This is a genomic window from Pseudovibrio sp. Alg231-02, from assembly GCF_900143565.1.
Taxonomy (GTDB): Bacteria; Pseudomonadota; Alphaproteobacteria; order Rhizobiales; family Stappiaceae; genus Pseudovibrio.
The window spans coordinates 343,527-401,050 of the sequence record NZ_FREX01000004.1 but is presented as its reverse complement, the minus strand read 5'-3'; the positions used below and the strand labels follow the sequence as shown (position 1 = coordinate 401,050).

At 51.8% G+C, this 57,524-nt stretch carries 53 protein-coding genes and 1 tRNA gene (2 of these 54 cut by a window edge); 31 read left to right on the top strand and 23 right to left on the bottom strand.

Annotated elements, in window-relative coordinates; genetic code table 11:
- On the top strand, positions 1–833 hold the 3' portion of the coding sequence (locus DHN43_RS14130) for a LacI family DNA-binding transcriptional regulator (protein ID WP_057461514.1). It extends 196 nt beyond the left edge of the window; the window shows 833 of its 1,029 coding nt (coding positions 197–1,029); its start codon lies beyond the left edge, outside the window; the stop codon is at positions 831–833.
- Positions 834–840: 7 nt separating this feature from the next.
- On the opposite strand, the gene DHN43_RS14125 is transcribed toward DHN43_RS14130, so the two are convergent.
- Positions 841–1,854 carry an NAD-dependent epimerase/dehydratase family protein gene (locus DHN43_RS14125; RefSeq protein WP_208995412.1) on the bottom strand — a complete coding sequence of 338 codons (1,014 nt, stop codon included), beginning with the start codon at positions 1,852–1,854 and terminating at the stop codon, positions 841–843.
- A gap of 326 nt (positions 1,855–2,180) precedes the next feature.
- Between DHN43_RS14125 and DHN43_RS14120 the strand changes: the two genes are divergently transcribed.
- Entirely contained in the window at positions 2,181–2,780 is a 600-nt protein-coding gene (locus DHN43_RS14120; protein ID WP_108819009.1) for a flavoprotein, read from the top strand.
- An 80-nt stretch (positions 2,781–2,860) separates the two neighbouring features.
- Here DHN43_RS14120 and DHN43_RS14115 read toward each other — a convergent pair whose 3' ends face one another.
- From DHN43_RS14115 to DHN43_RS14105, 3 genes are all read right to left on the bottom strand, one after another.
- Positions 2,861–3,391, bottom strand: a complete 531-nt coding sequence (locus DHN43_RS14115; protein WP_063288017.1) for a DUF2938 domain-containing protein — start codon at positions 3,389–3,391, stop codon at positions 2,861–2,863.
- 142 nt (positions 3,392–3,533) lie between these two features.
- Positions 3,534–4,799, bottom strand: coding sequence for a vanadium-dependent haloperoxidase (locus tag DHN43_RS14110; RefSeq protein ID WP_108819008.1), 1,266 nt, complete (start codon positions 4,797–4,799; stop codon positions 3,534–3,536).
- A 113-nt stretch (positions 4,800–4,912) separates the two neighbouring features.
- Complete coding sequence (locus tag DHN43_RS14105) at positions 4,913–6,364, bottom strand: SLC13 family permease (RefSeq protein ID WP_108819007.1); 1,452 nt, start codon at positions 6,362–6,364, stop codon at positions 4,913–4,915.
- 263 nt (positions 6,365–6,627) lie between these two features.
- Here DHN43_RS14105 and tsaA point away from each other — a divergent pair, with 263 nt between their 5' ends.
- The 5 genes from tsaA to DHN43_RS14080 are packed head-to-tail and all read left to right on the top strand — an operon-like array spanning position 6,628 to position 12,091.
- Positions 6,628–7,086: a tRNA (N6-threonylcarbamoyladenosine(37)-N6)-methyltransferase TrmO gene (tsaA, locus tag DHN43_RS14100; protein ID WP_108819006.1), complete on the top strand. Its 459-nt coding sequence runs from the start codon at positions 6,628–6,630 to the stop codon at positions 7,084–7,086.
- 55 nt (positions 7,087–7,141) lie between these two features.
- A complete protein-coding gene (locus DHN43_RS14095; protein ID WP_108819005.1) occupies positions 7,142–8,704 on the top strand; it encodes an ABC transporter substrate-binding protein in 1,563 nt (520 codons plus the stop codon).
- Complete coding sequence (locus tag DHN43_RS14090) at positions 8,697–9,755, top strand: ABC transporter permease (RefSeq protein ID WP_244306746.1); 1,059 nt, start codon at positions 8,697–8,699, stop codon at positions 9,753–9,755. Before DHN43_RS14095 ends, DHN43_RS14090 begins: the two co-directional genes overlap by 8 nt.
- Complete coding sequence (locus tag DHN43_RS14085; protein WP_244306743.1) at positions 9,721–10,605, top strand: ABC transporter permease; 885 nt, start codon at positions 9,721–9,723, stop codon at positions 10,603–10,605. The genes DHN43_RS14090 and DHN43_RS14085 overlap by 35 nt, the downstream gene beginning before the upstream one ends.
- Positions 10,592–12,091: an ABC transporter ATP-binding protein gene (locus DHN43_RS14080; protein ID WP_108819003.1), complete on the top strand. Its 1,500-nt coding sequence runs from the start codon at positions 10,592–10,594 to the stop codon at positions 12,089–12,091. Before DHN43_RS14085 ends, DHN43_RS14080 begins: the two co-directional genes overlap by 14 nt.
- Positions 12,092–12,128: 37 nt before the next feature.
- Here the strand turns inward: DHN43_RS14080 and DHN43_RS14075 are convergent, their stop codons facing one another.
- From DHN43_RS14075 to DHN43_RS14035, 9 genes are all read right to left on the bottom strand, one after another.
- Complete coding sequence (locus DHN43_RS14075) at positions 12,129–12,680, bottom strand: gamma-glutamylcyclotransferase (RefSeq protein ID WP_108819002.1); 552 nt, start codon at positions 12,678–12,680, stop codon at positions 12,129–12,131.
- A gap of 80 nt (positions 12,681–12,760) precedes the next feature.
- Entirely contained in the window at positions 12,761–13,432 is a 672-nt protein-coding gene (locus DHN43_RS14070; RefSeq protein ID WP_063288024.1) for a M23 family metallopeptidase, read from the bottom strand.
- On the bottom strand, positions 13,429–13,977 hold the full coding sequence (locus DHN43_RS14065; protein WP_108819001.1) for a hypothetical protein: 549 nt from the start codon (positions 13,975–13,977) through the stop codon (positions 13,429–13,431). The genes DHN43_RS14070 and DHN43_RS14065 overlap by 4 nt, the downstream gene beginning before the upstream one ends.
- A 61-nt stretch (positions 13,978–14,038) precedes the next feature.
- Positions 14,039–15,235 (bottom strand): acyl-CoA dehydrogenase family protein, encoded by a 1,197-nt coding sequence (locus tag DHN43_RS14060; protein WP_108819000.1) that lies wholly within the window; start codon positions 15,233–15,235, stop codon positions 14,039–14,041.
- A 32-nt stretch (positions 15,236–15,267) separates the two neighbouring features.
- Positions 15,268–15,702: an acyl-CoA thioesterase gene (locus tag DHN43_RS14055; RefSeq protein WP_108818999.1), complete on the bottom strand. Its 435-nt coding sequence runs from the start codon at positions 15,700–15,702 to the stop codon at positions 15,268–15,270.
- The gene (locus DHN43_RS14050; RefSeq protein WP_057461501.1) at positions 15,683–16,333 is read right to left on the bottom strand and encodes a prephenate dehydratase; all 651 of its coding nucleotides are present in this window, start codon (positions 16,331–16,333) and stop codon (positions 15,683–15,685) included. Before DHN43_RS14050 ends, DHN43_RS14055 begins: the two co-directional genes overlap by 20 nt.
- A gap of 415 nt (positions 16,334–16,748) precedes the next feature.
- Complete coding sequence (locus tag DHN43_RS14045) at positions 16,749–17,447, bottom strand: glutathione S-transferase family protein (protein WP_108818998.1); 699 nt, start codon at positions 17,445–17,447, stop codon at positions 16,749–16,751.
- Between the two features lie 182 nt (positions 17,448–17,629).
- Positions 17,630–18,562 (bottom strand): LysR family transcriptional regulator, encoded by a 933-nt coding sequence (locus tag DHN43_RS14040; protein ID WP_057461499.1) that lies wholly within the window; start codon positions 18,560–18,562, stop codon positions 17,630–17,632.
- Positions 18,563–19,204: 642 nt separating this feature from the next.
- The gene (locus tag DHN43_RS14035) at positions 19,205–20,140 is read right to left on the bottom strand and encodes a LysR substrate-binding domain-containing protein (protein ID WP_108818997.1); all 936 of its coding nucleotides are present in this window, start codon (positions 20,138–20,140) and stop codon (positions 19,205–19,207) included.
- 125 nt (positions 20,141–20,265) lie between these two features.
- On the opposite strand from DHN43_RS14035, the gene DHN43_RS14030 reads away from it, so the two are divergent.
- The 6 genes from DHN43_RS14030 (at position 20,266) to DHN43_RS14005 (ending at position 25,485) form a co-directional block, all read left to right on the top strand.
- A complete protein-coding gene (locus DHN43_RS14030; RefSeq protein WP_063296161.1) occupies positions 20,266–21,102 on the top strand; it encodes a transporter substrate-binding domain-containing protein in 837 nt (278 codons plus the stop codon).
- Positions 21,103–21,106: 4 nt separating this feature from the next.
- Entirely contained in the window at positions 21,107–22,081 is a 975-nt protein-coding gene (locus tag DHN43_RS14025; RefSeq protein ID WP_057461496.1) for an amino acid ABC transporter permease, read from the top strand.
- Between the two features lie 67 nt (positions 22,082–22,148).
- Positions 22,149–22,955: a gamma-glutamyl-gamma-aminobutyrate hydrolase family protein gene (locus tag DHN43_RS14020; RefSeq protein WP_108818996.1), complete on the top strand. Its 807-nt coding sequence runs from the start codon at positions 22,149–22,151 to the stop codon at positions 22,953–22,955.
- 120 nt (positions 22,956–23,075) lie between these two features.
- A complete protein-coding gene (locus tag DHN43_RS14015; protein ID WP_108818995.1) occupies positions 23,076–23,633 on the top strand; it encodes a DUF3885 domain-containing protein in 558 nt (185 codons plus the stop codon).
- 143 nt (positions 23,634–23,776) lie between these two features.
- Positions 23,777–24,448, top strand: a complete 672-nt coding sequence (locus tag DHN43_RS14010; RefSeq protein ID WP_108818994.1) for an HAD family hydrolase — start codon at positions 23,777–23,779, stop codon at positions 24,446–24,448.
- A 143-nt stretch (positions 24,449–24,591) separates the two neighbouring features.
- Positions 24,592–25,485, top strand: coding sequence for an alpha/beta fold hydrolase (locus DHN43_RS14005; RefSeq protein ID WP_108818993.1), 894 nt, complete (start codon positions 24,592–24,594; stop codon positions 25,483–25,485).
- 55 nt (positions 25,486–25,540) lie between these two features.
- On the opposite strand, the gene pobA is transcribed toward DHN43_RS14005, so the two are convergent.
- The 5 genes from pobA to pcaQ all read right to left on the bottom strand — a co-directional run bounded on the left by pobA (position 25,541) and on the right by pcaQ (position 31,084).
- Positions 25,541–26,758, bottom strand: coding sequence for a 4-hydroxybenzoate 3-monooxygenase (gene pobA, locus DHN43_RS14000; RefSeq protein WP_108818992.1), 1,218 nt, complete (start codon positions 26,756–26,758; stop codon positions 25,541–25,543).
- Positions 26,759–26,992: 234 nt separating this feature from the next.
- On the bottom strand, positions 26,993–28,348 hold the full coding sequence (locus DHN43_RS13995) for a TRAP transporter large permease (protein WP_108818991.1): 1,356 nt from the start codon (positions 28,346–28,348) through the stop codon (positions 26,993–26,995).
- Positions 28,348–28,860 (bottom strand): TRAP transporter small permease, encoded by a 513-nt coding sequence (locus DHN43_RS13990; RefSeq protein ID WP_108818990.1) that lies wholly within the window; start codon positions 28,858–28,860, stop codon positions 28,348–28,350. The genes DHN43_RS13995 and DHN43_RS13990 overlap by 1 nt, the downstream gene beginning before the upstream one ends.
- Before the next feature lie 2 nt (positions 28,861–28,862).
- Positions 28,863–29,897 carry a TRAP transporter substrate-binding protein gene (locus DHN43_RS13985; protein ID WP_108818989.1) on the bottom strand — a complete coding sequence of 345 codons (1,035 nt, stop codon included), beginning with the start codon at positions 29,895–29,897 and terminating at the stop codon, positions 28,863–28,865.
- A gap of 248 nt (positions 29,898–30,145) precedes the next feature.
- Positions 30,146–31,084: a pca operon transcription factor PcaQ gene (gene pcaQ, locus DHN43_RS13980; protein ID WP_208995411.1), complete on the bottom strand. Its 939-nt coding sequence runs from the start codon at positions 31,082–31,084 to the stop codon at positions 30,146–30,148.
- 83 nt (positions 31,085–31,167) lie between these two features.
- On the opposite strand from pcaQ, the gene pcaDC reads away from it, so the two are divergent.
- The 10 genes from pcaDC to DHN43_RS13930 all read left to right on the top strand — a co-directional run bounded on the left by pcaDC (position 31,168) and on the right by DHN43_RS13930 (position 39,858).
- Entirely contained in the window at positions 31,168–32,367 is a 1,200-nt protein-coding gene (pcaDC, locus tag DHN43_RS27595) for a bifunctional 3-oxoadipate enol-lactonase/4-carboxymuconolactone decarboxylase PcaDC (RefSeq protein WP_108818987.1), read from the top strand.
- Complete coding sequence (pcaH, locus tag DHN43_RS13970; RefSeq protein WP_063306883.1) at positions 32,351–33,109, top strand: protocatechuate 3,4-dioxygenase subunit beta; 759 nt, start codon at positions 32,351–32,353, stop codon at positions 33,107–33,109. Before pcaDC ends, pcaH begins: the two co-directional genes overlap by 17 nt.
- A gap of 1 nt (position 33,110) precedes the next feature.
- Entirely contained in the window at positions 33,111–33,722 is a 612-nt protein-coding gene (pcaG, locus tag DHN43_RS13965) for a protocatechuate 3,4-dioxygenase subunit alpha (RefSeq protein WP_108818986.1), read from the top strand.
- A 9-nt stretch (positions 33,723–33,731) separates the two neighbouring features.
- The gene (locus DHN43_RS13960) at positions 33,732–34,586 is read left to right on the top strand and encodes a CoA transferase subunit A (protein ID WP_108818985.1); all 855 of its coding nucleotides are present in this window, start codon (positions 33,732–33,734) and stop codon (positions 34,584–34,586) included.
- A complete protein-coding gene (locus DHN43_RS13955; protein WP_108818984.1) occupies positions 34,583–35,374 on the top strand; it encodes a CoA-transferase subunit beta in 792 nt (263 codons plus the stop codon). The genes DHN43_RS13960 and DHN43_RS13955 overlap by 4 nt, the downstream gene beginning before the upstream one ends.
- A complete protein-coding gene (gene pcaF, locus DHN43_RS13950; RefSeq protein ID WP_063306878.1) occupies positions 35,374–36,579 on the top strand; it encodes a 3-oxoadipyl-CoA thiolase in 1,206 nt (401 codons plus the stop codon). The genes DHN43_RS13955 and pcaF overlap by 1 nt, the downstream gene beginning before the upstream one ends.
- A gap of 1 nt (position 36,580) precedes the next feature.
- On the top strand, positions 36,581–37,651 hold the full coding sequence (locus tag DHN43_RS13945) for a 3-carboxy-cis,cis-muconate cycloisomerase (protein WP_108818983.1): 1,071 nt from the start codon (positions 36,581–36,583) through the stop codon (positions 37,649–37,651).
- Positions 37,652–37,684: 33 nt separating this feature from the next.
- Entirely contained in the window at positions 37,685–39,073 is a 1,389-nt protein-coding gene (locus tag DHN43_RS13940) for a M20 family metallopeptidase (protein WP_108818982.1), read from the top strand.
- A 199-nt stretch (positions 39,074–39,272) separates the two neighbouring features.
- Positions 39,273–39,348: transfer RNA gene (locus DHN43_RS13935), tRNA-Phe, on the top strand.
- Between the two features lie 369 nt (positions 39,349–39,717).
- Positions 39,718–39,858 (top strand): Rid family hydrolase, encoded by a 141-nt coding sequence (locus DHN43_RS13930; RefSeq protein WP_108818981.1) that lies wholly within the window; start codon positions 39,718–39,720, stop codon positions 39,856–39,858.
- A gap of 46 nt (positions 39,859–39,904) precedes the next feature.
- On the opposite strand, the gene dpaL is transcribed toward DHN43_RS13930, so the two are convergent.
- The 3 genes from dpaL to DHN43_RS13915 all read right to left on the bottom strand — a co-directional run bounded on the left by dpaL (position 39,905) and on the right by DHN43_RS13915 (position 42,272).
- Positions 39,905–41,086 carry a diaminopropionate ammonia-lyase gene (dpaL, locus tag DHN43_RS13925; protein ID WP_108818980.1) on the bottom strand — a complete coding sequence of 394 codons (1,182 nt, stop codon included), beginning with the start codon at positions 41,084–41,086 and terminating at the stop codon, positions 39,905–39,907.
- Between the two features lie 98 nt (positions 41,087–41,184).
- A complete protein-coding gene (locus DHN43_RS13920; RefSeq protein WP_057464574.1) occupies positions 41,185–41,568 on the bottom strand; it encodes a RidA family protein in 384 nt (127 codons plus the stop codon).
- Between the two features lie 5 nt (positions 41,569–41,573).
- Positions 41,574–42,272 carry a helix-turn-helix transcriptional regulator gene (locus DHN43_RS13915; protein ID WP_057464576.1) on the bottom strand — a complete coding sequence of 233 codons (699 nt, stop codon included), beginning with the start codon at positions 42,270–42,272 and terminating at the stop codon, positions 41,574–41,576.
- 323 nt (positions 42,273–42,595) lie between these two features.
- Between DHN43_RS13915 and DHN43_RS13910 the strand changes: the two genes are divergently transcribed.
- From DHN43_RS13910 to DHN43_RS13900, 3 genes are all read left to right on the top strand, one after another.
- Positions 42,596–43,762, top strand: a complete 1,167-nt coding sequence (locus DHN43_RS13910) for a M24 family metallopeptidase (protein ID WP_108818979.1) — start codon at positions 42,596–42,598, stop codon at positions 43,760–43,762.
- Positions 43,763–43,877: 115 nt separating this feature from the next.
- Positions 43,878–45,428, top strand: a complete 1,551-nt coding sequence (locus tag DHN43_RS13905; RefSeq protein ID WP_208995410.1) for a BCCT family transporter — start codon at positions 43,878–43,880, stop codon at positions 45,426–45,428.
- Positions 45,429–45,516: 88 nt separating this feature from the next.
- Complete coding sequence (locus tag DHN43_RS13900; RefSeq protein ID WP_108818978.1) at positions 45,517–46,680, top strand: M20 aminoacylase family protein; 1,164 nt, start codon at positions 45,517–45,519, stop codon at positions 46,678–46,680.
- Between the two features lie 347 nt (positions 46,681–47,027).
- Here the strand turns inward: DHN43_RS13900 and DHN43_RS13895 are convergent, their stop codons facing one another.
- Together DHN43_RS13895 and tssM are read right to left on the bottom strand one after the other, a co-directional pair.
- Entirely contained in the window at positions 47,028–48,452 is a 1,425-nt protein-coding gene (locus DHN43_RS13895; protein ID WP_108818977.1) for a TssA family type VI secretion system protein, read from the bottom strand.
- A 5-nt stretch (positions 48,453–48,457) separates the two neighbouring features.
- Complete coding sequence (tssM, locus tag DHN43_RS13890) at positions 48,458–52,045, bottom strand: type VI secretion system membrane subunit TssM (protein ID WP_256387179.1); 3,588 nt, start codon at positions 52,043–52,045, stop codon at positions 48,458–48,460.
- A 268-nt stretch (positions 52,046–52,313) separates the two neighbouring features.
- Between tssM and tssB the strand changes: the two genes are divergently transcribed.
- The 5 genes from tssB to tssG form a co-directional block, all read left to right on the top strand.
- Positions 52,314–52,823 (top strand): type VI secretion system contractile sheath small subunit, encoded by a 510-nt coding sequence (tssB, locus tag DHN43_RS13885; RefSeq protein ID WP_057462095.1) that lies wholly within the window; start codon positions 52,314–52,316, stop codon positions 52,821–52,823.
- Between the two features lie 96 nt (positions 52,824–52,919).
- Positions 52,920–54,413: a type VI secretion system contractile sheath large subunit gene (gene tssC / locus DHN43_RS13880; RefSeq protein ID WP_063289815.1), complete on the top strand. Its 1,494-nt coding sequence runs from the start codon at positions 52,920–52,922 to the stop codon at positions 54,411–54,413.
- A gap of 9 nt (positions 54,414–54,422) precedes the next feature.
- The gene (tssE, locus tag DHN43_RS13875) at positions 54,423–54,881 is read left to right on the top strand and encodes a type VI secretion system baseplate subunit TssE (RefSeq protein WP_208980636.1); all 459 of its coding nucleotides are present in this window, start codon (positions 54,423–54,425) and stop codon (positions 54,879–54,881) included.
- A gap of 18 nt (positions 54,882–54,899) precedes the next feature.
- Positions 54,900–56,687: a type VI secretion system baseplate subunit TssF gene (gene tssF, locus DHN43_RS13870; RefSeq protein ID WP_057462093.1), complete on the top strand. Its 1,788-nt coding sequence runs from the start codon at positions 54,900–54,902 to the stop codon at positions 56,685–56,687.
- Positions 56,651–57,524: the 5' portion of a type VI secretion system baseplate subunit TssG gene (tssG, locus tag DHN43_RS13865; protein WP_108818976.1), read on the top strand. 161 nt of this gene lie beyond the right edge of the window; only the first 874 of its 1,035 coding nucleotides appear in the window; the start codon lies at positions 56,651–56,653; its stop codon lies beyond the right edge, outside the window. The genes tssF and tssG overlap by 37 nt, the downstream gene beginning before the upstream one ends.

Below are 57,524 nucleotides of genomic sequence, written 5' to 3'. Positions count from 1 at the left end.
GCTCTGAAAGTGGTATCGTGGCGCTTGTCGCTGCTGAGATTGATACGCCGCACCGCGCTGCGATGATCGCTGAACTCTCTGAAAGGCTACAGGCTGCTGGTAAGGTAACAATGCTTATCAACACCAGTGGATATGAGGAGCGTGTGAAGGATGCACTGCTGCAGGCCATCAGTTTTCGCACAGAAGCCGCGATTATATTGTCCGGTGCGCCCGATCCTTCCTTAGCCGACACATGTTTTAGCAATGGCATGAAGCTGGTTTTGATCAATCGTGAGGAAGATTTCCCGGGTTCTCTACAAATCGGGCCGGATAACCGGGCTGCTGGCAAGACCGCGCTGAAGGCTCTTTTGCGTGCAGGATGTAAGCGAATCGCCCTTGCAAACTCTGCAAATGCGACCTGGAGCATTGTGGAACGACAGAAGGGTTTCCTTGCCGCCGCTGAAGACGCCGGGGTTGATGTTCTGTGTGAGGTGGATGGTTTCACATCCTATCAGGCAGGTCTGGAGCTGGGAACGGCACTGCTTGATCGTGAAGACCGTCCGGATGGCATCTTCTGTACCACAGACCTGATTGCGTGCGGTGTCATTGATGCTGCGCGTCAGCGATTTGGCTTGCGTACACCAGATGATCTTTCAGTGATTGGGTTTGACAATATTCAGCAGGCAGAATGGGAAGGGTATGACCTGACCACCTTTGCGCAGCCAACGGATCAGATCATCGACAAATGCCTTGAATGGTGCACCACAGAGCAGCCGTCCAGTGAAACGGTGAAGCTGCCCGCCAAGTTTGTGTGGCGTAACAGCGTGCAAAAAGCACGTGTGCCGATGAAGTAGCAAAGTATCAGGCTTGAGGAACGAGCCTGACCTGCTCATAGGCCTCATAAAACTCTGCAAACATCTCCTGAATGCCTCGTATGGGAACACCAAGGCTGTCGCGCTTGCTGAAGTCAAAGCGCGTTGGTGGTTCCGGATCTTTGCCAAGTGGGGTTGGGAGCGCTTCTAGCGGCACGTACTCGGCAATCTCCTGGTAGATCCGGCGCCAAGTCCAACTGCCGCTCACAGCAAAGTAGCGTCCGGAGGCCTCTGACTGCTCTAAAGCGGCCAATGACATCCTTGCAAGATCCTGCGGGGAGGTGAGAGACATGGAGCCTGCTGGAACCGTGTTGTGCCAACCCGTTTTGCCGTGCCGCAACTTGGCAAGGAAGCTGAGAACGTGGCCTTTCAAATGCGAAGGCAGGAGAGGGGCGCCGACCATCATACTTGGCAAGAAAGTGCAAAGCTTCATGCCATGTTGCTCGGAGAACTCCTCTGCCGCTGCTTCCATTACAGTCTTTTGTGCCTGCGCATATTTTCTCTGCTGAATCTGCATCTCGGCATCTGAAGTGTCCTTGTCCTCCTGTTTTTCAAAGGAGGGGGTGGCTGGTTCTGCAGAGGCTGTGCTGGAACAGAGCACTGCTGTTTTAACGCCTTGCCGATGTGCAGCTTTCAGAATGTTCAGGCAGGCTTGTTCTGCAGGTTGAATGATCTCTTTCAAGCCGCGCTCACGATCCAACTCCGCAGCGGGCGTTCCGTCTACGCCGTGTTTGGTTGTTGGAATGCAGGCGATGAACACAGCCTTCGCTTGTGTCATTGGCGCATCGAACCTTTCAGAGTTGGATGTATCTGCTGAAAACAGGTGCAGTCGTTCCGCCGCGCCGGGCAAACGCATCAGGCCACTGACTTTATCAAGCTGGGAAATGTCGCGCATGGTGCCGTTGACGCGATAGCCGCGGGCGAGGGCTTCTTTGACCATGTAAGCCCCTGCCAGCCCGCTGGCTCCTGCAACGCAAATGGTTTTGATTTCAGTACCCCTCATCAATCCCTCCAGTTCCAGCAGCCTGATGGCTCATCTGAATGGAACCATGCCAGCAGTACATTCTCATTGCACATCGGAAGTTCTGAGGCAGGCCCTCAGCAAATCTGAGAGGTCGTCCTCAGCAAACCTGAGGAGAGCATTTCAAAGAAACAATTGGAATGTGGGGCATGATTTGAGGTCATCTGGCGACCAGAAAAAGACACCGCGCGATGAGCGGGCCAAGGTGCAGTCAACAACCTCCCCTAGGGTTCCGTCACTCATCCAAAGGCGCTAATCGCGCGGCACCTCCATCATCTTGAAATGGATTTTACAGAGAGGATTTTTCCATGGTCACCAATGACACTCCCGACAAAGCCCGCATTCTGATTGGGGCGAGCGCATCTCTGGATGCGACTCTGCTGCCCAACTATCTGCGAGAGATCAAGAATTCGATTGATTGCACTCTCACCGCCATGTTCACACCCAATGCCATCAACTTTGTGAACATGGACAGCATCGCGCTGTTCGTGGACCGGGTGATCTGCGGAGATGACCCGAAGGACTGGTCTACCGACAAACCGGGACGTATCGCAGCCGAGCACGATATTCTCGCTGTGATGCCAGCAACGGCGAATACACTGTCTGGTGTTGCCAATGGATCTTCACTCAATCGACTGACCACCGTCATTCTTGCTGCTGAGTTTCCGGTGCTCTTCTTTCCGGTGATGGGCGGACCCATGTGGAAGAAAGCCTCCGTCAGACGCAATGTGGCGCAGATCCGCGAGGATGGTTACGAGGTTTGTGATCCGGTTTGGCGTGAGAATTTTGACCCGCATATGGGCAAGATCCATGGTCACCAGTCCTTGCCAGACCCTGAGGTGGTGGTGGAGCAGATCAAGAAGAATCTGCCTCAATATCAGGTTCGCAGAGAGCTTGAGCTGAGCTGAGCTAATTTAAGCAGCTTTCCCGACCGACAAAAAGCCCGCCGCTCAAAAGAACGGCGGGCTTTCTCGTGATCCTGAAACAATCAGGATGCGGAGGAAACCGGTGCTTCAATTGGTTTGAAGACCTTGGTCTGAACCCAAAGCGCGACATACATGCCCAGGCCAAATGAGAAGTGCGTCATGAGGCTTTTCAGACGTGCGAAGTCCGGGTTTGGCCTGTTAGAGGCCATCACGCCAGCGCCAAGAGATGGCTGCATGACAAAGAATGGGAACACGATCATCACAACACCAAACAAGATCGCAAGGATCAGGGATGGTTTTTGCAGCTGACGGTTTCCAAAAATCATGACGAAGGCTGCAACGAAGATGATCCCGACCAGATAATGCACCGTCCAGCCAATGGCTGCTTCTCCTGCGATAGGTGCAGCGCGGCGGATGCTTTCGTGCGTGAATTGTCCGTCCAGCATGTGCCCCAGCCAGCGGCCAACCACTGAGAAGTTGCTCTGGGGAATGCCAAAGAGGCTATCTGCTGCGATGGCCCAGATATCCATGAAGAGCGTTGCGCCAATGCCAACAAAGAGAATGCGGAGTGCTAAACCAGTTCGATTTTCCATAGTACCTGTTCCTTTAGATCTGCGGGTGCTTTGCCGGAAGTGGCGCTTGCAAGTGCTCCCTTTTCTGGGGTGATAAAAAAAGCAGGCCGCGAGGGGATTGGAGTGCGGCCTGCAAGTGCAAGCTAAGTCAGGAGGAGCTGACCTAGCGGCTGCCTGCACATTTCTTGATGTCGCTGATTTGCTTCAGAGGCTGCAAAGAGGTCTCTGCTATGTAAGAGCCGATCTGGTAGCCCAACATGTCGCCAACAGCGTTGGAACGGCGGTAGTGAACGCCGCCAAGAACGCGGGATTCTGACTCTTCCTCAGCAAACTGCTGGAAGCTGACATAATCTTTGGAAAGACCGCCCTTGCCATTGAAGGTAAAGGTCATTTTGCCGTCGCCGAAGACGGATTCCATGACTTCCTGAGCCGCGCTGCCGCTGGTGCAATGCTGACATGGATATTCAGGATGCATTGGTGCTGGCACCAGAGAGCTCCACTCCATATCGGCCTTGAGGGTTGGGTGCTTATAAGTCTTGCCCAGAGCTTCCATTGCTGTTTGCGGACGCCACAACGCGTACTCATATTTTGCGTTGAAACCAGCAACCAATGCGTCTGTCAGGGCAATGTTGAGAAGCGCGAGCGTGCGGGCTTCTTCCAGCATGGACAGATCACAGGACGCGCTGCTTTTGCGAGCGATCTGGTTCCAGGCACCGGAGCCGGAGCCAGCATGAAGCTTGGCGATGAAGACGTTGTCCTCATTAGTCTGCGTTTCCTTGCCGCCCAACTTTACGACTTCACTCAGACCACGCTGATACTGCATGCTCTCCAGTGCCGGAGGTGGCGGCACGCGGAAGTGGGTCGCAGAGGACAGAACAAATGGCTTCATCTCACGAATTTTCGGCGCAACCATCTGGCGTTTAGACGTTGGCTGATACACACCCGCTTCTGCTGGACCCGGTGTGTAATTTACTGAGAAGTTAGCGTTGTCTGATGCGCGTGCTGCCAGAATTTGCTCTGCAACGGCTTGACCCAGGGCAATGCCAGACTGTGGGCTCTTCAGGTTTGCAAGGCGTTCCTTTGCAGCAATTTCCAACTCCGCTTTACGCTCTGGCATCAAGACTGACAGAACGTGCAGGGCGGCCTGATTAACGGCTGCTTGCGCAGATGCATCCGGATTGGTTGAGCCAGTGTACGCGTAAGGGGCGTAGGTACCTTCAACTGCGTTCGCGGCGTCGAACATTGCAGTATGCAATATTGTCAGGGCGCGCTGGCGTTTGGCTCCGGGCCATTTTTCAGCGTTGAAAAGGCCCATGGCGGTGTCTTGCCAGTCAGCAGCCAATTCTGCTTTGGCGGCTCCACCAGTAATCACGAGCGCCAGAGCGCCGCTGTAAGCAATTGTCTTCAACCAAGTAAATCGGGTCGTCATACTAAAACCTCGCAATTTGAAAACGGCTATAGCTAGGAATGGAAATTCGCTTTGCACAAATCGAAAGAATGGAAGGCGGGCCTCAGTATTTGTGTGGGCCCGCCTGAAGGTGCTCAAAGAAATCCGAGCAGGTACCACCACATCATGTCGATTGGGACAAGCAGGAACAGGCTGATCGCAAACAGCGTCAGACACAGTTTGATCACGGCCTTTGGTGGCAGGTTTCCAACCTGAATGGCGGCGACCAGTGGCGGCGCCTGAAACGGCAGAAACACATTGGAAAACGCCATAACCTGCGTCATCAAAACAGTCTGCAAGGGCAGGCCAGTGGCATCTGCCAGATCTCCGGCAACCGGTGTCATCACCGCAGGCACACCCGGCAGGTTTGTTGCCATGGCAACCAGTGTCGACAGGCCAGTGAGGACGGACAGGTTCCAGATTGGTGTGTCCTCGGCAAAACCGGCTTTGCCGCCAACAGCCTGAACCAAAGCCTCACCCAGTCCGGCAACTGAGATAACCGCTCCCAGCCCCATGATGCCCGCGACGAACATCAGAGAGCCATAGCTCAGATCCTGATTGATGCAGGTTTTGGAAGTCAGTTTGGCATTGGGCCAGAAGCAGGCGAGAGCCGCAGCAAGACCAACCCATGCCGGACCAATCGGATGCAGGCTGTCCGTCAGCCAGAAGATGAGGCACAGGGCCAGAATGATCATCAGGCGCCGTTCAGGAGCACTAACGGGTGGTACTTCCTCAGTGGTCTCATGCGCGTCCTGCGGAAGCTTGTCTGGGAACAGCACCAGTGTCAGACCGATAAGGATGAGTGATTTCAGGATGCCCAGAACCGGGAAGTTCAGACGCAAGTAATCCCAATAGGAAATACTGAGGTCATAGAGACTCTCGCTCATCCCCGCGAGGATCATGTTGGGGGCGTTGGCAGGCAAAATGGTGAATGCCGGAGCGAAGGTCGCAAAGGCCGCCGCACACAGCATACCTGTGCGCCCGTTGGAGCCGGGCTTGAAACCGATCTGTGCAGCAAGGGCGGAGATCACCGGCAGCAAAATCATGATGCGGCCAATGGAAGACGGCACCACAAATGCCAGCGCCACACTGAAGGCAACAATGCTGGAGACCAGTCCCGCATAGCTGTTGAGCGGCAAACGCATCAACAAAACGGCAGCTCGTTTGTCCAGCTTGGTGTGCTTGATGGAGGCGCCAAGCACCAGGCCTGCAAACAGCAGCCAGAAGGTTGACGTCTGGAACCCGGAAAACACCACGTCCGGCGGGGCAATGCCTATCACGATGGCAACGAAGAAGAAGGCGAGCGCGGTCCAGTATTCCGGCACCACACCTGTTGCCCACAAACCGAGGCAACCAACGGACAGGACCGCAGCAACGGCCATGCCAGCAGGCAGATAAGCGGAAGCCAGAAGGCCCGCGATTGTGGCGGCAACTGTAACACCAAGAAACTGCCAGGTCTGTTTGGTGTTAAACGAGGATTTTATTTTTTCGGGCGTGGGACTGAGCCCGGAGGCCGGAGCTGTGTCGTGCTGGGTGTGATCTGTCATAGCGACCTGTGATTCTGATTTTGAAAAATGAGGTGCCAGAACTATGATTTTTGCGCTTGCCAATAATCCAATCGATTTATCAGAGGCATAGCCTCAGCATTTTCGAATATGCTTATCAATGCGCCCTCAGGAAAGCTGAGGTAGCCTATCTGATAAATCGAATTTACTCGGATATCGTCTCCAAGTATCGATCTGTTGTTAAGGTAGGCTTTGGCTTTGGAGACGTTAAGTGTTTAATTTTGCAACCTATTACGGCTTCATAAATGAATAATCAGCAGGAAACCACGGTGTCTTCAGGCATCATCATGAACCCGATTGGCTTTGTGCGCTCAGGCTTCTCAGAAACGCGCGAATGCCCGAAATCCAGTCGTCGCAACCCTGCCCAGAGCCAACTGGAAATTGCCTCTCCTTATGCGGATGCGCTTTTGAACATCACGATGGCCTCTCATCTTTGGGTGATGTACTGGCTGCACCACTCTGACGGAACCGCGCTTGTTCGGCGCGCCCGTGGAGAGGAAGCAACACGTGGTGTTTTTGCCAGCCGTTCACCCAACCGCCCGAACCCGATTGGTTTGAGCTCGGTTGAATTAATTAAACGGGACGGCAACGTTTTGACAGTGAGTGGATTGGATTGCATCGATGGCACGCCAATTCTGGATATCAAACCCTATGTCCCTATAGAAGACCACCAGCCAACTGCGCAAATTGCGTGGCAGCCATGATCCGGAACCTGAGGATGCGCATGTTGCCGTGCGTCCCGCTCAGAAAGTCTGAGACATGCACATCTTTCACCAACCCCTTGTGCGCGTTGTAATTGCAGCTGTCGCGGCTCTGCTGCTGACAATAGCTGCGGGGATTTCTGGTCCCATAAACCAGCTTGTTATAACCGATGCCCGCGGAGACCGCGGGATGTTGGCGCCTTATGTTCATGGCAGAAACGGCATTGGTTACCTCTACACCACATACGTTTTTGATAGCCTGTTGAGCCAGTCGAAAGACGGTGAGCTGGTTCCGGCACTGGCGCGGCGCTGGACTGTTTCCAAGGATGGCTTGACCTGTGATCTGTATTTGGATTTGCGAGCGTCCTGGCATGATGGGCAGCAGGTTACAGCGGCGGATGCTGCTTTCACTTTCAGCTACATGAAGGAACATCCGTACGTCTTTGTTTCCGTCGAGAATGTGAGAGAAGCCGAGGTTATCTCTCCTGATCACCTCAAGATCTTTCTCAAAAAGCCAGATGCAGGATTGCTGAACGGGCTCCTGCTTTCCATGCCAGTCCTGCCAAAACACGTTTATCAGGATGTGGTTGAACCTCAACGTTTTGCAGAACCGGATGCTGTTATTGGCAGTGGGCCTTACCGCCTTGTTGAGTACAGCAAGGCACAAGGGCGCTATGTGCTGGAAGGCAATGCAGACTATTATCTGGGCAAGCCGAAATTCAAGCGTATTGCGATTGTGAAAATGGCGACAGATGCGGCGTTGCGGGCGGCTCATGCTGGGGAGATTGACGTGATTTCCTATCTGCCTCCGGACCGTTTGGAACAGGCCGAAGCGATAGGCATGAACGTTGCCAAGGCGTTTAGCCACCATTCCCTGCGCCTTGGATACAACCATAACGGACGCTTCAACGATAAAGCGCTTCGCCACGCGATTGCCTATGCGATTGACCGACCTGCCATTATCGAAACTGTTTTCCAAAAAACGGCGGATGTTGCAGATACCGGGTTCATTCAGGAGGAGTCGCCCTGGCATTCTCAAGACAAGCATCCTGAGTACTTATTTAATCCTCAGCGGGCCACTGATCTGCTGCTCTCCAAAGGGTGGGACCGAGGAGAAGATGGGCAGTGGTATCGTGATGGAGAGCGGGTTGTTTTACGCCTTCTTGCCAGCAGGCGCGAAAGCAAAACAGCGAAAGTCCTTGCAGAACAACTGGAGACCTTTGGCATAGAGCTGGAGGTTCGCATTTTAGAGCGTGCCGCGCTTCAGGACACTCTGTCTGAGGGCAATTATGATCTGGCCCTTTATGCCTCCGGTACTCTTGGCGATCCGAATGGAATCATGCGCCGTGTCTTTGGGCGTAAATGGGCTAGCGATGGCTATCAGGGTGAGCATCTGCAGTCGCTGGTGATTGCTCAGTCTGTTGCAACCAATAAGACGGAGAGGCAGAAAATTCTGGGTGAATTTCAGAAGGCTTATTCTGAGGAACTACCAGCCTATGCCATCGCAAATCCTCACATGGTGACGGCTTACAACGATAAGCTTTCATCCCTTCAGTTTATGCCCGGCGGTGTGGCGATCGGCGTCCCTTCAGCACTCCATAAATCCTATCTGGTTGATTGATCAGCTGGACACCCATTGTCAGCTGCCTTCGGGTGGCTGGCATAAGACAACCAACAACAGACAGGCCGTTCTTGTGGTACCTCCGATTATTTTAAACATGCTGTCTGGCCTTGGCATCCGCCTTTTGGTGTTTGCCCTGCTGGTTTTGCTGGTGTTCTTTTTACCGCGAATGCTTCCAGGGGATCCTGTTGAGGTGTTTCTTGCCTCTGACCTTTCGCGCAACCTCACTGGTGCGGAGAGTGCTGAACTCCGCGCCCAGTTCGGCCTGGCGGGGGATTGGCCGCAGCAGCTTGGCGTTTACCTTTGGGATCTTATCAGAGGCGATCTGGGATACTCGGTTCCGCATGCTGCCCCTGTCTCGGAACTGCTCAAAGCATCTATTCCATGGACCTTGCTTCTGATCACCTGCGCTGCACCGATTTTTCTTCTGGCAGGGGCTGCTGGTGGCATTGAAGCTGGCAAGGCGCCTGGGGCTTTCTTTGACAGGATTGCGACTGGCGCCGTGACAGTTGTCGCCAGCATTCCGCCATTCACCTCTGCCGTGCTGTTGCTGCTTGCTTTTGGCATTGTGTGGCCCGTGTTGCCCTCCGGTGGATCTGAGCCTTTGTTTCCCAGCAGCAATCCGATACAGCGGGATTTTGATATCGCCCGTCACGCAGTGTTGCCCGTGCTGGCACTGTCCTTGCACGAAATCTCCCGGTTCTATTTTCTGGCACGGGGAGAGGCGATCACGCTGTCTCAGCGGCCTTTCATTCTCAATGCCTGCGGGCGTGGCATCAAAGGCTGGCGCCTGCGCACGGCTTATTACGGGAGAAGCCTGTTTCCGGTTTTTCTGGCACGAATGAGCGATGCGCTGACTGGCTTGTTTGGTGCTGTCCTGTTCGTTGAGATTGTCTTCTCTTATCCCGGAACAGGGCACTTGATTTATAACGCTATTTTGGATCGTGACTACGTTTTGTTGCAGGGTGCGGTTATCGTTATGGCTGGTTTGGTTCTGCTGCTGAACTGGGTCATTGATGCTGTCGCTACAAGCCTGGCGCGTAGAGGGTGATCTCATGCTTGGTTATTGGTCACCTATCACACAAAGTGCTGGTTTCATTTCACGGGGAGCGATTGCTGCCTCGGCTGTGCTGGTTATGGCAGGCTTTGCGCTGTCAGAAAGTTTGCCTCATTACAAAACCAGCCCGGATGTTTTGCAGGCCCCGAGTATGGCGCACTGGCTTGGCACCAATGGGATTGGGCAGGATGTTTTTGTCGGTCTTGTAAGAGCAGCTCCAATCACGGTGTTTCTCGCACTCATCACAGCCACTGCGGCGCTGGTACTGGCTTTGGCTGCATCCAGTCTGGCTGCATTTGGCGGACCACGCATACGCAGCGCGGTCTTGCGATTGGTGGACGTGCTGCAGGTGATCCCGTCCATCCTGTTATTGCTGCTGCTGGCGGCCTGGATACAGCCCGGTTTCCTTGGGCTTGTGGTGCTTCTGTCGCTGACTGGCTGGCATGAGGATGTGCGTGTTGCTCTGCCGATTTTGCTGCGGGAGCTGACCCGCGAGAATGTGCATTTTGCGCGGCGTATGGGGGCCAGTCGTAGATACTGTCTGCGCCACCACATCCTGCCCGCGATCTGGCCCGCAATTGTCGGTTTGTTTTTGCAAAATGTACGGCAGGCAGCCCTCAAAACAGCTGGTTTCGGGTTTTTGGGGCTGACTGATCCAAGGCTGCTGACCTGGGGCAGTATGATACAGGATTCAATGGACTATCTTTATACGGATGCATGGCTCTGGCTCCTGCTTCCGCCAGCGGGTGCGCTTTCTCTGTTTCTCGTCGGCATCTTGATTATTGGTGAAGGCTACATGTCAAACGGCAGCCTCAGCGGAAAGGAACACCATGATCCGCGTTGAGCAGCTTAATCTTTACTATGGTCGCCAGTCTTTGCTTGAGGATGTCTCTTTTGAGATCCACAAAGGGCAAACTCTGGCGGTCATCGGAGAACCCGGCGGTGGCAAGACGAGCCTCGCCCGCTCTCTTATGGGTCTCATTCAAGGGCGCAGGCTGGCAGAAGATGAACAGCCATTGGCCTCCAGTCATTTCAGCTGGAATGGAGAGGCCTGGCTGGGAGACATGAATGTCCTGCGTTCGTCACGCGCGCAATTGCAAGGCATGCGGGGATGTTCTGCAGGCCTGATCGTGCAAGCGCTGTCGGATGCATTGAACCCTCATTTGACCGTCCTGCAACATGTGCAGGAGATGCTGCAGGCACATGGGCTTTATGAGCGGGATGCGCTTGAGGAATGTGCCAGAGGGAATATTCCGGAGCGTCTTTTACATCGTTATCCCTCAGCTCTGAGCGGCGGCGAAATTCAGCGTGTTCTGACCGTTCTTGCTCTGGCAAACTCTCCTGAATTTCTGATCATGGACGAACCGACTGCCGCGCTGGACAGTTTCAATCGGGAAATCGCCATTCGCTCGTTTCAGGCCGGGAGTGAGGACCGCTGCCAGATGCTGATCACGCACGACATTGAACTGGCACGTCGTCTGGCAAGCCATGTGGCTGTGCTGCGCAAAGGCAGATTGACTGAGATCGGGACAGCTGAAGAGGTGCTCGACAGACCGCGCAGCATCTACACCCAGCAATTGCTGAAACTGAGGCGAAACGCGCATAACTCAGCCCCGATCCTGGCGAGTGGAGAAGGGGGGTATCCGGAGTTGGAGGCACGTAGTGGTCATGGATTGACCCTTGATAAACTGCATCACAGCTTTGATGGAAGAGCCTTGCTCTCCAACATTTCAGCGTTTGTGCCAGCAGGCCGGTGCCTTGCGATTTTGGGGGGAAGTGGGAGCGGCAAAACCACGCTTGCGCGGTTGTTGAGCGGTTATGAAACTGTGCAGGACGGCTTTGTTTATTGGCAAAATGAGGAAGGGCGCGCCAAGTCCGTAGTGGCATTGATACCGCAGCACCCGCACCGCGCTATGGCCTGTCATTTTACGGTCTATGAGGTCCTGAAAGAAGCGCTGATGCTGTCTGGCGGGGACCAGTCTGAGCTCACGCGGTTGCTGGAGCGGGTTGGCTTGCCGACGGATTCAGACTTCCTGCGCCGCAAAACCAGAAAGCTCTCCGGCGGTGAAGCGCAACGATTGGTGATTGCACGGGCGTTGGCGACCCGGCCTCAGTGTCTGGTGGCTGATGAGCCCACCTCAGCGCTGGACATGCAGGCCCGCAGTCAGGTGCTGGAAATTCTGCGCAGTGTGATGCGCAACAAGAAGATGGCTCTTGTGCTTTTCACCCACGATCACGCCGCCGCCCGCTCGCTGGCAGACAAGGTCTGTCATTTGGAGCAGGGCGAACTCATTTGCAGCCAAGCCCCGCAAACAAATGCTGCCAGTTGAAAAAGAGCCAGCACGTTTTGGCAACGTGCTGGTTTGTTTAGGCTGGGGCTGCTGCACTCGACCGAATTGAACGCACGCGGTCCGAAAGCCAGTCCAGATCTGGATCTGCGATGCCGAGTTCGGTCAGGTGGTCTGCGGTGTTCCAGAGGTAGTCGCAGTTCGGGCCTCGCTCACCTGCAGCGGTCGCGATGATCTGCGCTTGTTCTTCGGCATTGAACTGACCGTATTGCTCATGCTCGCGGTTGACCACATAGGTCAGGGCCTCAACTTCGCGGCCATCCTGTAGTTTAAGCGTGGTGATGATTTCTCTATACGCCGGATTGAACAGCTCTCGTTTGCGCAGGTCTTCCAGCACCTTCTCCTGTCCATCGCGAGGAATACCCAAAGCCACACCGCTGCAATAAGCATCGGGTGCTGCATCCAGCGCCAGAACCAGGCCGTGTTTTTCAAATGTGCCGCGATAGCGCAGCGAGCACAGGCAGAACCGGCGTTTCCAGCCATCAAGACGGGCGGGCACTTGCTCAACAGGTTCAAAGCCGGGGTGCCAGATGAGTGAGCCGTAGCCAAAGACCCAGAGAATATCTTTCATTTCTTTTCCCTTTTCAGGAGAACATTGAAAAGCACAAAGGGCACCGTGAAAGGCGCCCTCTGTGATCAAATCTCAGCTGATCAATCCATAATCAATTGATAGGATGCCACGAGACTGGTGTAAGGCGGCAGGAACACTGATTTCGGTTCCCCGTTCAGCAACACCGTGTCTTTTGCATCGAAATGCAGATGGATTGGTAGCGGCCCAAGCCAGTTGTTGGAGATCTTGCCAATGCGGTTGCCGCGGACAATCTTGTCCATTGGCTTCACCTGCAGAGTGGCCATGTCTAAATGCACATAACGATACAACGTGCCGGTAGCGCTCTGGATGGTCACACCAAAACGACCTACATGGGCAACAATGCCGTCTTCTGCTGCAACGGCCCAGTGCTTGCTGGCTTCACATGATGCCGGCCGAATGTCCTGCCCCTGATGGCCGCCAGACGCGCAAACTGGCAGGTCAGCCCTGCGGAACTCGCAAAAGTTATCGCGCCATGGGTAGGAATAGTTCACCGGATCACACTCGGACCCGCCGTCAGCTTTGAAGCCACCTGGTGCATAAGCGTGAGAGTTGGCATAGGCTGGGCCGGATTCCACCGGAAACCGCATGTTTGGGAAAAAGATGGCATGGCTTGCAACACCTTTTCCGGTGTCTGCAATCAGGTCACCCGGTTGCATAAAGCGGGAGCTGTCATCTGCGTGGGCGGAGAAGCCAAAGGTCAGGGCCAGACAGAGATAGATAAATCGCATCATTGGTTTGCTCCATTCACAACAAGGAGGGTCTGAACGACGCTTTGAAGAAAATCAGGCTTACGGCAGCGCGTGTCTTTGATCGGGTTGTCGCAGGTCAGGCGGATTGTGTAATGCGCCCCGTAGCGGTTCAGATTGTAGTCTGCCCCGTTGCCGATGGATTCATGCGCAGTTGCCTTATGATGCTCGGTGAGATCTTCCGTTCCAGTCAGCACATTGTGAGACCCCAGAATGCTGATCTGCGCGCCTTCCAGAGTGTAAAACGCAGCATAGGATGAGTTCTGGCTTCCGAACTGTGGCGTCTCCATCTTCGCATCACTGCCGAAAATCAGGACAGGCAGCTCAATGTAACTGAGCTTGCCAGTTGTAGCGGTGACGAACTTTTCCACGGCGGCTGGGTCCCGCGCGAGTGACCGCTTTGCAGCGATTTTGGCTGCTTGCCAATCGATCTTGGTTGGCACACGCTTAACACCATTCTTTGCCAGAGTGGGAGCGGCGGTTGTTGCTGCCAGAAGAGTGGCCGCTAATGCGACTTTGGCGAATTCCATAAAAGTCTCCTGTAAATGCAAAAGAGTGCAAAGCCCCGGCAATATCGGGGCCTGCATCAAATCATGCTGTTTCAAGCAAGCGTTCTTCGCGCACGGGCGTTGCTTCTTTTGCCGCTTTCGCCTCCAGCCGTTTCATCTGACTGATGATGTTGCGGCGGTGCATTTCCTCAGTGCCACCCACAGCGCAAAACGCCAGTGCATCACGCAGGAAGGTCGAAACCTCACCCTGATGATAGCCTTTGGTGCCGTAGAGCTTGAGCAAGTCGATCGCGCCACTGGTGATCGCTTCAGCCCCAACCAACTTGGCAATGGAGCAGGTCATGCCGGCTTCCGGTGCGCCGGACAGAAGCTGCTGGAGTGCGCCATAGGCCGTCCACTTGGCGGATTCTGCGGAGATGCGCATGTCGGTGAGCTTCTTCTGCACGTACTGGAACTCAAGCACCGGCACTTCGAAGGTCTGACGCTCCTGAGCGTAGCGCATCGCTTCCTTCAGCATCGGTTCAATCATCCATGCCGAAACCAGACCGTAATACAGTCTGCCGAGGGAGACGAAGGTGATCAGGTTGCGCAGGCCCTTGCCGGGAATGCCAAGCAAGTCGCCGTAATGCAGCGGGATATTGGTGAACTTCATCGGCCCGGTTGGCAAATCCAGATTGCCGAGCTTTTGGTCGTAGTCGCCAACTTCAAGGCCCTTGGTGCCTGCATCCAGCAAAATGAGCGAGATACCGTCACGTGCATGACCATCCAGCTTGCACACGACAAGCGTGAAATCCGCCACGGGCGCATGAGCAATGTTGTACTTGGCACCATTGAGCATGAACGTCTCATTTGGTCCCGGTGTCAGCACAGAGGAGGTGGAGCGCACATCTGTGCCCGTATCAGGGTCCGCAATCGCAGTTGCGCTGAGCTTCCCTTTCAGGATACGGCCAAGATAATCCTTCTTCTGCGCTTCCGTGCCGAACAGGTTGAGTGCATGAACCATGCCTGCCTGTGCGATGACAGAAAGCAGAATACCCGGCGTGCGCACAGAACATGCAAGACCTTCCAGAGCAGCGGTAAAGTCCCACCAGTTGGTGCCTGCACCGCCGTACTCAACCGGGACGATGATCTTCCAGAGACCGGCTTCTAAAAGCCGGTCCCATGTGTCCTGATCAAATGCCTGCTTGCCAGCGTGAAGCTCTGAGTGGTCAATCTGGCTGCCAATTTGAGCATACTTTGCTCGCAGAGCCTGTTGACGTTCATTCCATTGTAGATCCATCAGAGATCTCCAGATTTCAAAAGTGACGGATCTTAAGCTGGCTGATGAAGAGCGGCAGGTTCTTGCAGAGCTGCAACCGCAGTCTTGAACTCATCCGGCACCGGATAGGTTGCCTGCTTTTCGTAATCAAACATCACGTGAGTGGAAGCTGCATTGGCAACCACGCGGCCATCTGCATCACCAAGACGCATTTCATGCTGCATCTCAAAGCTCTTGCCGCCAAACTTTGTCACACGGCTCAACACAACCAGATGGTCGCCGTAAAGAGCCTGAGAAACGTAGTCGCAAGAGGTTTTTACCATGATGTGCGGCAGCTTTTCAGACTTTGGCAGCTTGAGCAGATCATGCATGTATTCCAGATAAGCGGACTGCATGTAATCGTAGTAGATCGGGCTGCTTACATGACCCATTGAATCTGTATCGCGGTAGCGGATATCGATTGGTGTTTCATAAGCTTTCTGTGTCATGAAATTCCCTCCTGTTGGGGTTTTGAAAATCATTGGTGAATGAAGGTTGGGTCTGTGTCGCGGCCTGCAACGGACCATGAATGGTGAAGCCCATGGGCACGGGGCCGTGCTTTGTCAGGACTGTCAGAGAAAACTCGTTGGCGGCGCACAGCGTGGTGATGCAGCCATCAGCCTCGCCCTTGGCGCACACAGCCGCGGCTTGCGCGTTGCTGGTGACGTACTTGCGCTCAATAGAGGCCGGGATCAGTTTTTCCGGTGCCGGATGCGTTGCGCAAAGGGCTGGTGTTTTGCCGGTAGAAGAGGCCAGCACCATGTTGTCGGTGTTCATGATGAACACGTCCATCAGTTTCAGTTGGCCGATGTGCTCGTAAATAATTGAATGAAGATGCGGGTAGGCGACGACACTCAGCAAAACGGACTTGCGGCATTGAGCAACGGCTTCGGCTGCAATTTCCATGGTCGGGTGAAGAAAGACCTCGGCGTTTTTGCAGTGACGCTGTACCCATGTCAGAGCTGCTCTTTCGCAGTTCGTACCAGTCGGCCCCAGAGTGTGAACTTGCCGGACCCAATCAAAGGACAGTGGGGCTGTTCCTTTGGCCAAATAGTCCGAGGCTTCAATATGTGCATCCATAAATTCTCTGATCCTTCACTTGGGAAGAAAGACTGAAAAATGCCGATGCAGGATTTGCGCGAGGCGCTCCCCTGACAAACTGCGTTGGCTTGTCGTTGTTCTTATGCATGGGCAGAGCGGTAGCACGCGCAGACTCCGATAAATCTCCGTTTGCTCTGCCGGTTTTGAGGTGAAATTTGTTCCTCGCGTCCAGTAATATTTTTTCGTGTGACCCTATGGAGCCGGAAAGGTTTGCTTTGAACAAGCTGAAAAAACTGATGGCTTCCCTCAGGATAGATGAGGAATGCCTCAGCGGAAGTTATTGCTTCTAAATTATTGATAATACAGGCGGTTGCATAAAAAGAAGGCACCGCAAAAAAATGCGATGCCTTCTGAAGGGCTTAGTAATTTGGAGTTGCGCGAAATATAGACAGCGCTAGGCGGCAACAGCTTCGCTGAGAGCTTTGCGACCCATGTAATCATGAAGATCCAACATGCGTTCAAACCACAAATTGACAGGGTCGCTTGGAGCAAGAATTGGATCTGGGCAGCACACTTTGCACCACTGCAAGGTGCCGAACAGAACATAATCTGCATGCATCGCTCTCTCGCCGCCGAACCAATCCTGATTGGTGAGCAGGTCGCGCACAGGGTTCAACTTCTCCGGCAAAGTGCTCAGTTCAGCGTCTCTCCCTGCATAGACCTCCTCGAGAGGTTTTCCGAACCGTTTTTCGCGTGCAGGCCGGAAGTAGGCGCGGTCGGCATCATTCATGATGTTGTACATATCCATCACAGCAATCACAGCCAATGTCGGGTGCAGGACGGTTTTGCAGTAGCTCTCCACAAAGCGGGAAAGCTGGAGACCGCCAGCACCATCAAACAAGCTGGGTGCGTCCTGATAGGTGTCTTCCAGATACTCGGCGATCTCAAAACTATCACCTAAAAGCTTGCCTTGGTCGTTGAGCACAGGAACGCTGGTGAAAGATCCGTCTTCAATATTGGAAATGTCGCCAAAGAAAACCGGCTTCAGATCAAAATCGAGGCCCTTGTGCTTCAGGGACATCATAATTTTCCAGACATGCGGTGAGTAATGTTGCCCGGAGGCTCCGCTGAGGCTGTAAAGAAGTCTTTGCATGTGGCTTCTCCCGATGAGAATTAAACAATGAGTTTGCGCTAAAAAATTCCTCAGTATTCCGGATTGTTTTTGTCTTTAACGCCAACTGGGCAGAGCAGCCATCCGCCCAACTGGAAAGCAGGGTGCAAGACTTCAGCCCATTGCTGAGCTGAAGTCTTGCAAATCTGGTTCTTTTGAAAGTGTCAGGAGGCGATAAGCGCCGCCTCTAGTGTTCGGTCGTCCTGAAACGAAAGGCTCGTGCAATTGTCTGTCGCCAGAATGGAGCGAACCGCCGCAATCACCGGGTCTTCTTTCCGGCAGGAAAGGTGCGCAAACAACACGCGGGCTGATTTTTGCACCTGAGAGAGCAAGACGATGTCGCCCTGGTTCTCTTGAGGGTTTGTTGAGTTGGCATGAACGAGCCCGATACCAACACCGCTGGCAATCAAAGCACGTGTAACCCCCTCATCATCCACATTGATCACCCGCTTGGGCCTGATGCCATGCGTGTCCAGAAGGTCCCTTGCCACACGCCCGCAACAGGAATTGCCGCTTGGGTAGATCCACGGCACGTTTTCAAGTGCCTTCCAGTTCACCTCAGCCGCAACGGGCACAAGGTCCGCAGGGGCTGCGAGGTAAACGCAGAAATTGGAGATCTCCAATGTGGAGAGCCCGGCGTCATCCTCGCCCGTTTCCGTATAAAATCCGGCGTCGAGGCTGCCGTTGCGAATGCCTTCCAACACCTTCACAGAGGGGCGGTGCTGTAGCTCAACTTCAACCTCGGGGAACTCCTGAGACATGGCCGCAAGCAGATTGCTTACAACGCCTGTGCTTGAGTTGCGGCCAGCGCCGAGGGTCAAATTGCCTGCAAGACTTCCGCGTAACCGCGATGCTTCCTCCAGAAACTTCTGGTGCCGGTCCAGCAACTGATGTGCTTCCGTGAGGAGGCGTTGTCCGTCGGGGGTGACCGCCATTCCACGGGGTGTCCGTTGGAAGAGCGTTAATCCCAATGTCTCTTCCATGTTTTTGATATGCGCACTGACAGCTGGCTGGCTGCGAAAGAGCAATTCTGAAGCTTTGGTTATGCTGCCTTCGCGCGCGACCGTCACGAAGGTTTTGAGTTGATGAATGTCCATCCTTTTCCTTCCAATAAGAAAAGAGTTTCTTGAACGTATTCGGCTCTGAAAAGGACAATAACTATGCTCAGCCGTTGGCTTTGGGCTAGTGTGCTGGCACCCGCTAAACGGGTATGCCCTGCTATCACCCTACGATATCTCTGCAGTCAGACCAAGCCTACTTTTGAAGGCCAGTCCTCCCGAGAGGTGTATGTCCGGTCATGTTGCCGGGCTGGACGCTGAGCTCCTGATCTCTTTCGTATAGCGAAGTTCGATTCCGCCGCAATAAGTAAATTAATTTGCGGTTTGGATGAATAATTTGATTGCTCATCATCATATAAGTAGTTTGTTTCCGTAATTTGATTTAGTGATTTTAATTTTGTTGTATTTATTGATGTGAAAATCTGTTTTTATGATTATATGGGTTTTATCTATTTAATATGACAATACATAACCAGTAATTATTGTATAGTGCTAAAGTGAATTATTGATAATCACTTAAATGTATCTCTTTGTTTGCTTGATGGTTTTTTGGGCAGATGGGAGGTCAAGTGACTACTTCCTTGGCACTTTGACGGCAACAATGCGGGCAAACTGACAATATGTCGGGAGCATGAGTGTCAGCTTGACTATCTTATCCAGATGGTTTTGGGAGCAAGTCGCTTAGCGGATTTGCATCTTTGTCATCTCGTCACTCAGCCAGTTGATGAAATCCCAAACCGGGGCTGAGGGGATAGATGTTTCTGGCAAGACAAACTGGAAAGCACGCTGGCACGGCAGCGTCTCAGCAAACGGCTCTACAAGCGTGCCTGCATTCAATGCATCTATGACATAGAGGTCTCTGAGAATGGCAAAGCCACGTCCGGCAATAGCGCTTTGCAGGATAAGGTCCGTGTTGTTGAAGGTGAGTTGCTGCACCATCTGGCCGGAAAAGTCGGGCCAACTGGCTTCCAGATACTTCTGCCAGTGGAAGGCCTCGTCTTCATGAATGAAATCAGCTTTGGCAAAGAGCTCAACTGGCGCTGAATGCGGTGCCAGACGCTCTCCTGCGATGGTCTCCAGATAGTTTGGTGAGCAGACCACACGCATCCGCTCTTGCGGCAGGGGAATAAGCGGAGATGCTCCGAGATCGCCCTCAGGCTTGGGCAGCAAGCGCAGCGCCACATCGAGTTTTTCTTCCGCAAAATCAACGAAGCGATTGGCTGCACTGATCCGGATCGCCACGTGCGGGTGCAAAGCGGAGAATTGAGCTAAACGCGGGACCAGCATAATGGAGGCAAGAGACGGCGCAATGCCGATTGTGAGCTGCTTTCGAGCGGTCTGGCTGGCGAGAAGGTATGAGAGGTTCTCTATACCATTGTTGATTGCTGAGACTTCCGAAAGGATATCCTGAACCAGTTCCGTCTGCTCCAGATTGCGCCCGTTCATGCGGAACAGCTTAACGTCCCAACGTTCTTCTAACTGCTTGATATGATAGGATACTGTTGGTTGTGAGACGTTCAGTTCCCGAGCGGCCGCGGAGATGGATTTGTGCCGTGCAACTGCCGCGAGTGCACGTAATTCCTGAAGGGTGGGGACGAAACGTCGAGAGATAGCCATGAGTGATGTATAGAGTTTTTCTATACATGGATCAATCAGACTGATTTGTCTTGCTCTGACCCGCACTTATAAACTGCCCAAAACTTTGAGAAATATCCGTCATAATGACGAATTTGGGGGTTGGGATGTTTAAAAATACCGGAAAAGCCATCTTGGGGGCTGCACTATTTGTCTCTGCAAGCGTTGTTGGCATGAGCGCACAGGCGGGAGAGGCTCTGGATGCGATCATGAAGAGCAAGACGTTGCTCGTGGGCTCTAACTCTGATTATCGCCCGAACGCGTTTATGGGAGACGACAACCAGCTGCAGGGCTTTGACATTGACGTTTCCAAAGAGATCGCTAAGCGTCTTGGTGTTGAGGTGCAGTTTGTAACGCCGGGTTGGGAAATCATGACTGCGGGCCGCTGGTCTGGCAGATGGCATATGGTTGTCGGGTCCATGACCCCAACAAAAGCCCGCGCACAAGTGCTGGATTTCCCTGCCGTGTACTACTACACCCCGGCAGCTTTTGCGGTTCACAAAAACTCCAAGGCAACATCGCTTAAGGATCTGGACGGCAAAGTGATCGGCGTTGTGGGCTCGTCCACCTACCACAAGTACCTGGAGCACAAGCTTGAGATTGATGCGGTTGGCGCACCGGCGTTCGAATACGCTGTGACACCGGGTGAAATCAAACTTTACAGCGATATCAACGAGTTTGACGAGCTGTCTCTTGGCGATGGCGTGCGTCTTGATGCATTGGCGCAGTCTGTTCCTGTTATTCAGCAGGCGATGAAGAAGGGCCTGCCGATCAAGCAGTTGGGTGATCCGATCTTTTATGAGCCGCTGGCGATTGCGATTGATAAAGGCGACAAAGAGCTCAGCGACAAGCTGGCTTCCATTGTTGAGGACATGAAGAGCGATGGCACTTTGACCAAGCTATCCGTGAAATGGCACGGTGCGGACCTCGTGAGCGTTAAGTAAGATCATGGTCACACTCACCAATGGCGCTTTCAGGCAGGGTCCGGCCCGCCTGAAAGCAGCAGCAACGCTCGGATCACTGGCCTTTGTGATCGCGTTTTATCTCGCGTTCAATCAAGGCGTGATCGGGTCATTCCTTCGCCCTGCGATGAGTGAAGAAACACTTGCCAGCTGGTGGGGGCGTTTTTCTGTATCCATGGTGATTTTCCTGCTGGCGTCAGGGCTGGGGTTTCTCATCCTCAGCCTGTCCCGGCGCGCTCAGCTGATCACTGTGTGGCTCCTGCTTGCTGCAGGTGCTTTCGGGTTCTTCCTGAGCTTTGAGCTGAGTTTTGAGTTTATCGGGCGCAAACTGCCCTTCCTGATAACGACAGGGGCATTCACCACGCTCTATGTCTCTGCCATCGCGATCACACTGGCCTTCATCTTCGCGTTGCTGGGAGCCACCGCAAAACTCTCTGGCATTGGAGTGGTTGAGGGTGTCGGGGCATTTTATACTTCGTACTTTCGCGGCGTGCCGTTGCTGGTGCAGCTCTTCCTGATCTATCTCGGCCTGCCGCAGATTGGCTATGTCATTTCGCCCGTTCCAGCAGCAATCATCGCGCTGTCGCTGGTGTATGGGGCGTACATGACCGAGATTTTCCGCTCTGGCATTCAGTCGATTTCGCTAGGGCAATGGGAAGCTGCGGATGCGTTGGGCTTGCCGCGTTTGTTGACGTTTAGAAAAGTCATTCTGCCCCAAGCCATGCGGGTTATTGTGCCGCCAACGGGCAACCAGTTCATCGCGATGCTCAAGGATTCCTCGCTGGTTTCGGTCGTCGGCGTCTGGGACATCATGTTCATTGCACGAACGCAGGGACGATCTGACTTCAAGATTCTGGAGATGCTGATCACCGCCTCCATCATCTACTGGGTCATGTCGGTCATGCTGGAATTTGTGCAACAGCGAATTGAGACGCATTACGCTAAATCGCTGAAGCGATAATTATTCTTCCATTGATTTTGAGCGCGTAGGTGCGCCACGAGTTTTCGTGCCCTGAAGGGATACGCTTATGACAAGCAAGACTGGCAAAACCACGCCGCAGAGCGTGGCTGCTGATAAAAGAACCATTGTCGGAATTTTGGCGAATTCCTCAGAAGATGCGGGCCTTGGAACGCAAACCATTGATGATAAGTACCTGACAGCCGCATTGCAGGCTGTTGGGGCAATCCCTCTCATCATCCCAACACTCTTGAGGGACGCAGAGCTGGCCCATGTGCTGTCGCTGGTTGACGGGCTTATTCTGACAGGCGATGCCTCCAACATTCAGCCTGCGTATTACAACAATGACGGCACCTTGGAGAGCCATGGCCCGTTTGATGACAAACGCGACACCTCCGCATTTGCGCTGATCCGTGCCGCTTTTGAAAATGACCTGCCACTGCTTGGAATTTGCCGCGGCATGCAGGAAATGAATGTGGCTTTCGGCGGCACCATCCGAAATGACCTTTATGCGAACCATGAATTTTCGCTGCACCACCCCATCGACTACACGCTGCCACCAAAACAAAGATACGGGGCAGCTCATCAACTCATCCTTGAAGAGGATGGACTGCTGAACTCTATCCTTGGTAAAGGCGACCATCAGGTAAACTCTCTGCACGAACAAGCGGTTGAGACGCTTGGAGACGGACTGGTGCTTGATGCTCTTTCTGAGGACGGCGTGATTGAAGCCTTTCATCATCCAGACAAAGCGTTCTTCCTTGGCATTCAGTGGCATGCGGAATTTGAAGCCGTGAGTAATCCCGTTTCCACCCGCATTTTTGCGGCCTTTTCTAAGGCCATGCAGAGCATAGAAGATGTGAAGGCGTTCCTGTAATTCTTCTCAATTCAAAACGGATTGCAGCTATTTACCTAGGAAAATTCGAACCAATCTCAACTAAGTGTCCTCTGATTATTCAATGGTTCCGCTGAGTGGTTGAGACAGGGTTGTATCATTGTGAAAAGGTTCATTGATGAATGGAAAGGCTATTTTGGAGACCTCCCTCCCTATAGCCATTACCTCCGTGATGTACTGCCTGAAAGGTGGGTCAGGTTCCATGCACTGCCGGATACAAGACGATACGCAGAAACGCCGGAAGAAGCCGCAATTGTCTTTAACAGAGGCAGAGTACTGGCCAATCGGATTTTAAAGGAGGGGCAGAATTGCCTCTTCATCTCGTATTTCCCGAATTTCGATAAGTATCCTCTCCCTTACAGTCACAAGCTTCTTGATCAGTTTCGTCTGAAGTACTGGTTCAAATGGAAGTATGAGGATGACCCATGGGGCGAAGAGGAAACCATAGGCTTTTACGGTAATGAGGTTCGCTGGTTTCCTGAGGTCTATCGCGAAGCCCTTAAAGATGCAGCACAGGATGAAGAGCGTTTTCTACTCATGAACCGGGAAACATCACGCATATTTGCGCCCTATGACGGCGGCTTCGATTGCTTCATGCAAAATGCAGAGGAAGTTGCCCGCCTTAAATGTGAGTTTACAGAATGGCTTCCTCCTTGCTGATGTTGCGAAGCCAAAAAATCTCACACTGAGTAATAAAGCGTCATCCTGAATTGACCATCTCCAACAACTGGTATGCTTGGGCAGGCGGAGTGTGGTCAAAGCGGAACTTGACGAACTGCCGTTAAGGTGTTCACAGTCCAGCTATGATTTCTGCAGTAATATTTGATCTTGATGAAACGCTTTTTGCTCGCACGTCTTCATTGAAGGCGTTCGCGGAAGACCAGTTAAACAACCAGTACCCGAACGTGTTCCCGACTCCTTCTCATGTCGTGGCTCGTTTGTTGGAGCTCGACAATCGCGGGAGGTCGTCAAAATATAAAGTATACCAAACGCTATTCAAAGAGTTTGGAATAGACGACCAAAATCTCGCAGCTGAGTTATACGATCACTACATGCGAAACGCATGGCGATTTGCGATGCCGTTTGAGGGGCTTAACGAGGCGTTTAGTGAAATCAGGGCCTTGGGAGCAAAAATCGGAATTGTCACTAACGGAAGGACCGACATACAGTTGAGGTCTCTTCTGGCTCTAAATTTGGACCGGCTCGCCGACGACTACATTATCTCAGAGGCGGTTGGGTTGCGAAAACCAGATGCGAAGATTTTTCAACTTGCAGCTGGAAATCTATCAGTTCGGACTGAGGATTGCGTCTTTGTTGGCGACTCTCCAACGGCTGATGTTTCCGGGGCCCAAACAGTTGGAATGAAATCCGTTTGGTTTCCGAATGGTGCTATCTGGCCCAAAGATCTTCCCATACGAGCTGATGCAGAAATACAGTCTTTGTCAGAGTTAATTGGAGTATTGAAGGCTTTTTGAATATCGGCTTAGGTCTTTCGGCATACCGAACAGGCGATTTTGGCTGTTCGGAGGCTTTTGAGTATGAAAGTTTATTACTTTCTCATAGCAGGCCTGATCTATAGTGTTGCGCAAGGGACCGCGCGATATAGGGGACTGGACATATGAAGTTTATTGAAGCCGGGGTGCTGAACATCGCCTATATGGATGTTGGGCCGAAATCAGGTGTTCCAGCTGTTCTGCTTCATGGCTTTCCGTATGACGTACGCAGCTATGACGAAGTCTCCGTTATCCTCGCCAATCGCGGTTTTCGATGCATCATCCCTTACTTGCGTGGCTACGGGCCTACCCAATATCTGTCTTCGCAAACGCCGCGCTCCGGTCAGCAAGGCGCATTGGCCTTTGATCTGCGGTCACTGATGGTGGCTTTGGAGCTGCCGCAGGCGATTGTTGCGGGCTATGACTGGGGTGGCCGCGCAGCCTGCATCGCCGCAGCACTCTGGCCGGAAAAGGTGAGGGGGCTCGTGAGTGGCGGGGTGGCCTACAACATCCAGAACATTCCTGCAGCCTACCGACCTGCCTCGCCTGAGGAGGAACAGCTCTGGTGGTATCAGTACTATTTCCAGAGTGAACGTGGCCGCAATGGTCTGACTGAGAACCGCGAAGAGCTGACAAAAATGCTCTGGCAGCAATGGTCACCCACCTGGGAGTTTTCTCGCCGAACCTTCCGCGAAACCGCCGAGAGCTTTGACAACCCTGATTTCGTTGAGACTGTCATCCACTCCTACAGACACCGTTTTGGGCTGGTTGAGGGAGATCCCGCTTTTGAGAAGATCGAGGTTCTGCTCACCGCGCAGCCGAAGATCAATGTACCAGCCATTGCATTGCTTGGTGCCAATGATGGCGTAAGCCCACCGCGGCACAGCAAAGGGCACGAAACAAACTTCAACGGATATTATGAGGCGCGTCTCGTCGAGGGTACAGGACATAACCTGCCGCAAGAAAACCCTGAGGCCTTTGCCGCAGCGATTATTGAAATTGCTGACAAAACAGAATAGTCAGCCGCGTTCTCGTGGTGGGGAGAGAGGGATGGACCTCTCTCCAATCGCTGGATTAAGCGGCAGACAGGGTCAGCGCGTCCAGCTCTTCAAACGGCAAACCAACATATTCTTCTGCCAAGGCCTGCTGTTGGGTCTCGTTTTGCAGCAGAAGCTCATAGCTGTTCTGCTGGATTTTAGCATCGAACCCGTTCATGTCCGGGAAGACGTGCATCAACTGCGTCATCCGCCACGAGAAATTCTCAGAGCTCCACACACGGCGCAAAGCCAGCTCGGAATAACGCTCCAGATGAGCGGCGTGATTGCTCTTGATCTGTTCAATCAATCCGCGTGAGAGATAAAATACATCAGAGGCTGCGAGATTGAGCCCCTTCGCTCCGGTTGGTGGCACAATGTGAGCTGCATCGCCTGCGAGGAACATACGTCCGTATTGCATTGGTTCAGCCACGAAGCTGCGGAGTGGCGCGATGGATTTTTCAATAGAGGGTCCGGTGACGATATCTGACGCCACATCCGCAGGGAAGCGGGCGATCAGCTCTTCCCAGAACCGCTCATCGGACCAGTCCATAACACTGTCTGTCAGCGGGCACTGAATGTAATAGCGGCTGAGCAGCCGGTTGCGCTGCGAAGCAAGCGCAAAGCCACGCTCATGATAGGCATAGACCAGATCCGGCAAGGGTGGCACTTCTGCCATGATGCCAAGCCAGCCAAACGGATAAGCCCGCTCATAGGTGCGTAAAATGTCGTCAGGAATGGTCTTGCGGCTGATACCGTGGAAGCCATCGCAGCCAGCGATGTAGTCGCAGTCCAGATGACAGGTCTGCCCGTCCTTCACGTAGGTCACAGAAGGCTTGTCAGAGCTCACATCATGAAGGGTCACATCAGTGGCTTCGTTGATGATGTTGCCGCCAGCGCGTTCGCGGGCGTCATACAGGTCTTCGGTGATGTCGGTCTGGCCGTAGACCATCATCTCCTTGCCAGTCCATTTGTGCGTATCAATGAAATGACTTTCAAAGCCCTGCCGCGTAATCCATGAGCCTTTTTTGCTCTTACCATTCTTATCCATACGCTCCGCAAGGCCATAATCACGGAGCAGTTGGACTGTGCCGGTCTCTAAAAGACCAGCACGAATGCGAGAGAGAACATAGTCTTTGCTGCGCTGTTCCAGGACAACGCTGTCCACGCCGTTTTCGCTCAGGATGTGAGAGAGTAATAAACCAGCAGGACCGCCGCCGATAATCGCAACCTGAGTACGATCTCTATGGTGGGTCATGAAAAATTCCTTAGGTTCAAAACATCTGGCAGATCGCGGCAATGGGGTATGCGCTAAGTCAGAAGTAAAATGGATTGCGAATACACGTTTGAATGGTGTTCAGTGTTGCTGTTTATGATTGATATGTAAAATTGATTTATAGGCAGAAATTATAGCGAAATTGCTATGTGAGTGCTTTGATCCATTCGGTTGTCTCAGCAATCAATGCTGCCAAGACAACCTGTTGTTTTGCGTTTAGGAAAGCACTCTGGGCAGCCAAAGGGTTAGCGCTGGGAAGCTCACCAGAATTGCGACACGCACCAGCTCCGCGCCAAAGAACGGCGCAACACCTTTGAAGGTCTGGATCATCGGCGTGTCTTTTGCCAAAGCTGAAATCACGAAGACATTCATGCCCACTGGCGGCGTAATCAATCCAAGCTCAACGACAATCAGCGCCAGAATACCGAACCAGATCTTCAGGTCCTCAGTGCTCATGCCGTACCCAGCACCGTCAGCGCCCTGATACATGCCGCCGTTCAGCTCCATAAGCACAGGCCAGAAGAACGGGATGACCAGCAACATCATGGACATGCTGTCCATCAGGCAGCCAAGTGCAATGAGTGCAAGCAGGATCAGCAGCATCACGGTCATGGGTTCCAAACCGGAGCCTGCAATCCACGCCGCTGTCTCCTGCGGCAAGCCAATGCGGGACATGAAGATCTTGAGCAGCTCCGCACCCAGCAGGATCAGGTAAATCATGCCAGAAGTCGCTGCTGTCTCCTTCAGCGCCTCGATCATATCGCTGAGGGACAGATTGCGCTGGAGCAGTCCAAACATCATGACGAGAAACACACCCACAGCAGCTGCTGGTGTTGGATTGTAGAAGCCGAAATAGATGCCGCCGATGACAAGTCCGAAAACGGTCAGTACAGGCAGCACGCCGAGGGAGGCTGCGAGGAACTCTTCTCGGGTTCCGGCACCACCTGCAGGGCCAGATGAGGGACTGACGAAAACGTAGAGCGCGATCACCGCGAGGAACAAAAGAACGGCCAAAATACCCGGAATAAACGCAGCAACGAACATAGTAACGATGTTCGCCTCCACGATCACCGCATAGATGATCAAAACGACGCTTGGTGGGATGAGAATGCCCAGAACTCCGCCAGCTGCGAGTGTTCCAGTCGCTAAAGCGCCTGAATAATTATAACGCTTCAGCTCTGGCAGAGCGACTTTGCCCATGGTGGAGGCGGTTGCGAGTGATGATCCGCAAACAGCGCCAAACCCGGCACAGGAGGCAATCGCTGCCATAGCCGTGCCGCCCTTCATCCAGCCAAGCCATGCATTGGCCGCTCTGAACAGGGATTGGCTCAAGCCGGTTTTTGAGGCGAGCGCACCCATCAGAATAAACAGCGGAATGACGGAGAGGTCGTAAATGGCGAACTGGCCATACGCCAATGTTTTCAACTGACTAAGCAACAGCATTGGGCCGTTGACGAGCGCAATTCCAACGCCGCCGACAAGGATCATCGCGTAGGCAATCGGGATACGGATGACAATGAGGAACACCAAAATGGCGAGGGCTCCAAAGCCCATGAAAAGACTTGCCGCCATCAGGTTCTCCGAGTCAGATCTCTGGTGTTTTCACTCAGCGTTATGATTGCCCCAATGCTCAGCAGAAAAAGCGAAATCAAAACAGGCACATACGCATACCAAACAGGGATCTGCAAAATTGCGGTGGTGTAATCGTATTCCCTTTGATCAGACATACCATGGTACATCCGCCACAACAGCAACAACCCAAACCCAAACGCTATCAGCGATGCGATCAACGCCAGAAACGCTTTCAAACGAGGACCAGCCTTACTGGTAAAAATGTCCGCTGTGACATTGGCATCAGTGATCTGGCAGAAGGGCAAAAAAGAAAAGACTGCGATAGCAACGCCGATCTCAGTGAGCTCGAAATCCCCGGGAAAGGGAGCAGCCCATATGTTGCCAAGGGTGGAGTAGATGTTTATCGCGACCACCGCCAGCAGAACCACTCCGCCGGTAAGTGCCCATACTACAATAAGTTTTTCGAATGCACCGGCAATGCCGGTGCGTCCGAGTTTTTGAAAGGCGCCCATAGCTACTCGCTGTGCTTGGAAATCAATGCCTGTGCTTTTGCAACAATCGCGTTGCCATCAATGCCTTTTTTGGCGACTTCTGAGGTCCATTTGTCAACGACCGGAGCCAGAGCTTCTCTAAAGACAGCTGTTTCTTCTTCAGAAAGAGTGATGTGTTTGTTGCCTGACTTTACAGCGAGGCCGATGCCAAAGTCATCTGTCGCACGCCAAACTTCACCAACCTTTGCCCACCATTCAGGACCAGATGCATCACGGAAGGCCTTCTGAATGTCTTCAGGCAACCCTTCCCAGCGCTCTTTGTTCATGGAAACCTGGAAGACAGAAGTACCAAAGCGCGCTTTGCCAGCACCTTCGATCTGATACTCGGTCTGTTCCTGAATTTTCAGCGGTGGAATGATTTCCCAAGGAATAAACGCCGCATCGATCACGCCTTTTTGCAAAGCTGTCGGCAGCTCAGGAACCGGCATTGCTGCAGGAGAGGCGCCAAGCGCTTCAATCACCCATGCACCGGTGCGCGATGGCGTACGAATGCGCATACCTGCCATATCAGCCGGACTGCGGACTTCCTTGTCGCGTGTGTGAAGGCCTGCACCGGCATGTACGTGCAGGAACATGACCTCCAAGCCCTTGTATTCAACTTCAAGATCGCTCTTGAACATGTCGTACAGTGCAAGGTTTGCCGCGCGTGGATCATCCAGGAATACGAACGGAAGTTCCATCACTTCAGTGCGTGGAAACAGGCCCGGTGTGTAACCGTTCAGGGTCCAGACAAGATCAACAACGCCGTCACGAACCTGGTTCACCAGCTCTGGTGGACGACCACCAAGCGACATGGACGGGTAGATCTGGATTTTGACCTGGCCGCCGGAATTTTCTTCAACGGCCTTTGCCCATGGTTCCAGCATCTTGGTCTGCGCTGGCGCTTTGGGGCTTAGAAAGTGGTGGAGCTTAAATGTGTATTCTGCTGCGCCTGCCATGGAAACACTAGCAAGCAAAAGTGCTGTAGAAGCGCAGAAGCCTTTGAAATTACCAAACATAAGTATGTGACCCTCCTGAAGAATGGTCGAAACCAGACAAGCCTTCCTGATCCTGCTACTTGGGGCAGTCTCATCTCCCTAAGGCCGTCAAATTCTTAATCACGATCCGGATGATCCGCCAAGGGAATTCTTAGGAATCACCACTGTGAAATCGGAGAATTACATATACTTTTCAAAATGAATAATGAAAAATACCGTGCTTCTCATGCCGTATTGGGTATCAATATGCACCCTGAATTTGCTCTGACTTAGTGAGCTGGAGCGCGAACTTCCTCCTGCTCGCTCAACCCCATAAGGATCTCGGCAAAGCATTGCGCCGCCGTATCCAGCGTTTCGCCAGCGCGCATGTTGAGGCCGACAGAGCCGACCGTCGCACGGGTATCAATCGGCAGCTCCACGAACTGGCCGCTTTCAATCTCACGCGCAATCACACCGCGCGAAATGATCCAGATCGCGTTGTATTCCTGTGTGAAGGCTCTGCCGAATGAGTCCGAGACGGTTTCGATTGCCTGCTCTGGTTCAGGAATGCCGTGTTCAATGAAAAGCCGATCGACGAACGGGCGAATAATTGAGGCTGCAGAAGGGATTAGCACCGGATAAGCATCCAGCTCATTCACGCTGATCTGCGGTTTTCCTGCGAGGGGATGGTTCTTGTCGACGGCAAAAACGACACGCTCGCGATAATGCGGTTCGAACACCAATCCCTGCATGTTCTCTGGTGCTGGCAGACGACCCATGACAAGATCCAGCTCACCATTTCTCAGTTGATCCAACAGGACGTGGTTCTCTCCGGTTACGATATGAAGCCGATTTCGGAGCCCTGTATCAAGGAAGGCTTTGACGGCCTGCGGAATGAGCGATGCAGCCACTGTTGGCAGAGCGCCAATGCGGACCATCGGGCCGTCGCTATAGTTGAGCTGAGTTAATGCATTGATGCCGTTACGGGCAGCGGCCAGACTGGTGCCTGCATGACGCAGGAACACCTCACCGTAATGGGTGATGCGGATCCCGCGCCCATCTTTTTCAATCAGAGGCTGCCCGCATATTTCTTCCAGTTCGCGAATAGTACGGGTGACGGCTGGCTGGGTGAGATGAAGCACCTCCGCAGCGCGGCTCACGCTGTTTTGGCGAGACACTTCCACAAATGCTTCTAAATGCCTGAGCTTTAATCTGCGTAAGTTATTCATAACAATCTCAATATGATTAATCTGGATAATATCATTATTCATTTTGAAACAGACATGCAATTGATCCGTTTAGGGGGATGCGCATGCACTTCATAGAATTAAACTCTACAACGCTTCACTTCAGTAAGACCAATTCAGAGTCAGCAGCACCAGCGCTTGTTCTGATTAATTCATTGGGAACGGACTTTCGCATTTGGGATGAATTTCTGGTTCATCTCGGGCATCAAGGCGAAGTTCTGACCTATGATAAACGTGGGCATGGTCTTTCTAGTGTTGGCGATGAGCGGTATTCGATTGACTTGCATATGCGTGACCTTGCTGCGCTCATGGACAGCCAGTCCATCAAGAATGCAGTGATTTGCGGTGTATCTGTAGGGGGCATGATCGCAATGGCGCTGCAGGCCGCCCGGCCTGATCTGGTGAGCGGGCTGATCCTGTGTGACACCGCACCGCGCATCGGTGACGCACAGACGTGGCAAGAGCGTATCAACGCAATTGAGGCCAACGGGATGGAGGGGATCGCTGATACAGTGATGTCTCGTTGGTTCTCATCGGGCTTTCAGGCAAAATGGCCAGAAGCAGTTGCAGGATATCGGAATCTTTTGTGCCGAACACCTTTGGACGGATATATCGGCACATGTGCAGCCATTCGGGACGCTGATCTGACCTGTCAGGCCGCACAGATTGACGTGCCTGTTCTCTGCGTTGCTGGTGAGGACGACCAGTCTACACCGCCAGAACTGGTTGAGGAGATGGCAAGCCTCATTCCGAACGCTAAATATGAGCGGGTGGGAAACTGCGGACATCTGCCAAGTCTGGAGCAACCTGAGTATCTGGCGCATCTTGTTCGGCAGGCGATTTCTCGTTGGCCAAACAGGGTTGACCAGCGCGAACTGCGGCAAAGCGAAATTTACAAACAAGGCATGCAGACACGGCGCAGGGTGTTGGGAGACACTCACGTGAATGCTGCTGAAGTTCAAAAGAGCAGTTTTGATGCGCCTTTTCAGGAGCTTATCACTGAGGCGGCTTGGGGGCATGTGTGGTCCCGGCACAACTGGACATTGCGAGAACGGTCCATTGTAACTATTGCGCTTCTCGCAGCGTTAGGGCACCTAGATGAGGTGGCCATGCATGTGCGGGCTGCAAGAAACACCGGGGCAACACGGGAAGATATAAGCGAAGCTCTGCTGCACACCGCAATTTATGCTGGTGTGCCAGCCGCAAACAGCGCCATCAAAGTCGTCAAAAATGTTTTCGCGCAGCTTGATGCGTCAGGGGAGTGAGATGAGCAAGCCAACGACCAATGCTGGTCCGTTCTTTCCACGAGACCGGAACTGGCATCCTCCGGCATTGTCGCCTAACTACAAAACGAGCGTGTTGCGGTCTCCGCAAAAGGCGCTTTTGTCTCTCGGAAATACAATCAGCGAAACCACCGGACCAGTCTTCGGCCACAACATACTGGGTGAGCTGGATCACGATTTGGTGCAGAATTATGCCAAACCGGGTGAAAGTGCGCAGGGAGAGCGCATCATTGTCCATGGTCATGTTCTGGATGAAGAAGCCAGACCAGTTCCGAATGCTCTGGTAGAAGTTTGGCAGGCCAACGCTGGTGGCCGCTACCGTCATAAAAAAGATGGCTATCTTGCGCCGCTTGACCCGAATTTCGGCGGATGTGGTCGCGTCATCACGGATGAGAACGGCTATTATGCCTTTCGCACCGTTCGTCCCGGTCCGTATCCGTGGCCAAACGGGGTGAATGACTGGCGCCCGTCCCACATCCATTTTTCGCTTTTTGGTTCCGGTTTCGCGCAGCGCCTGATCACACAGATGTATTTTGAGGGCGATCCTCATATTCCGCTGTGTCCGATTGTGAGGACGATCAATGATCCGGCTGCGATTGAGATGCTGGTTGCCAAGCTGGACATGAACCATTGTGTGCCAATGGACGCCCGTGCTTACCGTTTTGATATCGTCCTGCGTGGCCGTCGCTCGACCATGTTTGAGAACCGTATGGAGGGCAATTGATATGACAAAGCTGGAGTATCTGAAAGAAAGCCCAAGCCAGACGGCTGGTCCGTACGTTCATATCGGTTGCACACCGAATTTCATCGGGAACACAGGGATCTTCAAAGAAGACCTTGGCGCGCGCATGGTAAATCCGCAAACCAAAGGCCAACGCATTACCATTAAAGGTCGTGTGTTTGATGGAACCGGAACGCCTTTGAAAGATGCCATGCTGGAAATTTGGCAGGCAGACAGTGAAGGTCTGTTCAACAGCCCGTCAGAAACGCGTGGTGAAGCTGACCCCAACTTTACTGGATGGGGGCGCCAGCCGGTCAATCTGGAAAGTGGTGAGTTCTGCTTTGAAACTGTGAAGCCGGGTTCTGTTCCGTTTCCTGATGGCAGGACACAGGCACCGCATATCAATTTCTGGATCGTCGCGCGCGGAATAAACATTGGCCTCAATACGCGCATGTACTTCCCGGAAGAGGACGAAGCCAACGCAGTCGATCCGGTGTTGGGCCGTATTGAACATCGCATGCGCGTATCAACGCTGATCGCGAAGCAATCCGGCGACACCTACACCTTTGACATTTACATTCAGGGTGAAAACGAAACCGTCTTCTTTGATATCTGATTGATAAATATGGCTGAATTTCTGTCTTTAAAAGATGCGGTCACGAAATACCTCAAAAGCGGCGACACTGCCGCTTTTGAAGGTTTTACGCATCTCATTCCCCACGCCGCTGCCCACGAAGTTATCCGGCAGGGCATTGATGAACTCACTGTCATTCGTATGACGCCTGATCTTATTTATGATCAGCTCATCGGTATGGGGCTGGTCAGGAAATTGATCTTCTCCTACGCGGGCAATCCGGGTGTTGGGTTGTTGCGACGTGTGCGTGATTCAATCGAAAACGGCTGGCCGCGCTCCATCGAGATTGAAGAACACTCCCACGCCGCTCTTGCCAATGCATATGAAGCTGGGGCTGCTGGCCTGCCATGCGCCGTGTTTCGTGGTTATATGGGCACAGAACTTCAGCGCGTAAATCCGAATATCAAAAAAATAAATTGCCCTTTCACGGGTGAGGAATTGGCTGCTGTTCCCTCTATTCGTCCTGATGTTGCTTTCATCCATGCTCTTAAAGCTGACCGCAAAGGCAACGTGCTGATTGAAGGAATTGTAGGTGTCCAAAAGGAAGCCGTGCTGGCTGCTACGCACTCCATAGTGACGGTTGAGGAAGTGGTTGATGAGCTGGATACGCATATAAACGCGTGCATCCTGCCACACTGGACCGTCTCCGCTATTTGCGAAGTGCGCGGCGGGGCGCATCCGTCTTATGCGCAAGGGTATTACGGCAGAGACAATAAGACGTATATCGACTGGGATCCGATCGCAGCAGATCGTGAGAGGTTTCAGGCATGGATGGAAGAACACGTGCTGAAGCAGGGACCAGAGGTGTTTGCTGACCGCATTAAAGGGCTGGAGGTAACTCCATGACAGCACAAGACTTTACCCCGGACGAGATGATGGCCATCGCGGCATCCCGCGCCTTGAGCAACACGGATGTGTGCTTTGTGGGCATCGGCCCGCCATCTGCTGCCTGTAACATCGCCCGTCTAACTCATGCACCAGACATTACGCTGATTTATGAGAGTGGAACGATCGGCACAGCACCAGACGTTCTGCCGCTTTCCATTGGAGATGGTGAGCTTTGTGACACAGCGTTGACGACGGTTTCAGTAACCGAGATGTTCCGTTACTGGCTGCAAGGTGGCAAGATCACAGTCGGTTTTCTGGGGGCAGCGCAGATTGATCGTTTCGCCAACATCAACACCACCGTGGTGGGTGACTACGACAATCCAAAGGTAAGATTGCCTGGTGGCGGCGGAGCGCCTGAGATCTCCTCTTCCTCTCAGGAAACTTACATTACCATGAAGCAGAGCAAGCGTGGTTTTGTAGAGAAACTGGACTTTTACACCTCCTTTGGGCACGGAGAAGGAGGGGACCATCGCACACGCATGGGCATCACCACAAAAGGCCCAACCCTGCTGATCACCGACCTTGCCATCTGGAAACCTGATCCTGTTACCAAAGAGCTGACAGTGGTCTCGCTTCATCCGGGTACGACCAAAGAACGGGTGCAACAAACAGTGTCTTGGGCTGTACGGTTCTCGGATGATTTGCAGGAGACCCCTGCGCCGACTGAGGAGGAACTGTCTGTTTTGCGCGCATTAAAAGCGCGAACGGCGGCGGCGCATGCGGGTAACAGAGTGGAGACGGCCTGATGTCTGAGGCATATATTTGCGATTATATTAGAACACCGATTGGTCGTTATGGGGGCGCGCTGTCTTCTGTTCGGGCGGACGATCTTGGCGCATTGCCAATTAAAGCGTTGATGGAACGGAACCCGTCAGTTGATTGGGAAGCCGTTGACGAAGTGTATTACGGCTGTGCCAACCAGGCTGGTGAGGACAACCGCAACGTGGCTCGCATGGTCGCACTGCTGGCAGGTCTGCCTGAGGCTGTGCCTGGGACAACGCTGAACCGCCTTTGTGGTTCTGGTATGGATGCTGTCATTGCAGCCTCTCGTGCCATCAAGACAGGTGAATGCGATCTTGTGATTGCTGGCGGCGTGGAATCCATGTCCCGTGCGCCATTTGTGATGCCAAAGGCGACCACACCGTTTTCTCGTGCCAATGAAGTGTTCGACACCACCATTGGCTGGCGCTTTGTGAACCCGAAAATGAAGAAGCAGTTCGGCATCGACAGCATGCCTGAGACTGGTGAAAACGTTGCTGAAGACTTTGGTGTCTCCCGGGCTGATCAAGACGCGTTTGCCGCGAGCTCACAAGCTAAAGCAGCGGCTGCACAAGAAAATGGCCGCCTTGCCAAGGAGATCATCGAGGTCACAATCCCTCAGCGCAAAGGTGATCCGATTATCGTGTCTGCTGATGAGCACCCACGTGCAGGGACAACTGCCGAGAAACTTGCAAAACTGCCGACACCATTCCGTGAAAATGGCAGCGTGACTGCGGGCAATGCCTCAGGTGTCAACGATGGCGCTGCTGCGCTGATTGTTGCCTCTGCAGCAGCGGTCAAAAAATATGGTCTGACCCCAATTGCACGCGTGCTTGGCGGAGCAACAGCCGGCGTTGCGCCACGTATTATGGGCATTGGCCCTGCTCCTGCAGCGCAAAAACTTTGCGCGCGGTTAAATTTGCAACCTTCTGATTTTGACGTCATTGAGCTCAATGAAGCCTTTGCAAGTCAGGGGATTGCAGTTCTGCGCGAACTGGGGTTGGATGCAGGTGCAGCTCATATCAACCCGAATGGCGGGGCGATTGCATTGGGCCACCCACTGGGCATGTCCGGCGCACGCATCACCGGAACCGCAGCGTTGGAACTGAGCCTGCAAGGCAAAAAACGCGCACTGGCCACTATGTGTATTGGAGTTGGTCAGGGCATCGCGATCGCGCTGGAAAGGGACTAATGTGAGTGTGAGCCTCTTCACCAATCCTATGTGGAGCGGATTGTTTGGAGATGAGGACGTGCAACGCGCCTTCGCTCTGGAAACAACTCTGGATCACTATCTGGCTTATGAAGTGGCTCTCACCAAGGCCTTGTTCGCACATTCTCTCGTTTCAGCCGAAGCAAAAGACGCTGTGCTTGCTGGCTGCAAAGGGTTTGCACCTGATATCACGCGGATCAAGGCAGGCGTTGCAAAAGATGGCCTGCCAATCCCGGCTTTCATCAAACAACTGCGCATGCGTGTTGGTGAGCCATATGCCGCTGAATGCCACAAAACATCCACCAGTCAGGATGTGATGGACACCGCGCTGGCATTAGCTCTGCGAAAAACCTCTCAAATTCTGCAAAAACGCTTGTCTGCGGTCATCGCTGCACTTGAAACTGTGAAATCGGCGAATAGTGATTATCCGCTGATGGGCAGAACGCGCATGCAAGCCGCGCTGCCAATAACCGCAGGTGACCGCATTTCCACATGGATTGAACCGCTGAAACGGCACTATCAACGGCTAAACGATGTTGCTGCAGAGGTTGCAGTGCTCCAGTTTGGCGGACCTGTAGGAACAAGCCATGCTCAGGGCGAACACGCAGTTGCTATCGCCGCGCACATGGCGGCAGGGCTGGACCTGAGAGTTCCGGAGCATTCATGGCACACGCAGCGGGACAACATGGTGGATTACGCAAACGTTCTCTCCATGATCTCCGGCAGCCTTGGCAAGATTGGTACGGATGTCGCTTTGATGGCCCAGCAAGGTCTTGAGGAAATTAAACTTTCCGGTGGTGGCCGCTCCTCAGCCATGGCCCACAAACACAATCCGATCAACGCTGAATTACTGGTGACACTTGCCCGTTACAACAGCACCCAGGTCTCTGCGATGCATAGCGCCTTGGTGCATGAACAAGAGCGTTCTGGTTCAGCCTGGGCGTTGGAGTGGATGATCTTGCCCGGCATGTGCATTGCAACGGGCGCTGGTCTTCAGAGTGCATTAAAGCTGCTGAAACAAACAGAGTGGATTGGAACCCCCTTAAGTGATTAACTGCGCGCACCTAGTCTGAAAGGGAGAATGAGAATGTCCAGTCGCAATGAAGCCATCAAACGGGCGGAAACATATTTCGACAGCGGCGCATTCCTCACTGACCTGGCCCGATTAATCGCTATTCCGACGGAAAGCCAGGAACCCTACCAAAAACACCAATTGATGCGTTATCTGAAAGAGGAGATGCGACCTCTTCTCGAACGTCTTGGCTTCAAAACGCACATCTTCGACAATCCGAATCCGATTGGTGGCCCTTTCTTGTTCGGTGAACGTATCGAAGATCCAAGTTTCCCTACAGTTCTGACCTACGGGCACGGAGATGTTGTGCGCGGACAAGCCGGTAACTGGATGGGGGGAAGAGACCCATTCGTTCTGGAAGAAGACGGCGAGCGCATTTACGGGCGCGGTACAGCTGACAATAAATGCCAGCATCTCATTAACCTTCAGGCCTTGGGATGCCTTTTGCAGGAAAAGAAGCAACTTGGCTTCAACTGTAAGGTGATTATTGAGACTTCTGAAGAAACCGGCTCCGCTGGCCTGCAAGAGTTCTTCGATGAACACAAGCAGATGTTAGCAGCGGATGTGCTGATCGCCTCTGACGGGCCGCGCTTGCAATCGGATACACCAACAGTCTTCACCGGTGCGCGTGGTGCGCAAACATTCACACTACAAGTAAACCTGCGTGATGGTGCCAATCACTCAGGCAACTGGGGCGGGCTGCTTGCAGACCCCGCCATTATCCTTGCCAATGCAATCTCCTGCATCGCGGACAAACGCGGTCAAATCCAGATTCCAAGCTGGCGCCCAACCAGCCTGACACCAGACATTCGGGAAGCTCTGAGTGATCTTCCCGTTGGTGATAGTCAAGGCCCGACCATAAACGAGAATTGGGGAGAGGAGGGTCTCACCCCTGCCGAGCGTGTGTTTGGCTGGAACTCCTTTGCCGTGCTCGCAATGAAGAGCGGTGTGCCAGAAGCACCAGTAAACGCGATTGATGGTTATGCCTTCGCAGTTTGCCAGCTGCGCTACGTCGTGGGAACTGATGTTCAGGGTCTCGTCCCATCCTTGCGTGCGCATCTGGATGCCAATGGATTTAATAATGTCGAGATAAGGCAGGAAGATCGCGGGTTCTTTCATGCAACGCGCCTTTCGCCAGATAATGCTTGGGTGCGCATGGTGATGGCGTCCCTGGAAGAAACCAGTGGCAAGACACCCCACCTTTTGCCAAACCTTGCTGGCTCTTTGCCTAATGAGTGCTTTGCAGAAACATTGGGCCTGCCAACCGTTTGGGTTCCGCATTCCTATGCCGGGTGCTCGCAACATGCGCCCAATGAGCATATTCTCAAACCAGTTGCCCGCGATGCCATGCGGAATATGGTGGCGCTGTTTTGGGATATTTCGGAAAAAGGGGCACCTTCTTAGGCCATTCAATGACGCCGTGAGGCTCATTTTGGGATAAAACCCTCATGATTTAAGGCGCTTAAGAGAAAATGGTGAGCAGGCAGTGGAGAAAACAGATTTCTTTGTAAAAAATGCATTTGCCTGCTGGACAGGAGAAATTTGGCACCCTATAAGACGCTCACCTTCGCAGGACGGGAAACAAACCGACCTAGCAGAATGTGCCCGGATAGCTCAGTTGGTAGAGCAGCGGATTGAAAATCCGCGTGTCGGTGGTTCGAATCCGCCTCCGGGCACCACTTATCTTCTTGAAATTGTTAGATAATAAACCGAGCATTCGCTCAGCGTTCTCAAGGTTTGACACTTTTGCTCCAACCACTTGCTGAACTCTTCCCCGCGCAGCGTGATTTCCTTCTCAAATCGGACAGCAATATCCGACATGCTTTTGCGCAAATCAGCACTTTTTTGCATAAGACGTCCGCTACTGTTGCCGGTAGATCCGCAAGCTCGCGATATTTAACCCAATGATTTTAGCAATTTCAGAAGCCATTTAAGTTCGTAGACATCACCGAACAGTCAAAAGACGTTTTTGCAAAAGTTGACAGCTTGCTTGCTGAGGCAGGGACAACTCGTGAAAACGTATTTTCGTCCAGATCTGACTGGTAGACATGCGTGAATATGATGGGATGAATAACGTCTGGGATGAGTGGGTCGCTGATCTCAACGCAGCCCCAACACGAGTTTGCGTCGAAGCCCGCATGGCGAAACCTCACTACAAAATTGAGGTTCTGGTGCTCGCAGCGCTTTAAGTAAAGGCCCAAACAGAGCAACGGCCCTGTTTGGGTTCATAAGCGGTTAAAGAGGTAAGGCGCCTTCCCAGACGATTTTTCTGTAGCGTTCTGGATTGGTGTCGCCCTCAGTATTGAAGATCAACACAACACTCTCTTCGTTGAGGCCAGCTTTTTGTGCCAGCTCGGCATACTCTTCTTTCGCCCTCAATGCATAAAGCAGGCCGATGTTCAAAGCACCGGACTCGCCGCCAGTGATCGCAGGATCATTTTTAAGCGGATTGCCAAGAATACGCATGCCAGTTGCGGCAATATTATCTGTGGCTGAGATGAAGTGATCGCCACAGTCTCGTAGGATTGGCCAAGTGATCGGGTTTGGTTCACCGCAGGCCAGACCTGCCATAATAGAGGTCAGGTCGCCTTCAACAGCCGTCATCTCGCCATTTTCGCTGGAAACAGACTGATAGAGGCAATCTGCAGCGCGTGGCTCGCTGATTACAGAGGTAAAGTTCTCAGGCCCATACGCATCTGCAAGATAGCCCAGAACACCACCTGCCATGGCTCCGACACCAGCCTGAAGCATGACGTGAGTTGGTTGAGCATCGTCCAGCTTGGCGAGTTGGTCAGCTGCTTCTCCAGCCATTGTCATGTAGCCCTGGGAGATCCAGGTTGGTATCTCTTCATAGCCATCCCAGGCAGTGTCCTGAACAAGCTCCCAGCCGTTCTCTTCAGCTGTTTTATTCGCCAACCGAACAGTGTCATCGTAGTTCACATCGGTCACGATACAGTCGGCACCTAAACCCCGGATGCGCTCGACAGCTGACTGAGGCGAGCCTTTTGGCATGTAAACAACAGCCTTTTGACCCATGGCGCGCGCAGCCCATGCGACACCCGTCCCATGGTTGCCAGCTGTTGCTGTTGTAAAGACCATAGGGCGCTCAAACTTTTGAGAGACAGTCTGCAGGTCGATCTCCGAAATATCGAGATCCAGCTTCTTCGCAAGCAAGCGGCCAAGGGCATAGGAGCCGCCAAGCACCTTAAAGGCATTTAGTCCGAAGCGATGGGACTCATCCTTCACATAAATTGCTTTGACGCCCAGTTCCTTTGCTAAGGCAGGAAGGCTGGTGAGGGGAGTTGGCTCATAACCTTGGATCTGGCTATGAAACTCACGCGTTTTCTCTGCAACTTCAGTCGTGAACAGTGGACTGGTTTCACCTGTGCGGAAACGATTGCTGCGTATCTTAAGCATCTTGGTCTCTTCAACAGCTTGGGCAAGGGGAGGAGAGCTGCGCTCGAAGAGAGTGGGGACCTCTATCTCAGAGCGCAGCAACAGGAACGTGGTGCAGCTTATTTGACGTACGCGATTGCTTCGACTTCAACCAGCGCGTCTTTCGGCAAGCGGCCCGCCTGAATACAAGAGCGTGCAGGTGCACCTTCAGTGCCAAAGACTTCCGTGTAAACTTCGTTGAACGCTGCAAAGTCTTCCATTTTAGCGAGGAAGCACGTGGTTTTCACCACGCTGTCGATGCCAGCACCAGCTTCTTCCAGCACGGCCTTCAAATTAGCGAGTGACATTCTGGCCTGCTCGGTGATGCCACCTTCAGGAAAGGCCATTGTTTTTGGATCAAGCGGCAATTGACCAGAAGTGAAAACAAGGTTTTCCAAAACAGTTCCCTGAGAATACGGTCCGATTGCAGCTGGAGCGTTTTCTGTCGCAACTAATTTTTTCATTCTACTTACTCTTTGCTAGTGATCTGAGTTTTTGATTCTCGGATGTACTTGTAGATGGCGTGTCGCGTGATCCCGAGATTTTCCGCCACAAGTACGGTTGCTTCTTTGAACTCAAAGATGTCGCGTTCAAGAAGCAATCTGGTGACGGCCTTGTTTTTGGCTTTCTGTGTCACCGATGGGTCTGCCTCCACATCTTTGATCGCCTGTTCCAGAGCACCCAAAATGACCTCAGTTGAGTTGGTGCTGAAGCGCTCTGGTGTGGTTTTTTCTGCAACCTCAGCAGCATCTGGAGTGAACGTGCTGATGATCTCTGAGAATGGGAGGGAAAGATTGATGTTCAGGCAGAACAAACCGATGGGTTTGCCTGAAGCACCAAGAATTATGGTCGTTGCTGATTTAAGCAGCTGCCCTTCAGCATTGTGCGTGAAGTAGGCTTTCGGCGTCAGATTGCCTGTCTCCTGATAAACCCGCAGCATCTTCAAACCGAGGTCTGTTATCGGAGATCCGATTGTTCGGCCCGTCATGTGCCCGTTGACGATCTTGGCGACAGACGTTTCAAGGTTTTTGAGAGAATGCACCACAACTTCACAGTGTGGTCCGATCAAATCCGCGACTGTCTCTGCAATGCGGAAGTAGTTTGCAAGACGATCATCATCATCTTCAAAGAGACATTCTACATTTGTGAAGTCATTGAGGTCGATCATAACTGTTTTCTCAAGGCTCGCCTGAATGCGTAATAGGTTCCTTGTGTTGGTAACCACGTTTCCCGGTGTTTGCAACGAAAAGTTCACTTCATTTAACTGTAAAAGCTAATTTTGAGCTAAAATACGTAGTGATGCGGGTCTTTTATCCACTAAAGAGGACGGAAATTCAGAAATATATATGTATGAACGCCTAGTTCAGTCTAATATTGTTGACTGAAATGATATTGTATTAAATATGTAACTCAAAGACTGGTTGAACCCATTTGCGTTCACAAATTTGCAATTTCGGGTCCGGCCACTCTGTCATAAAACGGGAGCACATCATGTCAGAGTTTTCTTTGAGGGGCTTTGAAGTTTCAGAATTTGAAAGCCGGACAGCACGCCTGCAAAAGGTGATGCATGAGCAAAAAGTGGACGCTGTCCTTTTCACGACAGAACCAAATGTCCGCTACTTCTCTGGTTTTTTCACTCAGTTTTGGCATAGTCCAACACGACCATGGTTTCTGATTGTACCTCTTGAAGGCAAGCCAATCGCGGTGATACCAGAGATCGGCGCCACTGGAATGGCGGCAACATGGATTGATGATATCCGTACCTGGGCATCACCTTGCCCTGAAGATGATGGCATTTCTCTGGTTGCCAAGGCCATGAATGATCTGCCTAAGAAGTACGGTCGTGTGGGTGCAACGCTCGGCATTGAATCCTATCTACGCATGCCAACAAATAACTTCCTGGAACTGCGCAATAAGGTTGAGTTAGAATTTGTTGACGTTGCGCTTGCAATTCACAATCTTCGCCAGATCAAGTCTGCGGCTGAAATCAACAAAACCCGCCAAATCTGCCGTATCACCAATCAAGCCTTCGACCTCATTCCAAACTACGCAAAAACTGGAATGACCGAGCGCGAAATCTGCAAGCAGTTCAGAATTGACATGCTCACGGCAGGTGCGGATGAGTGCCCTTACATTATCGCAGGGTCTGGTCCCGATGGCTATGACAGCATCATCATGGGCCCAACGGACCGCGTGCTGAATGACGGTGATGTTCTCATCATCGACACAGGTGCAGTCAAAGATGGTTACTTCTCAGATTTTGACCGCAACTGGGCGTTTGGCTCTGCAAGTGAAGAGACGCTTGCTGCCTATCGCGCAACATGGGAAGCAACAACCAAAGGCTTTGAAGCCGCCAAACCGGGCAACACGACCACAGACATCTACAATGCAATGTGGAGTGTTCTGGAAGCTGCCGGTGCTCTTGGTAATGACGTAGGCCGCATTGGCCACGGTCTTGGCATGGAGCTGACAGAGCGCCCATCTCACACAGCAACCGACAACACTTTGCTTGTGCCGGGTATGGTTCTGACTTTGGAACCGGGCATGAACTACGCGCCAGGAAAGCAGATGGTTCATGAGGAAAATATCGTCATCACAGAAGACGGTGCAGAGTGGCTCACCGAGCGTGCTACGCCAGAAATGATCATCATTAAATAACAAGCATGAGCCGTCCCCTCGGGGCAGAGAGACGGCTTCCCTCCTATGCAGTCAGGATAATTTGCTTCGGCATTGCTTATCCTTAGCGCTGTAGCGGTTAACTCAGGGGAGAGTTATGAGTAACCAAGCTGTACAACAACTAAAACAAGGTAAGATGCTCTTTGCCAGCACGATGACATTCATTGTTGTCGTGGTTCTGTCAGGCATCCTGTTCCCGGATCAACTGTTTAATGTCGGTGTAAGCACCATGAACTATCTGACCGATAAATTCGGTTGGATCTATATGGCAGGCTCCTTTGCCTATGTCATGGTGATGTTCTTCTTCGCCTTCAGTAAATACGGCAATATCCGCTTCGGAGCGGACGATTCCAGACCAGAGTTCAGCACCTTCTCATGGATTGCGATGCTGTTCTCCGCTGGTATGGGTACAGTAATGCTCTACTGGGGTGTTGCAGAACCAGTTTATCACTACATGAACCCGTTAGAGACAACCGGTATTGCTGCACAAACACCTGCAGCAGCTGAGTTTGCGATGAAGCAGAGCTTCATTCACCAGGGCATTCAGGCCTGGGCTGCATTCTCCGTGGTTGGTCTGATCCTCGGTTATCTGATGTACCGTAAAGGCGAAAGCGGCCTGATCAGTAACATTTTGCTCCCATGGGGCCGTGATAAAGCAAATGGTGGCTGGGGCAAACTGATCAATCTGGTTTGTGTGTTTGGCGCCATCGCAGGTATTTCTACCTCTCTTGGTCAAACTGGCCTGTCCCTGTCCATCAGCTCCTCTTATCTGATTGGCACACCGGATGGCCCTCTGACAAAAATCATTCTTGTGGGTGCCATCACAGTCATCACCATTTTGTGCACCACCACTGGTCTTGAAAAAGGCATCAAGATCCTTTCCGATTACAACGCCTACCTTCTTGTTGGTTTGATTGTACTCGTCGGCGCGCTTGGCCCAACCACCCAGATGATCAATGTTTACTTTGATACAATGGGTAACTACATGAACGACTTCTTTACTGATGCGTTGATGTTGCCAACCTTTGCCGCTGATAAAGAAACCTCGTGGATCGGTGGCTGGCCAATCTACTACTACGCATGGGCAATTGCCTGGGCGCCGTTTGTTGGTCCGTTCATTGCACGTGTCTCCAAAGGCCGTACAGTCCGTGAGTTCATCCTTGGGTCTATGATCCTGCCATGCCTCGGTATCTTCCTCTGGGTTGCGTTCTTCGGCACAATTGGCCTTGAAGCCTCTCCGGAGGCGTTGGAAGCTGCAGCAGCGTCGTCTAAAGCTGCAACCTTCATCGTGCTGGAAGACTTCCCACTCGGTACCGTCATCTCCATTGGTGTTGTGATTGCTCTGTTCACCTGCTTCATCACATCCATGAACAGCTCAACCTTCACACTCAGCTCCATGAGTGAAGATGGTTCCCTGAACCCAAGCAATAAGCAGAAGGTTATGTGGACCATTGCACAGGGTGCTATGGCTTTGACACTGATGCTGGCAACAAAATCTGGTATCGATCTGTTGCAGTCCATCAGTTTGATTTTCGCTCTGCCATTGATGTTTGTGCTCTTCATAGCAATGATCAGTACATTCAAGATGTTCCGTGAAGAATTTGCTGATGAAAAGCAAGCGGAAGAAGGCGTGCCAGCAATCAAATAAGCTGCAGAATAAAAACAAATAAAGCGAAGAGGCAGCCGCTCCAGGGCTGCCTCCTTGTAAGTTTCTTAAAGGAGGTAAGGGAACTTCAATGAGCAAAATCGAAGAACAGGTCATTGCGTGGCGCCAGCACTTGCATCAAATACCGGAATTTGGCTTTGAAGAAGTGAAAACATCCGAGTTCATCGCCCAGAAGCTGGAAGAATTCGGCATTGAAGTTCACCGCAATATCGGTCGCACCGGCTTGGTTGGCGTGCTTAAATGTGGTGATAGCGACCGCACGATTGGCCTGCGTGCAGACATGGACGCCCTCAAAATTACCGAGGAAAATGACTTCGCCTATAAATCCCAAACCGATGGGATGATGCATGCGTGTGGTCATGACGGACACACCACCATGCTGCTTGGTGCTGCCCATGAGCTAGCAACGCATAAGAATTTCGATGGAACAGTCTATTTCATCTTTCAGCCGGGTGAAGAGCACGGCGTCGGCGCAAAAGCAATGATCGAAGATGGCCTGTTTGACCGTTTCAAGATGGATGCCATCTACGCCATGCACAACGTGCCGGGCGTTCCGGAAGGCCATTTTGTAACCAATCCGGGCTCGATCATGGCATCGGAAAGTGGTTTTGAAATCGAGATCCTCGCGACAGGCGGTCATGCTGCAATGCCTCACATGGGCACTGACCCAATCGTGGTTGGCGCGCAGATCATACTGGCCCTGCAAACGGTCACCAGCCGTAACTTGAGTTCAATTCATGAACCTGCCGTGATCTCGGTGACGGAGTTCACCACCAACGGCACAACCAACGTTATTCCATCGTCCGCAACCATCAAAGGCGACACCCGCTGCTTTACTGATGAAGCGTTGGCAAAGATTGAAGCTGCCATCGAAAGAGTGGCTGCTGGTCAGTGTGTTTCAGCCGGCGTTGAATACAAATATAAGTTCACCAACACATTCCTCTCCACGATCAACACGCCAAAGGAAACAGCTGTTGCCGTTCGTGTTGCCAAAGCAATCGCCGGAGAAGAAAACGTAGACGGCGAAGCTCCTCCCTTCACCATCTCAGAGGATTTTTCGTACATGCAACGCAAAGTCCCAAGTTGCTACATTCTCGTCGGCAACGGAAAAGTAGGCGAAAAAGGCGGCACAGCCCTCCACAAACCCTTCTACGACTTCAACGACAACATCCTAATGACCGGCGTCAGCTTCTGGACCGAACTCGTAAAAGACCAACTCCCAGCTAACGCCTAACTATCAGCCACAACCAGTTCCCACCCAACCTCCCTGTTTCCTTCCTCCAGAATGAGAAGCAGGGAGGTTACGGTTTAATTTTTCTATTCCAAAGGACCTGTGCGTGTAGCAATCTATACTCATGAGATGAAATGCAGTTATTACCATGCTCACACATTAATTAAATTCTAAATGAAACTTTCTTCAGTTCCTCTATTTGAATATGGACGGGAAAGTGAGATAGTTTTGTTCACACCAGATATCTTAGGGGACTCGAGATAAATGGTAGTCTCTAGTTTTTGGAGTGCAAAGCCCGCACTTTGGTTCGAGTTTGCATTCGGTAATGAATGTTGTCGGTGGGTTATTCATCATTTTCGGCTCTTGCGTGTAAGGGCAGCGGCTCTTTTGAAGAATTCGGGATCCCAGTCGGTTATGGATGTTTCTTCGACGGATGTTTGTAGGCGCAGTGTTTGGTCGGAGACGAGGGCGGAGAAGCCGGAGCCTGCGAGATCTTCCAGCATAGCAAGTTCCATGAAGGCCTTTTGGCGTGGGGAGCGTTGTGATTTATACTCTCCATTCCATTTTGAGGCTAATCTTGGATTGCCAACAAAGTCTGTGAGACCTTTGCTTTCCTGCTGGTAATCTGCCTGTGCAGGCATGTCTGCGTGCGCAGGCTTTGAGTTTAACCATTCCGCCGTTTCTCCTTCTATGAAGGGGGTGCCATCGTTGAAGGACAGTTCGCGAAGTTCCGGGAGCCGGCCTATGAACTCTTGGGTGCTCTCTGTGATGGCATTAGCGACTTGTATGTGGTCGGCTTTGAGAGCCAATTGAGCTGAAATGAACTGGCCTTCAATCCAAAATGGCATAGAAAACAGCGTTGTTTCTAACTGGTGAATGATTGCTATATCTGCATTGCTTTGTTTGAGCGCATCGCGATATTTGTCGCAGGTATCTATTGATACGGCAGGAATAATAGTTTTGGACTCAGATGTTATCTGAGGTGCACCTGTTATCTCTTGCCAGCATGCATGGCGGCGCAGCTGGTAGATAAAGGGAAGGGATGGATCTTCCTGAAAGATGAGCGTGCATATCTCAGCGGTGGTGCGTTTAAAGGAACGTGCATCCATCGGAGTTGCGGAACCGATACTCCCCGTTTTTGCTCCATCTCCTGATGCAGAGGATCCGGCAGCAGTCTGCGTTTTCTCTTTCTCCGTCTGCTTCTTTTCAAGCTCAAGTCTCTCCTGAAGCACACGAAAATCTTTTACAAGGCCGTGCTCAAGCAAGAGTTCGTTTTTGGTCAGGCGAGCAAGGCTTTCATCCAGTTTTTCAGCTTCTGTGCCGGGCTTGCCGGGTAACGCATCCATGCTGAATAAACCACAAATACGGCGTAGGATGAGATCAAATCTTCGAGTTTCTTTTGGACAGAGGTCTGCTCTTGGCATTATTAAGCAGGCATCAAGGCCTCGGATGCAACTGGTCAAAGCCCCGCGTGTTTTCCGCGTCATTCGGGCAAGCAGCACAGCTTCCAAAACTGCCAGGCTTTTTTGAGTGTTTTGCAGCAGTTGCAGCGCTTCCCGCTCTACCAGACTCCAGTCGATCGAGCCGTGAGAGAGGGTGCCGCGTTTCATCAACTCATCACTGACGGCGTCAAAGTCTGGATGATCTTCAATGTCGTCTTCAAACCTATCTGAAATGGGGGAAAGGACCGCTTTGGCGAGGTCGTCATAGGATGTTACGAAAAGAGAAGACGCAGCCGGAGCTGCCTCTTCTGATTTTGCTTCTGATGCGGTCATAAGAGTTACATCTTTGCTGGTAGGATAAGACCGGACAATGGTTGCTTGCGTGCGAGCGAACTAGCACCTTTGTGAAGCAGTGAATAAGTTGCTTTTTGACCGTCGAAACTAAATTCGATCAGTGCACCATTGCTGTCAAAGCCCTTCGTTGTAGCAAAGTCCAGCAGTCGGAAACCAGACCAAGGCCCTTTGAACGTAACTGTATGCGGACGACCTCTTCCTGCAGGGAAGACTGAAAGGCTGCTCTCTGCCTCATTTGTAAGCACGTTAGGCCAAATCACGCGGATTGGACGCCTTGGCCCATGTGAATAGGAAATGATCTGCCCTTCAATATTCATCACGGCACGACGCAGTTTGGCTGCAAGAGCCACAGGCTGAATATTGTACTCAACGCCAATGAGCCCTTCGGAGTTAAAGTAGCTCCTGCGCAGATCCAGAATGATCTTCAGGTTGTCCTGGAAATCCTTCTCGATGGCTAAGTGGCGGCCATCGATGGTTTTGGGTTCGCCCGTTGCTTCATCAACAAATACAATGAGGTTTTTCTTATAGAATGTCTCGATTTTGCCGCCGGGACCGAAGAAACTCTCAAACTCTTCAAGCGGTATTTCTTGCTCAGCTTGTTTGTTGAATGGATAGAGCTGAGCATAGTTCAGATTATAGTCTGCATAAATCTCTTCATTCCAGCTGCGCTGCAGTTCCTTCTTGGCTTCCTGCAGCAGAACCTTCCAGCTTTGGTCCGCCAATTTTGCGAAGAAGCGGTTCAATGGACTTGGCAGATCAACACCTATACGTTTGAGAGTATAGATCGGGTCCTCTCCCTGCAGGTCAATCCTGGCTTTCGCGCGCGCGAGGGCTACTTCGCCAGAGCGTTCCCCTGCTTGTCGGATGTCTTTGAGGTATTCGTAGAGTGTGTTGAGTGCAGCATCCAGATCTTCCAGGTAGGCTTTTTCGCCTTCCTCTGCTTCAACCAAGCCGTTCAGATTGGAAAATGCCCGACGGACACGCAATCCTTGCTCGCGGTAGATATCGAAGGGAAGGTCAGAGTCCACGGCCTGTTCGGCATTCAGCTCGATAAGCTTGCCTTCATAGATCTCAGTTTCACTTTTGACGCGGTTGATGAGCCGGTTCAGCGGTCGGTCTGGGCCAGTCAGGGTTTCAAGAATATCAACCGCATGATCCAGATTTCTGAAATCAGTAATTTCCAAACGGTTCAGCGCGGTGTTCCAACTGGAGATGTAATTGGTCGCATAGCGGGACACGATCTTGCGACGGAATTCTTTCAGGTCGGCTTGAGAATACTCAACCGTATCGCGCTCATCTGCGACCCATGCATCTTCAACAGCGACGACAGAAAGGCCGTCATTCATTTTTACGAAATAGTCCAGATAAGCGTCTTTTGTGAAAAACTCTTTCACCCCAATCGGCTGATCGTTTCCGCTGCTGCTCCTGGTGCCATCAAAAACAATGTTGTAAGCTGGTCCGATATCATTTCGGAAATTGACTGATGAGGCCAGCTGTCTGTCGCTGACCTGTTCAATATTGCGGTAAAGACGAAGGTCTCTCGGAACTTCTCTTAAGTCTCTTTGGGAGGTTTCCACCAGATCTTTATCAAGTGCGGCTTCTAGCCCTGCAGTCTCAATGGCAAAGACCAGATGATCACGAAGAGCTTTTTGAAGCTTTAGATCACCTTCAAACTGCTCTTGCCACTTCTGTTCCATCCAGGCTTTGACCAGCAGCTCATTTCGTCTCGACGCATCTCCTAGCATGAGATAGACGCGCAAAGCTTCAAGGCGTTCATTGCTGTCTCTACCGGTCTCGTCCTCTCCAAGTTTTGCGATCTCATCTCGCACGAATGCTGCCACTTCCGGGAGAAAGTAGCGTGCGAGCATGTCTACATATGCTTTCTCAACTTCCGGGCCTATTTTGTGCCCCTGATAAAGCTCAAGCTGAGACATAAGCCAGTTTCTGCTGCGGTAGTTGCCAAAAATGTCGCTTGCCGATGTAAGAGCTCCAAGAGAACGAATATAATTTTGCCCGGACGCATTAGAGTTTTGGGCTGGTCCTTGCTGGAGCAGCTCTTCAAAGCTCTCAGTGATATCAACGACCTGATCTGCGCGTGCGCGGTTGCTTTCGTAGCCCATCCAGTAAGCGCTGAAAAAGCCGACATACAACAATGAAGCTGCAAGGCCTGAGCCGATGAGGGCGAAACGCTTCGCGCGTTCAATCTTGATGTTGTCGCCAGCAAGCCCCGCTTCTTTGAAGACCACCTGATCAAACAGGGCAGAAGAGAAGTACTGCTTGGATGGGCCACTGTGAATGGGCAGGATTGGCGGCGCTATTTCGTACTTTTGTGAGGTTGCCTGCAAAACAGGATTTGTTGGGATGGCTTCCTGCCGGGCTGATGAGAAGAAGATGCCACGAATATGAGGGGCGGTTGAAAACTTGTCTTGATGCAGGGCTTTGCCGAGGAAGCCGCCCAAAATTGTACTTAAGCCAGCCATCTCACGGGTGAACAGATAGAGTTGGCGACGTTTGTGTGCTGAACGAATATCTGAGATACGATCGACAGTGGTATGATTGAGGTTTTCCAGCAGTTTGGCAAAAGCTGCATTAAACTCGTCTAACCACTTGTCTTGATCCCGACCACTATGAAGATCAAATGTAAAGCCAAATGGCTTTGCCCTTTCTGCTGTGGGCAGACATCCAATGAACTCATGGAAACCATCGATGAGGTCGAACTTGGTAAGTACGACATGGACGGTGTAGCGCGTGCCCAGCACTTCCGTCATCTCGCTCAGGCGAGCATGAATAAGTGCTGCTTTCGTGTTTCGCTCCTGAGAGGAGAGCGAAATAAGCTCTGATAGATCGAGACATAAGACAACGCCGTTGATAGGTCTGCGTGGTCGGTTGTCACGCAGGAGTTTGAGAAAGCGGCGCCATAAACCTGCGTAATGTGTTTCATGAGTGTCAGATTGCTTTCCGTTTACATGTTCAACAAACTGGCCAGCAACATCAAACAGAACCGCCTCGTCGGTTACCCAACAATCAACGTCTTTTGTCGGTTGCACATGCTTGGCGTCTTCCTGAGAGAAAAGATGTGCAAGTGGAAACTTTAAATTCGATTCAACAATAAGGGATGTCTTGCCCGAACTTGGAGATCCCAAAACCACAAACCAGGGTAGCGCGTAGAGGTTCTTTCCATTTCTGCGAGTACCCTTGCCTGCCCAGTTTCTGCTGATGGTTTGCAGGGCTTGGTTGAAGCCACGCTCGAACTCATTCAGATAGGATAGATCAGGTGTTTTAGGCTTTTCTCTTTTATCTTTATTTTTACTTAAATCAACTTTCTTCTTCTTTATGCTTACATAAATTAAGTTACTGGCACCCCAAATTATGGAAAACACTGCCATTGCAAGGGCGCTGTAGATTAATTTTCTTTCGCTTGAGCCTGCGAAGGAGAACACAAAATCCCTGAAGAAAAATACACTTAAAACGAGTAAAATTAGAAATATCGAGCTTATAAATATATATGATGTAGTTAATTTAATAATCGATAATAGTATAGTTTTGATTATTGAGAGAGCTCTAATTATCATTACGTTTCTCTGGTTTGTATTAATCAGGTCGAATCGCATTTTCGGGCAATATTATCTTTTTTCTCGAAATATTTACTTTGCTAATCAATATTACTAAAGTCTAATAACGGAAGTTTTACTTTTGGGTTGTCGTCTGTTTTTCTTTCCGATAGGCCTAAGGGAAATTTAGAGTCGAATTGACGCTAAAGTTTTCAATTTTCAATTTAAGTACAATCTTAGGTAGTTTCTAAGATGTTTTCAGTTTTGTTAAGAAGAGTGGGGAAGGCTAATGGCTGGCAAGGAAGGTTCTGTTGCACCCAAAGAGCGGATTAACATTCGCTATGTTCCTGCAACTGGTGACCAACAGGAAGAAGTCGAACTGCCGTTGCGTCTTGTCATGTTGGGTGATTACAACGGCAAAGAAGACGATACGCCTCTTGAAGAGCGCGAATTGCTCTCAGTTGATAAGAATACCTTCGCATCGGTGATGAAAGAAGCGGGGCTGGAGCGTGAGCTAACGGTCAAAAATACGCTTGTTGAGGAAGAAGACGCACAGCTTGCGGTCAATCTGAAGTTTGAAGGACTAAAAGACTTCGAGCCAGATTCTATCGTGAAGCAAATTCCTGAGCTTAAAAAGCTAATCGATCTGCGTGAGGCTCTTGTTGCTCTTAAAGGGCCGCTTGGAAATATTCCTGCGTTCCGCAACCGACTAGAGCAGCTGCTACAAGATAAAGAGCAGCGTGAGAAGCTTCTTTCAGAGTTGGATGCAGTGGTTTCGTCTCAGGAAGAGAACAGCTGACACCACGTCATTATCAATAGATTTTATAAACAACTGCGGAGCTCGTTCGTTTTGATCCGCAAGTACATTTCAAAGTAAAAACATGGATGTGATGACATGGTAGATGTATCAGCTTCTACCGGCCAGCCAGATGTTGCCGGTTCGGGGGCCGCGATTTCTCTTCTTGACCAGATCATGGAAGAGACCCGCATTCGCCCTGAAGACGAAGAAAGCTATTCCATAGCGCGTAAAGGCGTCGAAGCGTTTATTTCTGACCTCCTTGCGAGCCAGGAAGTTGACCAGCGGATCAACCGCGTATTGGTTGACCGTATGATTGCAGAACTGGACTTGAAAGTATCAGCGCAGCTTGATGAAGTTCTGCATGATGAAAAATTTCAGGAACTCGAGTCTGCATGGCGCGGTCTGAAACTGCTGGTTGACCGGACAGATTTTCGTGAGAACATCAAGATTGATGTGCTTTCTGTCTCTAAAGACAAGTTGCTGGAAGATTTTGAAACCAGCCCGGAAGTCGTACAATCTGGCCTTTACAAACACGTCTACTCCAGTGGGTATGGCCAGTTTGGTGGCGAGCCTGTAGGCGCAATGATTGCCAACTATGACTTTGGTCCTGGTGCCCGCGATGTAAAGCTGCTTCAGTTTACTGCCTCCGTTGGCGCAATGGCCCATGCTCCGTTTATTGCGGCAGCTGGTCCAAAAATGTTCGACGTTGATGAGTATGTGGATCTGCCTGCGCAGAAAGATCTGTTCTCCATCTATGAAGGACCGCGTTTCCGCAAATGGATGGGCTTCCGTCAGAGTGAAGACTCTCGCTATGTTGGCCTGACATGCCCACGCTTTTTGCTTCGCATGCCATATGATGCGGAAGAAAATCCGGTTGATGCGTTCGTCTATAATGAGAATGTGACAGAAGAGCATGAGAGCTATCTGTGGGGTAACACTTCATTCCTGATGGCAACCCGCCTGACAGAGAGTTTTGCCAAGTATCGTTGGTGTCCAAATATCATTGGTCCGCAATCAGGTGGTGCTGTTCACGACTTGCCGGTACATGTGTTTGAAGCCTTTGGTCAGCTCGAAGAGAAAATTCCAACGGAAGTTCTGGTTACAGATCGCCGTGAATTTGAGCTTGCCGAAGAAGGTTTCATTTCACTGACGATGCGCAAAGGCTCTGACAATGCGGCGTTCTTCTCCGCAAACTCTGCTCAGAAGCCAAAGATCTTCCAGAACACCAAGGAAGGTAAAGAAGCGGAGACCAACTATAAGCTTGGCACTCAGCTTCCTTACATGATGATCGTCAACCGCCTTGCTCACTACATTAAAGTGCTGCAGCGCGAACAGATCGGATCATGGAAAGAGCGTGAAGATCTGGAGCGTGAGCTTAATACCTGGCTCCGGCAGTATGTGGCTGATCAGGAAAACCCACCTCAAGATGTACGTTCACGTCGTCCACTGCGAGCAGCAGAGGTTATCGTCTCTGATGTAGAAGGTGATCCGGGTTGGTACCAGGTGTCTTTGAAAGTGCGTCCGCACTTCAAATACATGGGAGCGAATTTTGAGTTGTCGCTCGTTGGTAAGCTGGACAAGGATAGCTAAGGGCTGCCCATGAGAAAGCGCGATGAACCCGTTGTTTGGGACAGCAGGCTTCGTACAGCGCGTGGCAGCTTGTTCGAGCGTTTGATTGCTGATGAGGAGGAGATCTCTCCTCCTCAGAACATCGATCTGTTGGAAGCAAAAGTAAACTCTATCAAGCGTCATCTAGCCAAGCTGTTGAATGCGAGAGCAGGGGCTTCTGCTGCTACACCAGATTTGGGACTGGTTGATTTCAACTTGTCCAGCGTGGCGACAAACGACCTTACGCAACATATTGCGGCCTCTATCCGCCAATGCATTGAAAAATATGAACCGCGCGTTCAGGTGCGGTCCGTCCATTTCGTTCGTGACCCTGACCGCCCATTAGAACTGCGGTTCAAGGCAACTCTGCTCATGCCAGCCTTAAGCCAGGGGGAGCAGGTGCAAATCGATATTCTTATGAAAGATGGGCATGTCGCTCATATTGTTTAGTCAAGCAGGCAACCAGCTGTGAAAGCTTCATACTTTCAAGACGAATTGACTTATCTGCGAGAGAGCGGTCGGCTTTTTTCCGAACGCAATCCGCGGTTGTCGAAATATTTGTCTGATGCCTCCACGGATCCAGACGTAGAACGGTTGCTGGAGGGCTTTGCGTTTTTAACGTCAAAACTGCGCGAAAAGCTGGATGACGAGCTTCCGGAGCTTACCCATTCACTCGTGCAGCTGCTTATTCCAAATTTCCTACGGGCGTTTCCATCAACCACACTCATGCAGATGGTCCCCGTCGAAAAAGCGATTACAGAGCGTCAGGTATTGCCGTCGGGCTCGCAGATCTTGTCACGCCCAGTGGATGGTATTGTCTGCCCCTTTCAGACAACAGCAGATGTAACGGTCTATCCGCTCGATATTGTCGATCAGGATGTTCAGCGTTCTCGCGAAAGCACTGTTCTGACATTGCAGTTCCAGACATTGTCGGGCCTGCCTCTGTCCCGGTTGAGTTTTAATGACCTACGTCTATGGATTGCTGGCGATGAAGTCGCCGCCCAGATGCTTTATTTGTGGATGGGCCGATACCTGAAAGACGTCACGGTTTGCTTTCGTGCTGATGGAGACAATGAAGACGGTGTTAGCCGTTACAAGCTTCCAGCCTCAGCACTGCAGCCAGGAGGTTTCGGTGGCTCCGAGGCGTTGCTGCCTAATGAAAATTCTGCTTATGAAGGCTACCGGCTCTTGCAGGAATACTTTGTCTTTCCTGCAAAATTCCAATGCTATGACATTGATGGATTAGAGCCCTTTTTCCGCAATCGTGAAGAAACAGATTTCTCATTAGAGTTCACTTTTTCCAGACCTTTGCCACCTGATGTGAAAGTGCGTCCTGGAACATTCCGCCTCTACTGCGTTCCTGCAGTGAATTTGTTCGACTATGATGCTGAGCCGATGAAAATCGATCATAGTCAGATGCGGTATCCAATCCGACCGACAGCAAATGGTCGTGGTGCCATAGACATCTTTTCCATCGATCGGATTATGAGCTGGAGAGCAGCGAAGGATCCAACGAGCGGTTCTCATCTACGCGAGTATCCCTCCTTTGAATCTTTCCATCATGAGGTCGAGCGTGCGGATGGTCTAACTCAGATTTATTATCGTTTGAGACTTCGTGAAGCGTTGGGTAAGCGCGGTATGGAGCATCTGGTTTCATTCGTGCGTCACGATAATGAGCGCGCCATTCCAGAACATGAAGTTCTCTCTGCTGACCTGAAGTGCTTCCATCCCAAACATGCCATGGAGTTGGGTGCAGGTGATGTGCGTGAGCCAACAGGTGAAACGCCGAGCTTCGTGACATTTAAGAACCTGAGCCAGCCCAGTGCACCAGTCTATCCACCGCTGGATGGATCGCTTTACTGGAACCTGATCTCCAACCTTTCTCTTAATTACGTTTCATTGCTTGAAAAAGAAGCTCTGAAGACCGTGATTGCGACCTACGATTTTCAGGCTCGCCTGAACAGGCAGGACGAGCGTGTCAGTAAGCAGCGTATTGATGGCATCATTTCCATCGAGACGAAACCGGTCGACAAGTTATTTCGAGGGCAGGCCGTTCGAGGTTTGAAAACTGTCATGTCTCTCAGCGAAGACGCATTCCAGAGCGAGGGCGAAATGTTCTTGTTCTGCAGCGTGCTCGCAGAATTCTTTTCTCTCTATTCAAGTGTCAATTCGTTCCACGAACTCATCGTAAATGGAACACAAAACAATGAAGTCTATCAATGGCCAGCGAAAATTGGGCGACAACCTCTGATTTAAGAGGCGACCTACAGTTTAATGCTCGCAGCTGGTCATTCTTCCAAGCTGTTGAGCTGATCCAGCGTTGTTATGATGAGCGCAATGAAGTTGGTACGCATCTTTTGCCGAAAGATGAGAAGATCAACTTCAGCGTCATGCATTCGCTTGGCTTTCCGCTGTCTGATATCGCCAGCATTGAAAGACAGGGTGATCACGAGACGAACGTCGAACCGGTCGACTATGTCGATTTTAATATGGAAGTGACGTTTCTCGGCCTGCACGGCTCAAGCTCGCCGTTGCCCTCTTATTATCAAGAGGTCATAGCCAAATATGATGCGCAAGGCTCCTTGATGAAGGGGTTCTTTGACTTCTTCCATAATCGACTGGTCGGCCTCTTACACCGTTCCATGCGCAAGTACCGCTTCTATGTGCGTTATGAGCCAGGTGCGCTGGATCCATTCTCTCAATGGGTGTTCTGCGTTTTTGGATTATCAGATCGGGAGTCGCGGCAAAAATCACCCATCAACTGGGCACGCTTGCTTACGTTCGCAGGCGTTCTGGCGTCTCGCAATCGTTCACCTGCTGCGATCGCAAGTGTCGTGTCTCACGCCTTTTTTCATAAAGAAGTGGAAGTGGAGGAATGGGTTCAACGAAGAGTGGACATTCCCGAAGGGCAACGCTCTGAGCTGGGCCAGCACAACATGTTGCTGGGTGAAGACACCATTATTGGAGATAGCGTTTCTGATATCTCCAGCAAATTCAACATCTTCATTAAGAATTTGAGCTTTGAGCGTTTTCAGGACTTCCTCCCTCATGGACGAGACTACAAGGCCTTGCGAGATCTGGTGGAATTCATGC

Coding starts and splice junctions, on each gene's coding strand:
- DHN43_RS14125 (WP_208995412.1), bottom strand. CDS start 1,854: ATGAGGGGTACTGAAATCAAAACCATTTGCGTTGCAGGAGCCAGCGGG.
- DHN43_RS14120 (WP_108819009.1), top strand. CDS start 2,181: ATGGTCACCAATGACACTCCCGACAAAGCCCGCATTCTGATTGGGGCG.
- DHN43_RS14115 (WP_063288017.1), bottom strand. CDS start 3,391: ATGGAAAATCGAACTGGTTTAGCACTCCGCATTCTCTTTGTTGGCATT.
- DHN43_RS14110 (WP_108819008.1), bottom strand. CDS start 4,799: ATGACGACCCGATTTACTTGGTTGAAGACAATTGCTTACAGCGGCGCT.
- DHN43_RS14105 (WP_108819007.1), bottom strand. CDS start 6,364: ATGACAGATCACACCCAGCACGACACAGCTCCGGCCTCCGGGCTCAGT.
- tsaA (WP_108819006.1), top strand. CDS start 6,628: ATGAATAATCAGCAGGAAACCACGGTGTCTTCAGGCATCATCATGAAC.
- DHN43_RS14095 (WP_108819005.1), top strand. CDS start 7,142: ATGCACATCTTTCACCAACCCCTTGTGCGCGTTGTAATTGCAGCTGTC.
- DHN43_RS14085 (WP_244306743.1), top strand. CDS start 9,721: ATGCTGTCGCTACAAGCCTGGCGCGTAGAGGGTGATCTCATGCTTGGT.
- DHN43_RS14080 (WP_108819003.1), top strand. CDS start 10,592: ATGATCCGCGTTGAGCAGCTTAATCTTTACTATGGTCGCCAGTCTTTG.
- DHN43_RS14075 (WP_108819002.1), bottom strand. CDS start 12,680: ATGAAAGATATTCTCTGGGTCTTTGGCTACGGCTCACTCATCTGGCAC.
- DHN43_RS14070 (WP_063288024.1), bottom strand. CDS start 13,432: ATGATGCGATTTATCTATCTCTGTCTGGCCCTGACCTTTGGCTTCTCC.
- DHN43_RS14065 (WP_108819001.1), bottom strand. CDS start 13,977: ATGGAATTCGCCAAAGTCGCATTAGCGGCCACTCTTCTGGCAGCAACA.
- DHN43_RS14060 (WP_108819000.1), bottom strand. CDS start 15,235: ATGGATCTACAATGGAATGAACGTCAACAGGCTCTGCGAGCAAAGTAT.
- DHN43_RS14055 (WP_108818999.1), bottom strand. CDS start 15,702: ATGACACAGAAAGCTTATGAAACACCAATCGATATCCGCTACCGCGAT.
- DHN43_RS14050 (WP_057461501.1), bottom strand. CDS start 16,333: ATGGATGCACATATTGAAGCCTCGGACTATTTGGCCAAAGGAACAGCC.
- DHN43_RS14045 (WP_108818998.1), bottom strand. CDS start 17,447: ATGCAAAGACTTCTTTACAGCCTCAGCGGAGCCTCCGGGCAACATTAC.
- DHN43_RS14040 (WP_057461499.1), bottom strand. CDS start 18,562: ATGGACATTCATCAACTCAAAACCTTCGTGACGGTCGCGCGCGAAGGC.
- DHN43_RS14035 (WP_108818997.1), bottom strand. CDS start 20,140: ATGGCTATCTCTCGACGTTTCGTCCCCACCCTTCAGGAATTACGTGCA.
- DHN43_RS14030 (WP_063296161.1), top strand. CDS start 20,266: ATGTTTAAAAATACCGGAAAAGCCATCTTGGGGGCTGCACTATTTGTC.
- DHN43_RS14025 (WP_057461496.1), top strand. CDS start 21,107: ATGGTCACACTCACCAATGGCGCTTTCAGGCAGGGTCCGGCCCGCCTG.
- DHN43_RS14020 (WP_108818996.1), top strand. CDS start 22,149: ATGACAAGCAAGACTGGCAAAACCACGCCGCAGAGCGTGGCTGCTGAT.
- DHN43_RS14010 (WP_108818994.1), top strand. CDS start 23,777: ATGATTTCTGCAGTAATATTTGATCTTGATGAAACGCTTTTTGCTCGC.
- DHN43_RS14005 (WP_108818993.1), top strand. CDS start 24,592: ATGAAGTTTATTGAAGCCGGGGTGCTGAACATCGCCTATATGGATGTT.
- pobA (WP_108818992.1), bottom strand. CDS start 26,758: ATGACCCACCATAGAGATCGTACTCAGGTTGCGATTATCGGCGGCGGT.
- DHN43_RS13995 (WP_108818991.1), bottom strand. CDS start 28,348: ATGGCGGCAAGTCTTTTCATGGGCTTTGGAGCCCTCGCCATTTTGGTG.
- DHN43_RS13990 (WP_108818990.1), bottom strand. CDS start 28,860: ATGGGCGCCTTTCAAAAACTCGGACGCACCGGCATTGCCGGTGCATTC.
- DHN43_RS13985 (WP_108818989.1), bottom strand. CDS start 29,897: ATGTTTGGTAATTTCAAAGGCTTCTGCGCTTCTACAGCACTTTTGCTT.
- pcaQ (WP_208995411.1), bottom strand. CDS start 31,084: ATGAATAACTTACGCAGATTAAAGCTCAGGCATTTAGAAGCATTTGTG.
- pcaDC (WP_108818987.1), top strand. CDS start 31,168: ATGCACTTCATAGAATTAAACTCTACAACGCTTCACTTCAGTAAGACC.
- pcaH (WP_063306883.1), top strand. CDS start 32,351: ATGCGTCAGGGGAGTGAGATGAGCAAGCCAACGACCAATGCTGGTCCG.
- pcaG (WP_108818986.1), top strand. CDS start 33,111: ATGACAAAGCTGGAGTATCTGAAAGAAAGCCCAAGCCAGACGGCTGGT.
- DHN43_RS13960 (WP_108818985.1), top strand. CDS start 33,732: ATGGCTGAATTTCTGTCTTTAAAAGATGCGGTCACGAAATACCTCAAA.
- DHN43_RS13955 (WP_108818984.1), top strand. CDS start 34,583: ATGACAGCACAAGACTTTACCCCGGACGAGATGATGGCCATCGCGGCA.
- pcaF (WP_063306878.1), top strand. CDS start 35,374: ATGTCTGAGGCATATATTTGCGATTATATTAGAACACCGATTGGTCGT.
- DHN43_RS13940 (WP_108818982.1), top strand. CDS start 37,685: ATGTCCAGTCGCAATGAAGCCATCAAACGGGCGGAAACATATTTCGAC.
- DHN43_RS13930 (WP_108818981.1), top strand. CDS start 39,718: ATGCGTGAATATGATGGGATGAATAACGTCTGGGATGAGTGGGTCGCT.
- dpaL (WP_108818980.1), bottom strand. CDS start 41,086: ATGCTTAAGATACGCAGCAATCGTTTCCGCACAGGTGAAACCAGTCCA.
- DHN43_RS13920 (WP_057464574.1), bottom strand. CDS start 41,568: ATGAAAAAATTAGTTGCGACAGAAAACGCTCCAGCTGCAATCGGACCG.
- DHN43_RS13915 (WP_057464576.1), bottom strand. CDS start 42,272: ATGATCGACCTCAATGACTTCACAAATGTAGAATGTCTCTTTGAAGAT.
- DHN43_RS13910 (WP_108818979.1), top strand. CDS start 42,596: ATGTCAGAGTTTTCTTTGAGGGGCTTTGAAGTTTCAGAATTTGAAAGC.
- DHN43_RS13905 (WP_208995410.1), top strand. CDS start 43,878: ATGAGTAACCAAGCTGTACAACAACTAAAACAAGGTAAGATGCTCTTT.
- DHN43_RS13900 (WP_108818978.1), top strand. CDS start 45,517: ATGAGCAAAATCGAAGAACAGGTCATTGCGTGGCGCCAGCACTTGCAT.
- DHN43_RS13895 (WP_108818977.1), bottom strand. CDS start 48,452: ATGACCGCATCAGAAGCAAAATCAGAAGAGGCAGCTCCGGCTGCGTCT.
- tssM (WP_256387179.1), bottom strand. CDS start 52,045: ATGATAATTAGAGCTCTCTCAATAATCAAAACTATACTATTATCGATT.
- tssB (WP_057462095.1), top strand. CDS start 52,314: ATGGCTGGCAAGGAAGGTTCTGTTGCACCCAAAGAGCGGATTAACATT.
- tssC (WP_063289815.1), top strand. CDS start 52,920: ATGGTAGATGTATCAGCTTCTACCGGCCAGCCAGATGTTGCCGGTTCG.
- tssE (WP_208980636.1), top strand. CDS start 54,423: ATGAGAAAGCGCGATGAACCCGTTGTTTGGGACAGCAGGCTTCGTACA.